The organism is Leisingera sp. ANG1, from assembly GCF_000203975.2.
Taxonomy (GTDB): Bacteria; Pseudomonadota; Alphaproteobacteria; order Rhodobacterales; family Rhodobacteraceae; genus Leisingera.
Genome location: NZ_AFCF02000001.1, coordinates 505600 through 561940, shown reverse-complemented (window position 1 = coordinate 561940; position 56341 = coordinate 505600). Strand labels below are relative to the sequence as shown.

Sequence of the window (56341 nt, the reverse complement as noted above, 5' to 3'; positions counted from 1 at the left end):
CGGCGGTAGCCGTAGCCGGAGGTCTGGCGCACATGGCCAAGGTTCACCGGGGTGGCAAAGGGCGCCTGCTGGGCAGCCAGCCGGTAGAGGTTCAGCTGGTCCAGCTTAGCCAGGATTGCATTGGCGCGCAGCGCTTCGGGGCTGGGTTCCTCGCCGCGGGTGGACATTGCCAGCGGCTCAAGCGGGCCGCCCTGGCCGCTGTAGCCGCGGCGCACCTGTTCGAGAATGCGGTCGGGCGGCATGCCGGCGTTGCGGAACATCTTGTCGAGCGGGGTGACGGAGACCGCAACCGCCTCTTCCAGCTGGCGGAAGATCTGGCTGTTGCGCTCATTCATCAGCTGCAGTTCCAGCTCCAGCTCGTCGCGCTGCTCCAGCGCGCCCTGGGCGTCGGCCTGAATCTGGTCGCGTTCACTTGCGGTGTCGTACAGAACACTTGCCAGCAGGCCCATCTGCGCCTCGGCGCTGGCCATCACCGCGTGGGGGCTGGCACCGCCCTCGGTATCCTCTTTCAGCTGCGCCAGGGCTTTGCGGGCGCCGTCGCGCTGGGTCATGGTGTCGCGCAGGGTGGACTGGATCACCTCAATGCCGGTTTCCAGCTCGCGGCGGCGGGTCTCGGACGCCAGCAGTTCCGACTGCATGACAGAGATCTGCGCCAGTGCGGCGTTGAACCGCTCCTGCGCGGCCAGTGCTTCTTCGGCGCGGGCGTCGCGTTCATCGGAAATCGCATTCAGGCGGGCGCGGTAGGTCTGCTGGTCGCGCTTGGCCAGCTCGCGGAAGTTGCCGGAGCCGATACTGTCCATCAGCACGATGGCGGTGGCGACAATCGACCAGGCCACAAACAGGGTGACGCCGGCCATGGCGATCAGCTGGGTTTCAGAGCGCAGCCGGATGAACCGTGTGTCGGTGTCGGACTTCAGGAACACCCGCCGCTCCGGGAAGCGGCGTTCGAGAAAACTGTGAATTCTGATCGCGAGCCGTGTGCGCAATGTGTCTTCCCTGTCTGTCTCGTCGTCCGGTGCCCTTGTGCTGCCTAGGGGCAGGCCCGGGACCTTGGCCGAAGTCAATAGACAGGGCTGCGCATTTGGGCAAGCCTGTTGACCCATTGGGGGGGCAAGGTGCTGGTCAGACGGGGAAGTCGGCGGAAATTTGCCGAGACTGCACCTGGCTGATCCCGGGGTGACGCTGGGTCAGCGCAGCGGCGGCGGTCAGAATGGCAGGTGCTGCGCGAGGAAGGCGGTGGGCAGCATGTGCGGAGCTGGCTGTCCGGTTTGCTCAGGTTTTGCAGCTACGGGCCGGGCAAGTCCCCCATAGGCCTGCGGTGCCGCAGCGCCGGGCCGGAACAGCTGCGGAAACAGCGCCGCAAGCTCCGCCCGGGTCAGGCGCCGTGTGCCGATCCAGCAAATGGGCTGGGGACCGTTGTCGAGGGTGCAGACCAGATCGCCGGGGCGCAGCGTCTCAATGAGCTGATCGCCTTGGGGCGTGCGGATGGCGGTGCCCGCGGTGAAACAGACAACGCCGGTATTTTCCGTGGTGAAGGAGGACCTGTCGGCGGAGGCGCCGGAGAAGGTGAGGCTGTCGCCGGCGCCGAATTGTGTGTTGTCGCTGTAGTCAACGGTGTTGCCGAAGGTGCCGGTTGTGTTCGACTGGTTCAGAATGCCGTCATCGGCCTGGTCGGCGTAGAGCTCTGACAGGTGGTCGTAATGGCCCGAGAGGTCGACGAAGTCATTGTTGCTGCTGTCGCCATCATCCAGCGCGCCGGTATTGCCAGTGTTGAAATCGCTGATGGTGTCATGGCCGGTGGAGACGGCAAAGACGTCATCGCCGGCGCCGCCGGTCAGGGAGTCGTTGCCTGCGCCGCCATCAAGCGTGTCATCGCCGCTGCCGCGCGTGAGGTCATCGTCGCCGCCCAGCCCGTACATCACGTTCTGGTCGTGCGGGACGGTCATGGTGTCATCGCCGTCCTCGGTGCCGATGGCGACGCCCAGGGTCTCGGTATAGGTGTTGGTGTCCGGGTCGGTGACCTTGACCGTGACGGTGTCGCTGAACAGGGTGTCTGCAGCGTGGTCGGCGGCCAGGGAAATATCGCCCGTGTTCGGGTCAATCACGAATATGCGGCCGGCATCGTCGGTCAGCGAAAAGGTATGGCCCGTTGGGTTGTCCGTGTCGGTCACATCGTCGACCGAGGCAATCACGGTGCCTGCGGCAATTGTCGGGGCGGTCGTGGTGTGGGTTTCCGTCACCTCCGATTGGGTGAGGGCGCGGTCGTAGATCTGCAGGGTATCCATCTCGCCGCCGTAATATCGGTCGGCGTTGAAGCCGCTGCGGCTGCCGAGGATCACGTCGCCGGTGGGGGCGATCGGATCGCCGCCGGCGGTGCTGCTGTTTTGTTCGACCCCGTCGAGGTAGACCTTGGAGCCGGAGAAATCCACCGTCAGCGTATAGGTATGACACTGGCCGTCGCCGATGATGCCGCTGATGTCGAATTCCAAATCGGTGTTGCTGAGGGTATCGATCTCGTCCTGGATCACCGTGCGCATCATATTCGGGTCGGTGCCGTGGCCGTTTTCCGTCATGAAAACGTTGATGCTGTTGGTTCCGTTGATGTCACCGTGGCTGTAGAGGTACTGGAACAGCGAGCCGTCGTTATCATCGGCCTTGAACTGGAAGGTGATGGTGAAGGTGTCGTTCATCTCGACATCAGGGATGGCGACGTAATCGTCCGTCTCGTCAAAGCTGAGCGCGTCGCCATCCTTGCCGGCCACGGTGCTGGCGCCATAGACGGTGCCGTTGTTGCCGCCGGCGCTGCCGCCGGCACCGCCGTCCAGGTGGAACAAGTTGGTGAGGCCCGAGGGCATGACCGTGCGGTCTTCGGTCTCGAGCATGTCGTTGGGAATGAATTCCATGTCCGTGGGGTTCATGCCGGTTCCCCCTTGGCTTTGTCAGCGCGCAGGCTGGCGCGGCAGCGCAAGCAGGATACCCTTGCAGCGGTGGAGGGTACGCATCCCAGGTGTGTTTACCCGGTATCCGGCACGACTGGTAAACCACCGTTTCAGGGGAAGAGTGTCATGGAAAGCCTTGAAAAGAGGGCTAAGAAGCGCGGAAAGGGCCTTGCAAGGCTAGGCCGCAGGTGCGGTTTGCCGGTGAACGCCCCGTCAGCCCTGGCGTTCGTCTCTCGCTTCGCTCCAGCCGCTTTCCCAAGCCTGATGGTCGGCGTTGTCAAAGGCATAGGGGTTGGCGGTCAGGGGCTGGCCGTTCAGGCCGGCGCGGAAGCCTTCGTCAAAATGCGCGCCCCTCGGGTCCATTCCGCAAGGCTGATGGGCGGTGTCGCGCAGATGGGCGGCAAATTCCGGGTAGCGGGCCAGGTCGGTCTGGTCGAGGCCTTCCGGGTGCTGTTCCAGCGCCCGGCGGCCGCGGCGGGTCAGCTGCCAGCTGCCGTCCGCTTCCTGTTCCAGAATACGGGCTGTTTGAAGGTCCGCCAGATGGCCCGCCAGCCGTTCCCGAAGCTCCTCCGGCGGCAGGCCGGGGGTCTCATTGGCCTGGCGGAACAGGGCGGCAAGGGCGGTTTCGCAGCTCTCGAGCGTCACGGGACCGGTCCCGGCCTTGTGCAGGATCAGGGCAACAAGGCTGGCTGTGCTCAGCAGTGGAAAGTCGTTTTCGAACATGGCTGCAGCCGCGGTTCCGGGCCTTTGCAGTCTACGCCTGTGCGGCCTCCGGGTAAAGGCCGGACCGGGGTGCTCAGGCGGCTGGCTCACCGGCCCGGTTTACCAGCCCGGCAGCGGTTTCACCTGGTCGGCCAGCGGCCAGTAGAAATCCGGCGGCAGGCCGGCATCGGCGCGTTTTTCCTCGTTGAAGGGCGGCTTCAGCGCGCCGCGGAAATACTTGCGCACCAGGGCGTGGAATTCCTCCTTGGGGTCCAGATTGTCCCGCCCGCACAGGAAGTTGAACCATTTGGAACCATAGGCGACGTGGCTGACTTCCTCGGCGTAGATCAGTTCCAGCGCCTCTACCGCCTGGGGGAGGTTTGCCTTGCGGAACACCTCGATCATGCCGGGGGTTACATCGAGGCCGCGGGCCTCCAGCACCATCGGCACCACGGCGAGGCGGCCCATCAGATCGTCTGCCGTGTCCTCTGCAGCGCGCCACATGCCGGCGTGCGCGGGCAGGGCGCCGTAGTGGCTGCCCAAAGCTTCAAGGCAGTCGCACATCAGGTTGAAATGCTTGCTTTCTTCATCCGCGGCCTGCACCCAGTCGTCGAAGAACCCCAGTGGCATCGGCACATGGGAGAAGCGGGCGATGATGTCCCAGTGCAGATCAACGGCGTTCAGCTCGATATGGGCAACCGCGTGCAACAGCGCGATGCGCCCGGCCTCGGAGCCGGGCTTGCGCTTGGGCACGTCGCGCGGGTTCAGGAGTGCGGGCTGATCAGGCCGTGCCGGGTGCATCGGCGGGCTGGCGGTGCCGGTGGGGATCTGCGGCGCCTCGCCCTTGCGGCTGGCAAACCACGCGGCGGCATGGCGGCGCGACAGGGCGGTCTTGGCACGCCCGTCGGCGGTGGTCAGCACCTCGGCGGCACGTTCGGCAAGCGAAAGGGGCTGATCGGTCATGCGGGTCTCCTGTTGCGGCGGGGCGGCTGGGCCATTGCGGGGGCCGGTTCACCTGATTTGGGCGGCAGAGTCCAGTGCGGAAACCGGCGCACTCCCGCGCCTGCGAGTGATCAGCAGGCTGATCATCCTGGCCGGTTTGGGCATGGCAGCGCGCGTGCCGCGCGCCGCCCCATGGGGCGGCGCCGGGCCCAACAGCCGCGGCTCGTGCCCCTCAGGGCGCGGGCAGGGCTGGCGGGAGCACTTCGCCTAAAGGGCGCGGACGGCTTCCAGCACTTCCTCGGCATGGCCATCGACTTTTACCTTGCGCCAGACACGGGCGATCTTGCCGTCCGCACCGATCAGGAAGGTGGAGCGCTCGATGCCCCAGTGTTTCTTGCCGTACATGCTTTTCTCTTTCCAGACGCCGTAATCCTCGCACACGGTGCCCTCGGCATCCGACAGAAGCGGCGTGGTCAGCCCGTGTTTTGCGGTGAAATTCTCATGCTTCTTGAGGCTGTCCTTGGAAATCCCGAAAACGTGAGCGCCGGCATCGGCGAATGCCTGCAAAGCCTCTGAAAAGGCGATGGATTCTTTGGTGCAGCCGGGGGTATTATCGCGGGGGTAGAAGAACAGCACCACGGGCGCGCCCTGAAGGCTGGACAAAGTGACCTCTCCGCCGCCGCCGCGGGGCAGGGTAAAGGAAGGGGCGGGATCTGAAACGTCGAGCATTGGCCTGTCTCCTGTCATTTGCGCAACTCACTGCGCGGCGACCATAACCGATGAACAGCGAAGGGAAAGCTGAGATCAAACCCGACGGCGAGAATATCCGCGCCGCCGCAGAGGCGGTGCCCGTGCCCGGCCCCGAGCCGGAAGCGGATGCGGCCGCCGCAGCGGCGCCGCGGCGGCGCCGCCGCTGGCGGTTGCTGCGCGGGCTGGTCTGGGTGCTGGCGCTGCTTTCGTTTCTGGGCGCAGGCGCGGTCTATTTCGGGATCGGCACCCGGCTCGATGCGCCGGACTGGGTGCGCGGCCGGGTGGAGGCGAGAATCGAGCAGCATCTGAACGGGCTGCAAGTCGAATTCGGCGCCATCCATGTGGTGGTGAACAAGGGCTGGCGGCCGCGGGTGAGCCTGCAGGACGTGGTGCTGCGGCACCCGGACGGCAGTGTTTTTGCCCAGCTGGCGGATGCTCAGGCGAGCCTGGCGATGCGGCCCCTTCTGCGGGGGAGGATCCAGCCCAAGCGGATCGCCCTGAGCGGGCTGTTTGCGGCGCTCAGGCGTAATGAGGATGGCAGCCTGGCGCTGAGTTTTGCCAGCGGCGCGGCACCATCGCGGCGGGCTGCAACCCTGGTGGAGCTGATCGAGCAATGGGACAGTCAGCTGCAGAAGCCGGTGCTGGCGGCGCTGACCGAAGTGGAAACCAGCGAGCTGACCCTTTCCTACACCGACGACCGGCTGGGCCGCGGCTGGACGCTGGACGGCGGCCGGATCGGGCTGCAGCGGCAGGGCAGTTCGGTGTCGCTGTCGGCGGCGTTCTCTGTCCTCAGCGGCCGCGGCGAGGTGGGCACGGTAGAGGCCAGCTATGCGTCCGAGATTGGCAGCCCCGAAGCGGAATTCGGGGTGCTTGTGTCGGAGATCGCCAGTGAGGATATCGCCTTGCAAAGCCCGGCCTTAGGCTGGCTGGGGGTGCTGCGGGCACCGATTTCCGGATCGCTGCGCGGTGGTGTGGCGGCGGATGGAGTGGTGCAGCCGGTGCAGGCCAGCCTGCGCATCGGCGAGGGTGTGATCCAGCCGGCCGCGCAGACCCGCCCGGTGCCGATCACCGGCGCGCGCAGTTACTTCACCTATGATCCCGCGCGCCAGCGGCTGGCGTTCTCGGAGTTGAGCGTGGAAAGCGGCTGGGGTTCAGGCGTGATGCAGGGGCAGGCGAGTCTGGCCGGAGTGCAGAACGGCCAGCTGGCCGGGCTGGTGGGCCAGCTGCGGTTCTCCGACCTGGAGCTGAACCCGCGCCGGCTGTTCGAGACACCGGTGAAATTCCCGGCGGTGGACGCGGATTTCGATCTGCGGCTGAAACCGTTCCGGCTGCGGCTGGGCGAGATGCTGGTGCGGGACGGCGACAGCCGCATCCATTTCGACGGCACTGTCGGGGCAGGCAGCGACGGCTGGGACTACGATCTGAACGGCAGCGTCGATCAGGTGCGCGCCGCGCGGGTCAAGGAATTGTGGCCCTCGGTGCTGGCCCCGAAGCCGCGGGAGTGGGTGCACGAAAACCTGCGGGCCGGTCTGGTGCGCGATGTCGGCTTCCACATGCGCGGGCGCGGCAGCGGCAAGCCGTTTGTCAGCCTGGACCTGGCGTTTGAGGGCGCCGAAGTGCTGTTTCAGAAATTCATGCCGCCGGTGGTTGGCGGCTCTGGCCAGCTGAGCCTTTACGGCAACCGGTTTGTGGTCACTTCCTCTGGCGGGACCGTCACGGCGGATCAGGGCGGCGAAGTGGAGGTGGCGGGCACGTCCTTCATCATCCCGGATGTCTCGGCCAAGGATGGAACGCCGGGGATTGCCCGGATCAAGGCGAAGGGCTCTGCCACCGCGGCGCTGTCGCTGCTGAACCGGGAACCCTTGCGGGTGATGGATAAGGCCAGCCTGCCGGTGGACCTGGCGGAAGGGCTGGTGGAGACCGAAGGCACCCTGTCGCTGCCCTTGCAGAAAGAGGTGCCGGTGGAACAGATCCTCTATCACTACCGCGGCACGGTGCGGGCGGTGGAAAGCGCAAAGCTGGTGCCGGGCCATGTGGCGGCGGCACCGCTGCTGCAGGTTGAGGGCGATCAGGGGCAGGTTCGGATCAGCGGTAATGGCAGCCTGTCCGGCGTGCCGCTGAGTGCCAGCTGGCAGCAGAAGATCGGCAAGGATGCACCGCCGGACAGCCGGGTCGCCGGGGTGATCGAACTGTCCCCGGCAGCGGTTGAGGCTTTCAATATCGGCCTGCCGCGCGGTGCGGTATCCGGCAAGGCGCAGGGGCGGTACTCGGTGGAATTGAAGCCGGGGACGCCACCGCGGCTGCAGCTGGACTCGGACCTTAGCGGAGTGGGGCTGCGCATACCGGAAATCAGCTGGCGCAAGGGCGCGGCAGCAAAAGGCAAGCTGTCGCTCACTGCAACGCTGGCCGAGCCAGCCACGGTGGACCGTCTGGAGCTGCAAGCGCCCGGACTATCTGCCACGGGCCGGGTCACGACGCGCAAGAGCGGCGGGCTGGATCAGGCGGTGTTCTCCTCCGCGCAGGCCGGCAATTGGTTCCGCGGCGCCGTGACCTTCACCGGCCGTGGCGCGGCGGCGCCCGCGATCCAGGTGACCGGCGGGCGGCTGGACCTGAACCGGTCGCCGTTCTCCGACAGCGCAAGCGGCAGCAGCGGCAGCAGCGGCGGCGATGTGCCGATCACCCTGCGGCTGCAGAACCTGCAGGTGACTGACAGCATCGGGCTGCAGAATTTCCAGGGGCGGTTTTCCACCCGCGGCGGCATGAACGGGGAGTTCACCGCACGGCTGAACGGGCAGACGCCGGTGGCGGGCACCGTGGTGCCGCAGAACGGGGGAACCGCCTCGCGCATCCGCTCAAATGATGCGGGCGGGGTGTTCCGCTCCGCCGGCGTGTTCGAACATGGCCGCGGCGGCAGTTTCGACATGACGCTGGTGCCCGCCGCCGGCGCGCCGGGTGAATATGACGGCAAGGTCAACGTCCGCAACATCCGGGTGCGGAACGCGCCGTCGATGGCGGCGATCCTGAACGCGATCAGCCTGGTCGGGCTGCTGGATGAGATGACGGGGCAGGGCATCCTGTTCACCAGCATGGACGGGCGGTTCCGGCTGGGGGATTCGCATCTGATCCTGCACCAGAGCAGCGCGGTGGGCCCGTCGATGGGGCTGTCGCTGGACGGAAACTACAACCTGAACAGCAGCCGGTTGAACATGCGGGGGGTGATTTCTCCGGTTTACCTGCTGAACGCGATCGGGCGAGTATTGTCGCCGCGCGACGGTGAGGGTCTGTTCGGCTTTACCTTTACCCTGCGCGGCACCGCTGATGATCCGTCGGTTGCTGTCAACCCGCTGGCCGGACTGGCGCCGGGGTTCCTGCGGGAGATTTTCCGCGGGCCGGCCCCCAAGGTTCCAGGCGACAACCGGGCGTTCAGTGCCGACGGCGAGGTGCTGAAAGACGGCGAGGAACTCGTTCGCGAACCGCGGGGCAGTGACAAGTAGTCCTTGAAGGAAACCCTGCGCGGGGCGAAAATCGCCATGGAACTTCCCCGCTGCACATCATATAGCGCGCGCCATGAAACTCAGCGATTTCGACTTTGACCTGCCCGACGATCTGATTGCAACCCGGCCTGCCAATCCGCGCAGCTCGGCCCGCTTGCTGGTGGCCGAGGGCGGTGCCCTGCACGACGGGAAGGTGACCGATCTGGTCGGCTGGCTGCAGCCCGGTGACCGGCTGGTGCTGAACGACACCAAGGTGATCCCTGCGCGCTTGAGCGGGCTGCGCCACCGCGACAGTGCGCAAGGGCCGGTGGCGGCGAAGATCGAGGCGACCCTGCTGGAGCCGCGCGCCGATGGAAGCTGGGCAGCGCTGCTGAAACCGCTGAAGAAGATCAAGGCAGGCGAGAAGATCATCTTCTCCGATGCGCTGAGTGCGACGCTGGACACCGTCGAGGATGGTCAGGGGCATCTGCGCTTTAACCTGAGCGGCACCGATTTCGACGCCGCCCTGGCCGAGGCCGGCGCGATGCCGCTGCCGCCCTATATCGCCGCCAAACGTGCTGCGGATGAGCAGGACAAGACGGATTACCAGACCGTCTGGGCCAGGAATTCAGGCGCGGTGGCGGCGCCGACGGCCTCTTTGCATTTCGACGCGCCGCTGCTGGCGGCGCTGAAGGAGCAGGGCGTGGAGATTTCCTATGTCACCCTGCATGTGGGGGCGGGCACCTTTCTGCCGGTGAAGGTGGAAGACGTGACCACCCACCGGATGCACGCGGAATGGGGCAAGGTCAGCGAGCAAGCGGCAACGGAAATCGCGGCTACCAAGGCCGCGGGCGGACGGGTGATCCCGGTCGGCACCACGGCGCTGCGGCTGATCGAGAGTGCTGCCAAGGACGGCCGGATCCATGCCTGGGAAGGTGACACTGACATCTTCATCTACCCCGGGTTTGAATTCCAGGTGGCGGATGCGCTGATGACCAACTTCCACCTGCCGAAATCGACGCTCCTGATGCTGGTTTCGGCGCTGATGGGGCAGGAGGAAATCCGCAAGATCTATGCCCACGCCGTTGAGAACCGCTACCGGTTCTTCTCCTACGGCGACGCGTCGCTTTTGATCCCGGCTTAGGCGAATACATCTCAGAAAAGCGGCAGGAAATCCTAGATAAGCGCCGCAACTGTGGAACCCCGCACGCGCGCATAGGGTTCATCAAACTGAAATCGGAATCGGCGATACCGGCCCGGCGGGCTTGATCGCCCGGACATAACAAACAAAGGTGTTGGCAGCCCGTCCCGTTGTGGAGGGCTGCTTTGCTTTCGAAGGAGGCATTAAAATGCTGCAGGTGCTGTCGAGCGCATGGGCGCTGCTTTTGGGGGTTTGCTTGCTGATGGTGGGCAACGGCCTGCAGGGCACCATGCTGGGTGTGCGCGGCGAGCTTGAGGGTTTTTCGACCTTCCAGATGTCGATCGTGATGGCGGCCTATTTCGTGGGCTTCCTGGGCGGCTCGCGGCTGGCGCCGGAGATGATCCGCCGCGTCGGCCATGTGCGGGTGTTTGCGGCGCTGGCCTCGTTTATCTCTGCGGTGATGATCCTCTATCCGCTGCTGCCCAACACAGTTGCCTGGGCGCTGGGGCGGATGATCATCGGCTTCTGCTTCTCGGGCGTGTATGTGACCGCGGAAAGCTGGCTGAACAATGCTGCCGACAACACCAACCGCGGCAAGGCGCTGTCGCTCTATATGATCGTGCAGACCATCGGCATTATCGCCGCCCAGATGATGATCCAGATCGGCGACCCGGCCGGCTATGAGGCGTTCATCATCGCGTCGATCCTTGTTTCGGTCTCCTTTGGGCCGATCCTCTTGTCGATCTCGCCGACGCCGGCCTTTGACACCACCAAGCCGATGACCCTGCGCAAGCTGTTTGAAACCTCGCCCTTGGGCTGTGTCGGCATGTTCCTTTTGGGCGGCGTGTTCTCGGCCCAGTTCGGCATGAGCGCGGTTTACGGCTCAGCCGCCGGGCTGACGCTGTGGCAGCTGTCGGTCTTTGTCTCCACCTTCTATGTAGGGGCGATGCTGCTGCAGTACCCGCTGGGCTGGCTGTCGGACCGCATGGACCGCCGTTTCCTGATCCTGGGTGCGGCCCTCGCGGGCGGCGTCGGTGCTGTCCTGGGATTCCTGTTCGGGATGGAGTTCAAGATGCTCTTGGTCGCGGCCTTCTTCATCGGCGGCCTTTCCAACCCGCTTTATTCGCTGCTGATCGCCTATACCAACGACTACCTGGAGCATGACGACATGGCGGCGGCTTCCGGCGGGCTGATTTTCATCAACGGGCTGGGCGCCATTGCCGGGCCGCTGATCACCGGCTGGCTGATGGAGGATGCGGTGTTTGGTCCGGCGGGCTTCTTTACCTTCATCGGTGCGCTGATGTTTGCGATGGCCGCCTATGCCGCCTACCGCGCGACGCAGCGTGCGGCGGTGCCTGTCGATGAAACCGGCAGCTTTGCCGCGATGTCGCCGACGGCTACGCCGGTGGCTGTGGAATTTGCCCAGGAATACGCCATCGAGTCGGAGCTGGAGGAGCAGGAAACTGCCCAAGAAACAGTCTGATTGCGCTAACCAGCCGGAATTGTGAGGATTATTTCACACAGAGGGCTTGTCTGACGTAATTTGTGACCCAAGGTTACTTGTAAAGGTAATGTAAAATGGCCTGAGATAGGGTCAGGAAAAACTTGGAGTTACGACCGATGACTGGTCCCGAAGAGATACTTTCATTCTGGCTCGACAAAGTCGGGGAGAAGGGATGGTATCTGCAGGATGACGCGCTGGATCAGGAGATCCGCGAAAAGTTCCAAAGCACCTGGGAGGCGGCCTGCGAAGGCCGGTTCTCCTTCTGGCTCACATACCCGAGCGGCACGCTGGCCTACATCATCCTGATGGACCAGTTCCCGCGCAACATGTTCCGCGGTGATGCCCGGGCCTTTGCCTCGGACCGGGCGGCGCTGTCTGCGGCGAAGATCGCGATCAACAAGAACTGGGACCTCAAGATCAATGAACCGGCCCGGCAGTTCTTTTACCTGCCGCTGATGCATTCGGAAAACCTGTGCGACCAGGAGCGCTGCATCCGGCTGATGATGGAGCGGATGCCGGAGACCGGCGGCGGTAACCTGCTGCACGCCCGCGCGCACCGCGAAGTGATCCGGCAGTTCGGCCGCTTCCCCTACCGCAACGAGGCGCTGCACCGCGCCAGCACCACGCCGGAACGGGCCTATGTTCAGGCCGGCGGCTATGGCGAGACCGTGCGGAAGATGCAAGCGGCTGGCTGACGCCGGTTTTGCTGGAAGAATTCAACGCCGCGTCCTGAGAAAGGGCGCGGCGTTTTTCTGTTGCCGCTCCCTTGCGTGCAGTGCGGCACTGCGGCAGGGAAGTGCTCCCGCATTTCAGAAAAATCTTTGAAAGACAGAGCATGACTGCATCCTCCTTTCCCATGACCGGAAGCTGCCGCTGCGGCGCCACAGGAATTGAAGTGTTAGCACCGCCGGCCCTGACAGCCGCCTGCCACTGCAGGGGCTGCCAGAAGATGAGTTCCAGCGCCTTTTCCCTGACCGCGATGTTCCCGGCTGAGGCGTTCCGGGTGACGAAGGGCGCCCCTGTGGTTGGAGGTGCCAAGGGGGAGGAATTGAGCCATTTCTGCTGCCCGGAGTGCCAGACCTGGATGTTCACCCGCATTACCGGCGTGGAGGGGTTTGTGAACGTGCGTCCGACGATGTTCGGGGACAGCAGCTGGTTCAGCCCGTACATTGAGACCTGGACAGCGGCGAAACATCCGTTCGTGCAGGTTGCGGCCGCGCACAGCTTTGAGCACTTCCCCACGATGGAAGAGTTCGGCGGGCTGCTGGAAGCCTACGCCGCGCAGGCGTGAGGCGGGGTCAGCTTTCGCCGGGACCGCAGGCGCTGCCGTCCTTCAGCAAGGGCGCGGCGCTGATGATACGGCTGGCCAGTTCAGCGGCGCCTTCGCGGGCGGCCTCTGCCGCGGCCTGCTGCGGCAGCGTGCGCATGTCCGCGAGGCTGTCTTGCACCTTTGCCACGCGCGCCTCCAGCTGGGTGAGCCGGGCGCTGGACACGGTGCCGTCCTGCATAGAACTGCGGAGAGCCGCAATGTCTGACTGCAGCCCGGTTATGGCGGTGCGCAGCGGTGCTGCCTGATCAGCAATGGCTGCAGCATTGGCGGTGACGCCTTCGGCTGCGGCCATCAGTTTCCAACCCAGGAACAGGCAAAGTGCCAGCAGGATCAGGGTGGCTTTCACAAGCGCCTTGGCGAGGTCGAAAAGGGTTTTTGTCATATGCATGCGGTCCAGGGTTGTGGATTGCCGAAAGCTTCCGGCCTATGCTGACCCGGAGCTGCCCCTGCTGCCAAGCGGAAACCTGCCGGAAAATGCATGGCCGCTATGCCGCAGCAGAGGATGATTGCAGTGCAGCAAAAACTAGTTTAACGGTAAACTAGTTTTTGGAACCTGTTCGAGGGCGAGGGAGCAACATGGCTGCACAATCTTATGACGTGATCGTAATCGGCGCCGGGCCGGGGGGCTATGTTGCCGCCATCCGTGCGGCGCAGCTGGGCCTTAAGACCTGCGTGGTCGAACGCGAGCATCTGGGCGGCATTTGCCTGAACTGGGGCTGCATCCCGACCAAGGCGCTGCTGCGCTCGTCGGAAGTGTTCCACCTGATGGAGCGCGCCAAGGATTTCGGCCTGAAGGCAGAGAACATCGGCTATGACCTCGATGCGGTGGTCAAACGCTCGCGCGGGGTGGCGAAACAGCTCTCCTCCGGCATCGGCCATCTGATGAAGAAGAATAAGATCGACGTGGTGATGGGCGAGGCGTCGATTCCGGCCAAAGGCAAGGTTTCGGTCAAGACCGACAAAGGCACGCAGGATCTGACCGCGAAGAACATCGTGCTGGCCACCGGCGCCCGCGCCCGTGAACTGCCGGGGCTGGAAGCGGACGGCGATCTGGTCTGGACCTACAAGCACGCGCTGCAGCCCGTCCGCATGCCGAAAAAGCTACTGGTGATCGGCTCCGGCGCCATCGGCATCGAATTTGCCAGCTTCTACAACACGCTGGGCGCTGACACGACTGTTGTCGAAGTCATGGACCGGGTGCTGCCGGTCGAGGACGCGGAAATCTCCGCCTTTGCCAAGAAAGCCTTTGTCAAACAGGGCATGAAGATCATGGAGAAAGCCATGGTCAAGCAGCTGGACCGCGGCAAGGGTAAGGTGACGGCCCATATCGAGGTGGGCGGCAAGGTCGAAAAACAGGAGTTCGACACCGTAATTTCTGCCGTCGGCATCGTCGGCAATGTCGAGGGCCTGGGCCTGGAAGAGCTGGGCGTCAAGGTCGACCGGACCCATGTGATCACGGACGAATTCTGCCGCACTGGCGTCGATGGCCTCTATGCCATCGGCGACATCGCCGGCGCGCCCTGGCTGGCGCATAAGGCGTCGCACGAGGGCGTCATGGTGGCGGAGCTGATTGCGGGCAAGCACGCACACCCGGTAAAGCCTGAAAGCATTGCCGGATGCACCTACTGCCAGCCGCAGGTCGCCTCCGTCGGCTATACCGAGGCCAAGGCCAAGGAACTGGGCTACGACATCAAGGTCGGCCGCTTCCCCTTCATCGGCAACGGCAAGGCGATTGCCCTGGGAGAGGCCGAAGGCATGGTCAAGACCATCTTTGACGCCAAGACCGGCGAACTGCTGGGTGCCCATATGGTCGGCGCCGAGGTGACCGAGATGATCCAGGGCTATGTTGTGGGCCGCCAGCTGGAGACCACCGAGGAAGACCTGATGAACACCGTCTTCCCGCACCCGACGCTGTCCGAGATGATGCATGAGAGCGTGCTCGATGCCTACGACCGGGTGATCCATATGTAAGCTGCCTACGGCAGTGTGTATTTGAAAAGGCGGCCTGCTGAGGGCCGCCTTTTTTTGTGGCGACGCGAGTCTCGGGCACGCGGTGCGCTGCGTCAGATACTGGCCACCCTCTGGCCTCTGGTGCCGGCACGGGGTAACCAGTGGCGGAAAAAGAACAAGGGGGCAGCGGACATGAGCACAACCGGGAAAACCCGCTGGGGCGCGATCCTGGCGGTCTGGGCTGCGGGCCTTGGCGCTGCCGCGCAATACGGCAAGGTGTCGGTTGTCTTTGACCAGCTTGGCGCGCTGTATCCGGAGGCTGGCGCGGGCCTGAGCCTGAGCGTGTCGATGACGGGCGTGCTGGGCATCCTGATGGGGGCGGTGGCCGGTCTGTTTGTCTCTGCCTTCGGCTACCGGCGAACGCTCGTTTGGGCGCTGTGGACCGGTGCTGCAATGTCGGCGCTGCAGGTGCTGCATCTGCCCTATGGGCTTTTCCTGGCCACCCGGATGGTGGAGGGCCTGTCTCACCTGGGCATCGTGGTTGCCGGGCCGACTCTGATGGCGCTGCTGGCTGATGACCGCCAGCGGGGCGCGGCGCTGACGGTGTGGAGCACGTTTTTCGGCGTTGCCTTTGCGCTCTTGAACTGGCTGGGGCTGCCGCTGGTGGCCTCCTACGGGCTGCTGGCATTGTTTGCGGCCCATGCGGTGCTGATGGCGGCGCTGGCGGTATTGCTCCATTGGGCAATGCGCGATCTGCCAGTGCCGCCGCGCCAGGTGATGCCGCAGCTGGCCGACCTGCCTGCGCTGCATCTGAAGATCTACCGTTCCCCCTTCAAGCTGGCGCCAGCGGCGGGCTGGCTATTTTACACCACCTGTTTCGTGGCGCTGCTGACGGTGCTGCCGCCGCATCTGCCAACGGAACAGCGGGCCTTTGTGATGGGGGCGTTTCCGCTGATATCCATCGCCTCGTCGATGGTGATCGGGGTGGCGCTGCTGCGGGTGATGCCGGCGGTGCAGCTGATCCAGCTGGGCTTTGGCCTTTGTGCGGCGGGCGGGCTGTGGCTGTGGGCCATACCGGGGAACTGGCTGGCGTGCTTTGCGCTGGCCGCGGCCTTTGGCCTGGTGCAGAGCGGCAGCTTTGCCTGTGTTCCGCAGCTGAATACCTCTGCGGCGGATCAGGCCGAGTCGAACGGCGCCATGTCGCAGGCGGGCAATGCCGGCAATGTGATCGGCACGCCGCTGCTGCTGGCGTCGCTGGGGGTGGCGGGTTATGGCGGCATGATGCTGGTGGTCTGCGCCCTGTTCCTGGCGGGCATTCTGGTGCACCAGCTGCTGGCCGCGCGGCGGCGCGCCTGGGCCTAGACGCGCCGGAGTCCGGGCCGGAAAACCTGTGGCTTCCGCCTGCTGCCAGCTGCTGTCAGCAAGTTTCAACCTGTTCGCTCTATGTTCTCTTTTAGGGCTTGGCGTTTTCCACAGCATTCCCTATCTGTAGGGCGGGCGTCCGCCAGGGGTTCGGCGGCGCGGGTACGGGGGCATTATGGCTGAGCTGAAATCCATCGAAGTGCGCGGCGCGCGCGAGCACAATCTGAAGAGCATCGACGTGGATATTCCGCGCGATGAGCTGGTGGTGATCACCGGTCTTTCGGGTTCGGGCAAGTCCTCTCTGGCGTTTGACACCATCTATGCCGAGGGCCAGCGCCGTTATGTCGAGAGCCTGTCGGCCTATGCGCGCCAGTTCCTCGACATGATGGAAAAGCCGGATGTGGACCATATCAGCGGTCTTTCCCCGGCGATCTCCATCGAGCAGAAGACAACGTCGAAGAACCCGCGCTCCACCGTTGGTACGGTGACGGAGATCTATGACTATCTGCGTCTTTTGTTTGCCCGTGCGGGCACGCCCTACAGCCCGGCCACCGGCAAGCCGATTGAGGCGCAGCAGGTGCAGGACATGGTCGACCGGATCATGGAGATGGAGGAGGGCACCCGCGGCTACCTGCTGGCGCCGATCGTCCGCGACCGCAAAGGCGAGTACAAGAAGGAATTCCTGGAGCTGCGCAAGCAGGGCTTCCAGCGGGTGAAGGTGGACGGCGCGTTCTATGAGCTGGACGAGCCGCCCACTCTGGACAAGAAGTTCCGTCATGACATCGACGTGGTGGTCGACCGTCTGGTGGTGCGCGAAGGCATGGAGACCCGGCTGGCAGACAGCTTGCGTACTGCGCTGGATCTGGCCGACGGCATTGCCATTCTGGAGACCGCGCCCAAGGAGGGCGAGCCGGAGCGGATCACCTTCAGCGAAAACTTTGCCTGCCCGGTCAGCGGCTTTACCATCCCGGAGATCGAACCGCGGCTGTTTTCCTTCAACGCGCCGTTCGGGGCCTGCCCGGAATGTGACGGGCTGGGGGTTGAGCTGTTCTTTGACGAGCGGCTGGTGGTGCCGGACCAGAGCCTGAAAGTCTATGACGGCGCTTTGGCACCCTGGCGCAAGGGTAAGTCGCCCTATTTCCTGCAGACCATCGAGGCCATCGCACGGCACTACGAGTTCGACAAGAACACCGTCTGGAAGGACTTGCCGGAGAAGGTGCAGAAAGTGTTCCTGTACGGGTCCGGCGACGAGGAGATCATGTTCCGCTATGACGAGGGCGGGCGGGTCTACCAGGTGGAGCGCACCTTTGAGGGTGTGATTCCGAATATGGAGCGGCGCTACCGCGAGACCGATTCCAACTGGATCCGGGAAGAATTCGAGCGCTACCAGAACAACCGCCACTGCCATCACTGCGAGGGTTACCGGCTGCGGGAAGAGGCGCTGGCGGTGAAGATCGCGGGCGTGCATGTGGGGCAGGTGGTGCAGCTGTCGATCCGCGAGGCGCTGGCCTGGATCGAGGATGTGCCGAACCATCTGACCCAGCAGAAGCAGGAGATCGCCCGCGCCATCGTCAAGGAGATCCGCGAGCGGCTTGGTTTCCTGAATAACGTGGGTCTGGAGTATCTGACCCTGAGCCGCAATTCCGGCACCCTGTCTGGCGGCGAGAGCCAGCGGATCCGGCTGGCGAGCCAGATCGGGTCCGGCCTGACCGGGGTTCTCTATGTGCTGGACGAGCCCTCGATTGGCTTGCACCAGCGCGACAATGACCGGCTGATCGGCACGCTGAAGAACCTGCGCGACCAGGGCAACACGGTGATCGTGGTGGAGCATGACGAGGACATGATCCGCCAGGCGGACTATGTGTTCGACATCGGCCCCGGCGCCGGGGTGCATGGCGGCGAGGTGGTGAGCCACGGCACGCCGCAGATGATTGCCGCGGACACCAACTCGATCACCGGCCAGTATCTGGCGGGGACGCGGGAAATCGCGGTGCCGGCCAAGCGCCGCAAGGGCAACAAGAAGAAGATCAAGGTGGTCAAGGCCACCGGCAACAACCTGAAAGAGGTGACGGCGGAGTTCCCGCTGGGCAAGTTTGTCTGCGTGACCGGCGTGTCGGGCGGCGGCAAGTCGACGCTGACCATCGAGACGCTGTTCAAGACCGCCTCGATGCGGCTGAATGGTGCACGTCAGACACCGGCGCCCTGCGAGAGCATCAAGGGGCTGGAGCATCTGGACAAGGTGATCGATATCGATCAGCGCCCGATCGGCCGCACGCCGCGGTCGAACCCGGCCACATACACCGGCGCCTTCACCCCGATCCGGGACTGGTTTGCCGGCCTGCCGGAGGCCAAGGCGCGCGGCTACAAGCCCGGGCGGTTCTCCTTCAACGTCAAGGGCGGGCGCTGCGAGGCGTGCCAGGGCGACGGCGTCATCAAGATCGAGATGCACTTTTTGCCCGACGTCTATGTGACCTGCGAGACCTGCAAGGGCGCGCGCTATAACCGGGAAACGCTGGAGATCAAGTTCAAGGGTAAGAGCATTGCCGATGTGCTTGATATGACGGTTGAAGACGCGCAGGGCTTCTTCCAGGCGGTGCCCGCGATCCGCGACAAGATGGATGCGCTGATGCGGGTGGGCCTGGGCTATATCAAGGTAGGCCAGCAGGCGACGACGCTGTCGGGCGGCGAGGCGCAGCGGGTGAAGTTGTCGAAGGAACTGTCGAAACGCTCCACCGGGCGGACGCTGTATATCCTGGACGAACCGACCACCGGCCTGCATTTCGAGGATGTGAAGAAATTGCTGGAAGTGCTGCACGAGCTGGTGGAGCAGGGCAATTCGGTGGTGGTGATTGAGCACAATCTGGATGTGGTCAAGACCGCCGACTGGATCATCGACATCGGCCCTGAAGGCGGGGATGGCGGCGGCGAGATTGTAGCGGCCGGCACGCCGGAAACGGTGGCGGAGGAGCCGCGCAGCCACACCGGGCGCTATCTGAAGGACATTCTGGCGGCCCGGAAGGTGGCGGCGGAATGAAATTCTTGGGGCTTGCGGCAGGACTGATGTTGATGCTGCAAGCCCCATTTGCAAATGCTGAGCGTGCGCCAAAGTGCTTTGGCAGGGCGGGAGAACTTTGTGAGTGCAGCGCGCTGTTCTCAGTTCTAGAAACTGAGCCAACAAGCGCGGGACAGCAGAGAATGGCCGAGTGGTGGGAATTGGCGGAGAGGCTGCGGTTTTGGTCCTACCCTGTAATGGGGAAGGACCTTGGTGACAGGCTGATAAACGCCAGAATTGTAGAGTGGAGAACATTGCCTTCGACAATTGAGACCCATCGGGAGTTTGCTCAGTTTCTGTCCAGTTGCGCCAGGTTCTGGGATGGATCGCTATCGGAGGTCCCTGTTTCCATTGGACCTTAAGTAATTAATCAAGATAGGTTTTCAACCGTGGCATGAAAAACTGTTCTGAGTAAGGGGTGCTGCCCCTCTTGGCCGATGGCCAATTCACCCCGGAGTATTTCTGCAAAGGTGAACAGGGGGCGGTGGCGCCCCCTTTCTTATGCCGCTTGCACGGCAGTTGGGCGGGCCAGCAGCAGCGGAACCAGGAACAGGGCCAGGAAGGCGGTGTTCATCACCACGTTGAACCAGGCGCCTGCGGCGAGGGAGCCGAGGCTGTCGGGAATGTACCAGGCCAGCAGTGCCGGGATCAGCAGGCGGCGGCCGAGGGCGGGGTCGGTGCTGTAGACATGTTCAGTCAGGAGATAGATCAGCACGCAGAAGCCGCACATCAGCCCGCCGCTGATGGCGGTCATCAGCGACGCCGCGCCAGGGCTGAGCGCCTGGGCACCGTCCACCGGCAGGAAGGCTAGGTCGATGAACAGGCCAAGCGCTGCGCCCAGCGGGGTGGCCAGTGCCAGCACCATGGCAAGGCCGAAGGCAGCGGAGAGGATCGAGACGGTCTTGAGCATGCGGATCGAGGCAATGTGGGTCATTGGGGGCTCCTGAAGATTTCTGAGGGCAGGGTGCAGCGGAACACAGAGGCGAAACAATTACCTGGGAGGTAAGTGAAGTACCGGCTTCCATCGCCTATGCTGCAGCAAACGGAGGCCGAACATGGCAGAGGCATTTGGCGCGGTTCTGAAGAAGTGGCGCGGGCTGCGGCGGATGAGCCAGATGCAGCTGGCGCTGGAGGCCGGAGTGTCAGCCCGGCATCTGTCGTTCCTGGAGAGCGGGCGGTCGCGCCCCAGCCGGGGCATGGTGCTGCGCCTTTGCGAGGAACTGCAGCTGCCGGGCGGGGCGCAGAACCAGATGCTGACGGCGGCGGGGCTGGCGCCGGCCTATGCAAGCCGGGATCTGGATGATGCAGCGCTGGTGCCGCTGCGGCAGGCGGCGGCGCAGATGCTGGCGGCGCATGCGCCCTATCCGGCGATGATGATCGACCGCCACTGGACCCTGCTGGATCTGAACCGCCCAATGGAGATGATGCTGAGCGGTGCCGGCATCAGCAAGGGCAGCAGCCTGATCAATGCGCTGCTGGGCAACGCGGCGCTGCGGGATGCGTTGGATAACCTGGAGGAGGTCGAACGGCACAGCCTGGCGCGCCTCAGGACCGAATTGGCGCATTTCGGGGCTGACCCGGTTCTGGAACAGGCGGTGGCGCGGCTGCAGGCAAATGCGGCCGCCCATGAAACACCGCAGGAGGGCGTGTTGCCCGCTGTGATCCCGGCCCGCTACCGGATGGGCGGGCAGGTGCTGGCGTTCTTCTCAACCATCACCCAGTTCGGCGGCACCGGTGATCTGGCGATGTCGGAGCTGCGGATCGAGATGCTGTTTCCGGCAGATGAGGCAACGCGCCAGGTGATGGAGGCGATGGCCTGGCCCTGACCGGGCCGCACGGCGTCTATTGGGAGAGATTGTCCGCGGCGCCGATCAGGCGCAGCACCTTCTGGGTCTCGCGATTCACCTGGTAGACATAGCCGCCGGCTTGCACATAGGTGCCATAAGGATCGGGCGCCCATTGGCCCGGTTCACCGATCCAGGTGTAGTCATCCAGGATATGGTCGCCGCGGCGGTAGAACTTCTTGGTTAACCGTGTCGGCGTGCAGTGCGAGGCCTTCAGGGCCAGGCCCTGAGGGCAATCGAGTGAGGCCTTTTCGATGCCGCCATTGCCTGCCGCCAGCGGAATCGCCAGCGCGCAGGCCGCGGCAAGAACGGTGATCGGAACAAGATGACGGCGTACCATTTACAGCGGATCCTTTCTTCGCTGCCCTTGTCATAAAGAGCTGCGCGGCAAAGCCAAGGGAGCTGAAAGGGGGCGGCGGCGCGCCGCCAGTTGCTGCTTAGGCGGCGGCAAGAACCCGCGCTTCGAAGCTGCGCAGGGACAGCCGGGCGGCGTTTCCGTAGCCGCGGCCGGTTTCAGCGCACAGCTCGGGGAACAAGTCGCGGATTTCCGCCTGTGTTCCGGCATCAAAGCCAGAGGCTGATTCCGGCCCGGGCTGATAGCTTTCGCTGAGCGCACCGTTGGCCCAGAGAATCTGGTGACGGCCGAACAGCAAGTGGAAATACTCGGCCTCCTGCATGTCCTGCGCCGGGCGCACAGTCCTGTCGTTGACCAGGTCCTTGGCCTTGACCAGAACCTCTTCCTCGCCGAACAGCAGTTCGGCCAGCGGGCCGGAGACAACCATCCGGTGCTGGGGGGAGACATAGAGGTCGCGCGTGTTGCCGCAGCTGCCCTTGGCAAAACGGACCGGAGCGGTTTCGGCCGTGCATGCCGTGCGGCGGCTGCCGGTCCATTGCAGGACCTGCGGGCCGTTGTCGTAGGTCAGCACTTCCATGCCCGGGCGCAGATCTTCGACCGGGACCTCGCCGTCCGGGGTGCGGATCAGGGTGCCGCGCAGGAAGCAAGGCACGGTCTGGTTGATTTCCACCAGACCAGTGTCGGAATTTCCCTGGCCGTTGTCCGCGGTGTAGTTGAAGTAGACGGTCTCCAGATCGCCGTCGGTGACCACGGTCAGGGTGCCATCGGCGTTCAGGGTGATCTGCTGCCCCGTCGCCAGAGTGACGGTATCGCCGGCGGTGACCGCCTGATCGTTGATATGGGTAATGGTCAGCGTGCCGGAGGTGGTGGTGTCGTTCTCCAGAACGTCGATCACCCGCGTCTTGTTGATGGCGATGTCTTCCTGATCGTCCTGCGCAACCACCGCCGTCTGCACCGAGCCGCCGGCAATCAGAAGGTTGGTGTCGTAGCTGCTGTCTGCGGTATCCGCGACACCGATCTTGAGTGTATTGATTTCACCTGCATTCACCGGGGCAACAAAGGTCAGGGTGATGGTGAACCCGTCCATCTCCGTGTTGTACTGGTCACCGGTGTTGTCGACGTAGACGTTCTCGGTGCCGTCGTTGATGTTGCCGATTGAGGCGGTTCCGTCGCCGATGGTGACCTGGGCCTCCACACCGTTCACCCAGACGCCAATGACATCGTTGTACTGGGAGTTGGCGAACTCCGGGTATTCTTCGGAGGACAGCACGAAGTCGATGGTCAGCGTATCACCATCCGGGACGAAATCGATCTCCAGGAAGGACGCGTCGAACGTGCTGGCACCGGCCAGAGAGTCAAAATCGGCATCCCCGTTCACGCCGCTGGTATTGGTGGTTGTGTTGGTGTTCTGGTTGGTATTGGTTGAGCCGTCGCTGTTGGTGAAATCACGCACGTAGCCGGTGGACAGAATGACGCCCGAGTCGGCGGGTGCGACACCCGGCGTGGTGGTGTCCGCGCCGGAGTAGATGCCGGACGACAGGGCATCGCCGCTGTAGCTGGCGCTGGTCACGGTCACGCCGTCGCCGAAAATCTCCTCCGCCATTTGAATGGCGGTAGCGGTGGAGTCGATATTCAGTTCGGTTGCGGTGGCCATGACGGGCGTCTCGATCCTGGTGCTCGGCTTTACGGTCGCTTACCGGAATGCTGCTGAATTGAGACGGAACTGTGGCGGGTTGGGGCCAAAATCCGGGAGTTTATTCGAATTTTAAGGGTATTTTCAGGAACTCCCGAAGATTGAGGCCGGCCCGTTGAAGGGCCGGCCTGACGCAATGCCGGTTTGGGAGGAAACCGCGTGGAGGCGGCCGGGCGTGTCAGCCCTCCCGGCTGCGTTTCTCAAAGCGGGGCAGCATGGCAGAGAAGTCCATGCCCTTGCCGTCTTCGTCCTCGACGAACTTCTTGTAGAGCGCCATTGCCAGTTCGCCCATCGGGGTATCGGCATCGGCGCTCTCAGCCGCCTGCTGGCTGAGGCCCAGGTCCTTGAGCATCAGTTCAGCCGCAAAGCCGGGCTGGTAATTGTTGTCGGCGGGCGATTGCGGGCCGACACCGGGGGCCGGGCAATAGGCGTTCATGGTCCAGCTGTAGCCGGAGGAGGTGGAGACCACGTCAAACATCTTCTGCCGGTCAAGCCCCAGCTTGTCTGCCAGGGCAAAGGCCTCGCAGGTGGCGATCATGGTGACGCCGAGGATCATGTTGTTGCAGATCTTGGCGGCCTGGCCGGCGCCGGCCTCGCCGCAATGCACGGCTTTCTGGCCCATGATGCCGAACAGCGGTTCTGCTGCGGCAAAGGCCTCTGCCGAGCCGCCGGCCATGAAGGTCAGCGTGCCGCCGGCTGCGCCGCCGATGCCGCCGGAGACCGGTGCGTCGACGGACAGGAGGCCTGCGGTCTCAGCCTGTTCCGCCACAGCGCGGGCGGAGTCGACGTCGACGGTGGAGCAGTCAATAAGGGCGGCGCCCTTGGCCATTGCCGGGATCACCTCTGCCGCGACCAGGCGCAGGATAGCGCCGTTGGGCAGCATGGTGATCACCGCATCGGCGCCTGCCGCAGCCTCAGGGCCGGAGGCCGCCATTTTGACACCTTCGATGCTGACATCAGCCATGTCGAAACCGGTGACCTCATGGCCGGCCTTGGCCAGGTTGGCGGCCATCGGCCCGCCCATATTGCCTAGCCCGATAAATCCGATCTTCATGCGAGTTCCTCCTCAAATGTCAGCGCATCGGCGCCGAGCGGCGCCAGCAAGTCTTCAACCGCCTGTGCCGGAACCGGCTGGCCTGCATATTGCCATTGCGGATTGCGGTCCTTGTCAATGATCTGGGCCCGGATGCCCTCCAGGAAATCGCTCTGCTCCATCGCGCGGAAGGTATAGCGGTATTCCAGGTCCAGCGCCCGGCGGATGGCGGGGCCGTCGGCGCGCAGGCGGCGCAGCATTTCCAGCGTGCAGGCCATCGACAGCGGCGAGTTGCGCCTGAGCGACTTCAGCGCGCTTGCGGCAAATTCGCTGTCCACTGACACAAGCCCCGCAAGGATGTCTTCCAGACTGTCCTTGCCGAAATGCCGGGCGGTGTCCTCGCGGACCGTGCGCAGCTTGCCCTCCGGTGCAGGCTTGGCGGCGTCCTCCACCAGCTTGGCGCTGCCGGTTTCCTCCAGCGCTGAGATCAGGGCGGGCCATTGGTCCTGCGGAATGAAATAATCGGCAAAGCCCGCAAGGATCGCATCATCGGCGCCCATCCTAGCGGCAGTCATGCCAAGGTATTCCCCCAGGTGATCCGGCGCCAGCGACAGCATCAGCGAGCCGCCCACATCCGGCACCAGGCCGATGCCGACCTCCGGCATGGCGATCTGGCTGCTTTCGCCGACCACCCGGTGGGTGCCGTGGCAGCCTATGCCGACCCCGCCGCCCATGGTGAAACCCTGCATGAAGCTGATCACCGGCTTTTTGTATTCGAAGATGCGGGCGTTCAGACGGTATTCATCGCGCCAGAAGGTGCGGCCATAGGAATAGTCGCCCTTGGTGCCGGTGTCATACAGCTCGGCGATGTCGCCGCCGGCGCAGAACGCCTTGTCGCCCTCAGCGTCGATCACCACCAGCTTCACGGCATCATCTTCAGCCCACTCGCGCATCGCGGCGTCGATCGCCATGCACATCTCATAGCTCATCGCATTGAGCGCCTTGGGGCGGGTAAAGGTGATGCGGCCGGCCTGGCCGGAGGTGCGGATATGGATATCACTCATCTGGCGTGCTCCATCAGTATGTCTTGCCGTGCAGTCTGGGGCAGGGCGGATCAGCCTGCAATCAGCTGGCGCGAGACGATCAGGCGCATGATCTCGTTGGTGCCTTCCAGGATCTGGTGCACCCGCAGGTCGCGCACGATCTTCTCGACGCCGTAGTCAGCAAGGTAGCCGTAGCCGCCGTGCAGCTGCAGGCAGCCGTTTGCAACGTCAAAGGCGGTGTCGGTGACCATCAGCTTGGCCATGGCGCAGAACTTGGTGGCGTCATGGGCGCCGGTGTCCAGCTTCCACGCGGCCTGGCGCAGGAAAGTGCGGGCGGCCTGCAGGCGGGTTTCGTATTCCGCCAGCCGGAACTGCAGCGCCTGGAACTGGTTGATGGATTTGCCGAAGGCCTTGCGCTCCGACATGTACTGCACGGTCTGATCCAGCGCCGCCTGGGCGCCGCCAAGTGCGCCGGCCGAGATGTTCAGGCGGCCGCCGTCGAGGCCCGCCATTGCGTAAGAGAAGCCCTTGCCCTCCTCGCCGATCAGATTGTCCGCCGGGATCGCGCAATCGTCAAACTGCACCTGCGAGGTGGGCTGCGCCTTCCAGCCCATCTTGTCCTCCAGCGCGCCAAAAGACAGGCCCGGGTTGCCGTCCTCGACCACCACGGTGGAGATGCCCTTGGGGCCATCCTCGCCGGTGCGGCACATCACGACATAGGCGTCGGAGTAGGAGCCGCCGGAGATGAACGCCTTGGTGCCGTTCAGGATGTAGCCCTCATTGCTGCGCTCGGCGCGGGTTTTCAGCGCCGCCGCGTCAGAGCCGGAACCTGGTTCGGTCAGGCAGTAGGAGAAGATTTTCTCCATGGTGCAGAGGCTCGGCAGCCATTTCTGCTTGGTCTCTTCTGAGCCGAACTTGTCGATCATGCCGCCGCACATGTTGTGGATCGACAGGAAGGAGCCAATTGCGGGATCGGCCATCGCCAATGCTTCGAACACCAGCGTGGCGTCCAGGCGCGACAGGCCGGAGCCGCCGTATTCCTCGGACACGTAGAGCCCGCCAAACCCCAGCTCTGCCAGCTGCGGCCACAGGGTTTTCGGGATGGTGCCTGCCTTCTCCCATTCTCGGGAATGCGGGGCGATGTTGTCCTGGCCGAATGCAAGAGCCATGTCGAAAATGGCCTGCTGTTCCTCTGACAGTGCGAAATCCATGCGCCGTTCCTCCCGTCGCTCAGATGAATTGAACAGTTGTTTATTTAATAGCGGCCAGCGGACGCTGAGGCAAGCTGCGCAAATGCAAAGCCGCCGTGCAGCAATGCCGCGGCTTCCCGCCCCGCGGTCAGGAGAAAATTAAGAAACTTCGGCGAAACTCTGTCTCAAACCGGTCAAGTGCAGGTGAATCCTGCCTAACGCATTCCAAAAGGAGCAGGCGAAGTGTCAAATTCTGGGGCGCAGCATTTTCTGGCAACCAACCTCAGCGGGCCCGCAAAGGGAGCGGGCAAAACACTGAATTTCCCGGGCGCCGTGGCCAGCAACGAACGGGCAAATTTCGCCATGGCAATGAAGCATGGCATGATCAAGTCGACCGATGCGCCGGTCAGGGAGCAGGTCGTGCGTTTGATGAAGCTGGCCCGCCGCAAGGCGATTGAGCGCAGTTTCGACGATGCGGTCTACCTGATGCAGCAGGCGCTGGAACTCGACCCCAAGAACCGGGGGGTGCACACCGCGCTTGGCGAGGTGTACGAACTGATGGAAAAGCGCGACAAGGCGATCCTTTGCCATGTTGAGGCACTGCGGCTTGAGCCGCGGAACCCGGAATGCCTGTCCTACATTGGCAGTTTTCTGATGCGGATCGGTCAGGAAGAGGAAGCCATCAATTACTTTCAGGACTGCCTGAAGTTCGCCCCGAATAACGACGTTGTCTTTGCCCGCATGATGCACCTGAAGCGGCATAAATGCGACTGGTCCGACTTTGACAAGACACGCCGGAAGATCAGGAACAGTACCAAGGCTATGACGGCGATTGACCCGTTTTCGTTCCTGAGCCTTGTCGACGATCCCGAAATGCAAATGAAGTTTTCAATCCTTGCAGCCAACGTCAACAGGGTCTGCAAGAGCGAGACCGCCACATTCACCGCACCGCTGGCAAAGAAAGACAAGATCCGGATCGGCTATTTCTCCTGTGATTTCCTGAACCACGCGACCATGTTCCTGATTGGCCGGATGTTCGAATTGCATGACCGGGAGAAGTTCGAGATTTACATCTACGACTACGGCGCCATGAACGACAATGAAGGCCGGCAGCGGGCAGAAGACTCCGCTGATGTCTACCGGCATGTCGGCGGTATGGCGAGCGAGATAATCGTCGATCAAGCGCGGGCGGATGGCCTGGACATTGCCGTCGACCTCAAGGGGCACACAAAGGGCAACCGGGTCAACCTGTTTGACCACCGCATGGCGCCGGTTCAGGTGTCGTATCTGGGCTACCCTGGAACCTCCGGAGTGGACTCCATCGACTACATGGTGGCAGACCCAATTGTCGTGCCGCCGAAGTACCGGAAATACTACACGGAAAAAGTCCTCTATATGCCGGACTGCTACCAGTCCAATGATGACCAGCGTAAGGCCGCTGAGACGAAGCCCACGCGAGCGGATGTGGGCCTTCCGGAGGATGCGCTGGTGTTCTGTTCCTTCAACAGTTCCTACAAGGTGTCGCCGGATGAATTCGATATCTGGATGAAACTGCTGAAGCTGGTGCCGGACAGTGTTCTGTGGTTCTACGCGTCCAGGGACGGCATCCGCGAAAATATCCTTGCGGAGGCGAAGCGGCGCGGCGTCGGCCCGGAACGGATCGTATTTGCGGCCCAGGTCAAACAAGAGGAACACCTGGCGCGTCTGCCGCTGGCGGATATTTTCCTGGACACTTTCTTTGTCAACGCCCACACCACTGCCAGTGACGCACTGTGGGCCGGCGTGCCGGTTGTCACCAAGATCGGCAAGCAGTTCGCGGCCCGGGTTGCCGCCAGCCTGCTGCACTCCGTCGGGCTGGATGAGCTGACCGCAACCACACCGCAGCAATACCAGGCGCTGGCGCTGAAGCTGGCCCGCGACCGGGAATACCTGGCGGATGTGAAGGCACGGGTGAAACAGGGGATCGAGGACGGCCCGCTCTATGACACTGAGAAGTTCACCCGCAACTTCGAGGCATTGCTGGAAAAGTCGCTGGAGCGTTTCAACGCCGGGCTGAAGCCGGACCATATCAGCCTGTCCTGACAGCCGGCCAAAACAAAAACAGGGCGCGGAGTTTTCCGCGCCCTTTTCTATTCAGCCTGCCGCTGCCGCCACGTAGGTCAGAGCAAGCGCACCTGGGTGCCGATCTGCACCAGCTCATACAGGTCTTCGACGTGCTGGTTGTAAAGGCCGATACAGCCGGAGGAGCTTTGCCGTCCGATCTTGCGGGTGTCATGGGTGCCGTGCACCAGATAGGCCGGCCAGTCCAGATACATGGCACGGGTGCCCAGCGGGTTGTTCGGAACCCCGCCTTCGATTGTCACCGGCAGCGACGGGTCGCGCTCGCGCATCGACGCGGTCGGGGTCCAGCTCGGGTTTTCCTTCTTGCGCACCACTTCGGTGTAGCCGCGCTTGGTCAGGTCCTCTGTCATAGGCACCGAAGAGGGGAACAGCCGGTAAGTTTCGCCGTCTGCGCCCCAGTAATGCAGCGCGCGGGAGCTGATGTCGGCCAGCAGGCAGCCAACGCCCAGCGTTTCAAAATGGTCCTGCCAGTTCTGCTGGGTGAAGGCGGAGGTGTTTCGCTGGACCGGAACTTCCTCGCGGATCGCCGGTTCGTTTTGCGGGAAGGCGTCTGTGGATTGGGCGCGCAGAAGGGCCGGGGTGGCCAGGGTTGCGCCAAGACCCATCAGGGTTGCGCGGCGGGTGATGCGGAGTTTGGTCATATTTCCTCTACCGTGCTGCTCGAAAACTCCGCCGCAAGATAAGCATGCCAACGAGTTTTCCTAGGGGCGGCATACCGGAATTTCCCAGCCTCACAAGCTTGTGTTGTGCCGGGCGGCGGAAGATTGCCGCCCTAGCATCAAACAACAATCAGGCTGACAGGCTGCGGGCCTGGGCAAAGGACAACAGGCGCTTGCTGTCCTCATCCCACAGGTGCAGCCGGGCATTGGCCAGGCTTTCACGAATTGTCATCCGGTTGCCCTCGGCCAATTCGGCATGGTCGCGCAGAACCTCGGGCAGGCGGTAGAAGGGGATGCGGCTGTAGAGGTGGTGCACATGGTGGATGCCGATATTGGCGCTGAGCCACTGCAGCACCGGCGGCAGCACGTAATGCGAACTGCCGTGCAGCGCGGCGTCATGCAGCTGCCAGTCCTCTTCCTGCTCCCACTGGGTGGTCTCGAACTGGTGCTGAACATAGAACAGCCACAGGCCTGCGGTAGCGGCGATCAGGGTGGCTGGAAGGAAGATCAGCACCAGCGGCATCAGCCCGCCGAAGTACCAGATCAGCCCCAGAGCGGCCAGGATAGAGGCATTGGTGCCCATGGCGCTGATCCAGTAGCGGGCCTGGCCGGTCAGGCCGTAGGGGATGCGGTTTTGCAGGAAGAACAGGTAGCCGGGACCAATGGCGAACAGTGTCACCGGGTGGCGGTACAGCCGGTAGACCAAACGGTCCCAGCGGCTGGCGGCGCGATATTCGGCCACCGTCATTGTGTGGATGTCGCCCATGCCGCGCTTGTCCAGGTTGCCATGGGTGCTGTGATGGATCGAATGGGTGCGGCGCCAGACGTCATAAGGTGTCAGGGTCAGTACGCCGATGATGCGGCCGACCCAGTCGCTGACATGCCGGTTGGAAAAGAAGGACCCATGACCGCAGTCGTGCTGGATGGTGAACAGGCGCAACAGGAATGCGGCGATCAGCACGGAAATGGCCAGAGTCAGCCAGTAGCTGACAGACAGCGACCACCAGGCCAGCGCCCAGAGCAGCAGGAAGGGCACCACCGTCACGGCCAGCTCAAAGCTGCTGCGCAGGGGGTTGGGGTCGCGGTATTGGGCCAGGATCTTGACCCAGTCGCGGGCGGTCTTTGCAGCCGCCTGCGGCTGGTCCGTTACTTCTGTCTTGCTCATGCGCCTGCCGTTTGTCTGTCTGTTCCTGCCCGGATAGACGAGTTACGCGGCGGAACAAGCAAAAACTGGCTGAAAAGCCTATTTTAACTTACACCGTGCCGTCAAAAGCGCCGCGGAAACCGGCGGTGCATCTGTCCCAGATGTCTGCAAAGGAAAAAGGCCCCGAAGTTTTCGGGGCCTTTTCCTGTTAGTCAGCAGTGGTTTAGTCCATTGCCTTGAAGTTGAACTCGCCGCCTTCCTTGATGCCCGAGGGCCAGCGGGAGGTCACGGTCTTGGTGCGGGTGTAGAACTTGAAGCTGTCCGGGCCGTGCTGGTTCAGGTCACCGAACATGGATTTCTTCCAGCCGCCGAAGGTGTGGTAGGCCAGCGGCACCGGGATCGGCACGTTGATACCCACCATGCCGATGTTCACACGGGAGGCGAAGTCACGCGCGGTGTCGCCGTCACGGGTGAAGATCGCGGTGCCGTTGCCGTACTCGTGGTCCATCGCCAGCTTCAACGCTTCCTCGTAAGTGCCTGCACGCACAGTGGAAAGCACCGGGCCGAAGATTTCCTGCTTGTAGATGTCCATGTCGGGGGTGACATGGTCGAACAGGTGGGCGCCGACAAAGAAACCGTCCTCGTAGCCCTGCAGTTTAAAGTCGCGGTTGTCGACAACCAGCTTGGCGCCCTGATCGACACCGGACTGGATCAGGCCAAGGATACGCTCCTTGGCGGCTGCGGTCACAACCGGGCCCAGGTCGACGTCGTCGCCGGCGGTGTAGGGGCCAACTTTCAGGGTCTCGATGCGCGGGATCAGCTTTTCGATCAGCTTGTCGGCGGTTTCTTCGCCAACCGGAACCGCAACCGAGATTGCCATGCAGCGTTCGCCAGCCGCGCCGAAGCCTGCGCCGACCAGCGCGTCTGCGGCCTGGTCCAGATCAGCATCGGGCATGATGATCATGTGGTTCTTGGCACCGCCGAAGCACTGGGCGCGCTTGCCGTTGGCGGTGGCGCGGGAATAGATGTACTGCGCAATCGGGGTGGAGCCCACGAAGGACACGCCCTGGATGATGTCGCTGTCCAGGATGGTATCAACCGCCTCGCGGTCGCCGTTCACCACCTGGAACACACCTTCGGGCAGGCCGGCCTCGACAAACAGTTCCGCCAGCATCAGCGGCACAGAGGGGTCGCGCTCGGACGGTTTCAGCACCACGGCGTTGCCGCAGGCCAGCGCCGGGCCGACGTGCCACAGGGGCATCATGGCCGGGAAGTTGAACGGCATGATCGAGCCGACAACACCCAGCGGCTGGCGCATGGAGTACATGTCGATGCCGGGGCCTGCGCTGTCGGTGAATTCACCCTTCAGCATTTGCGGCGCGCCGACGCAGTATTCGATCACTTCCAGGCCGCGCTGCAGGTCGCCCTTGGCGTCCGGGATGGTCTTGCCGTGCTCGCGGGACAGGGCCTCTGCCAGCTTGTCCATGTCGCGGTTCATCAGGCCAACCATCGCCATCATCACGCGGGCGCGTTTCTGCGGGTTGGTGGCGCCCCATGCGGGCTGCGCAGCGGCAGCTTTTTCGATCGCATCGGTGGTCTCAGCAGCGCTGGCCATCGGGCACTGGTACTGCACTTCGCCGGTTGCGGGGTTGAAGACATCGTCAAAGCGGCCCGAGGTGCCGGAGACCAGTTTGCCGTTGATAAAGTGGCCGAGTTCTTTCATCGGATCCTCCTCTGTTCATGTTGCCCTTATCGTAGGCTTGCAAAAAACACTGGAAAAGAGGAAACATTTCAAAGAGGCTTTGCAGGAGCGCAAAAGGTTAACGCCAGGTTAGCAGCAGAACGGAGGACCCGGGGCCAATGGATCCGCAGTGGGATGATATGAAAGTGTTTTTGGCGGTGGCGCGGGAGGCGAGCCTGTCCGGCGCCGGCCGCATCCTCAAGATGGACCCCGCCACCGTCGGCCGCCGCATCGCCCGGTTCGAGGCGGCGCTGGAAACCCCGCTGTTCGTGAAATCGCCGCAGGGCTATGCCCTCAGCGCAGCTGGCGACCGTCTGCTGGTCCATGCCGAAGCGGCAGAACAGGCCATGAGGGCAGGGACGGAAGCCTTGAGCGGCCCCAGCGATACCATGTCTGGCCAGATCCGCATCGGCGCGCCGGACGGCAGCGCCAACTACATATTGCCGCAGGTCTGCGCCCAGATCGCAAAGGACAACCCGGATCTGGACATCCAGATCGTGGCTCTGCCGCGCGTCATCAACCTCAGCCGCCGCGAAGCCGACATGGCAGTCACGGTCAGCGCCCCCACCGCGGGCAAGCTGCTGGTGCAGAAGATCTGCGACTATAAGCTGCACCTTGTGGCCTCGCGCCATTACCTGAAGGAACACCCGCCGATCGAAAAGCTGGAAGACCTGAAGGGTCACAAGATGATCGGCTATATCCCGGACATGATCTTCGACAAGGAACTGGACTACCTGAACGACATCGGCATTGAGCGGGTGGCGCTGGCGTCCAACTCTGTCTCGGTGCAGATCAAGATGGCGGCGCAAGGAACGGCGGTCTGCATTGCGCATGATTTCAGCCTGCCGGCCCACCGTATGCTGCGCAAGATCCTGACCGACAAGGTGAGCCTCACCCGCAGTTTCCACCTCGTGCGGCACCAGGGCGACCAGCGCAGCGAGCGGCTGAACCGATTTGCCCATGCCTTGTCCAAGGGTATCCGCGACGAGGTGGCCCGGCTGGAAGCCTTGACTTAAAGCTGCGTTGCGGCACACTTAATTTATTGAGAAGTTATTTCCGGAGGTCCCCAGCGTGCTCGTTCAAGAGATTTTAAAGTCCAAGGCCGGCTCGGGTGTTGTTACCGTCAGCCTGTTTGCGAGTGTCGCCGAAGCTGCAAAAGTGATGGCAGACAACCGTTTCGGCACCGTTGTGGTATCCGCAGACGGCGAATACCCGGATGGCATTCTGTCGGAGCGGGATATCGTGCGGGAACTGGCGAAGTCCGGTTCAGGCTGCCTGACGGAACCGGTCAGCGGTTATATGACCAAGGAACTGGTCACTTGCACGAGCCAGTCCAACGTCGGCGAGGTTCTTCAGCAGATGACCGACGGCCGGTTCCGCCACATGCCAGTGGTTGAGGGCGACGGCAAACTGATCGGGATCATCACCCTTGGCGATGCCGTCAAGGCGCAGTTGGCCCAGGTTGCGATGGAGAAGGACGCGCTGCAGGACATGATCATGGGTCACTGAGCCCGCAGGCAGGCGCGCGGGGCACTTGGCCGCAGGCTGCGCTTCCGTATTTCTGCCCCCTTGCAATGGCGGCTGCAAATATGTTTGCGTGTGCAGAAATTTCTGACAAGGCAGGAGGCCGCCCATGCGCGTTGGTCTGTATCCCGGCACATTTGATCCGATCACCATCGGGCATATCGACATCATCCGCCGCGCCAGCGCGCTGGTGGACAAGCTGGTGATCGGCGTTGCCATCAACCGCGACAAGGGGCCGCTGTTCCCGCTGGAGGAGCGGGTGGCGATGATCGAAGCGGAATGCGCCAAGCTGAGCGATGAGACCGGCACCGAGATCATTGCGCATCCGTTCGAAAACCTGCTGATCGACTGCGCCCGCGACGTGGGTGCACAGATCATCGTGCGCGGCCTGCGGGCGGTTGCCGATTTCGAGTACGAGTTCCAGATGGTTGGAATGAACCGGGCGCTGGACAGCTCGATCGAGACCGTGTTCCTGATGGCCGAGGCGCGGCATCAGGCGATTGCATCGAAACTGGTCAAGGAAATCGCCCGGTTGGATGGCGACGTGTCGAAATTCGTCACACCGCTTGTCAATGACAAGCTGATGGAGCGGTTGGGCAAAACCGGCTGACTCCGTTTACAGGTTTGGACGCAGGCAAAGCCGGGCTGACGCCCGGCTTTGTGCTATCTGTGGAACGCTGCGGGACTGTGCGGGACGTCAGCGCCAGAAAGCAGCCCAGTCGATCAGCGCAAACAGCTTCTTGCCGAGAAAGATCATATGCGTGTCGCCGAACAGGGCGATGTCAATCACCGCGGCGGCAATCAGGAACAGCCCGAGGTAAATGGCAATCCGGTTTGTCATGAAAGCTCCGCCGCAATTAAAAACGCCCGCCCAGATAACCTGAGCGGGCGCGAATTCTCAAGGGTCTAGGGGCGTTTAGCCCAGCTTGCCCATGGCCACGGCTACATCGGCCATGCGGACCGAGAAGCCCCATTCGTTGTCGTACCAGGCCAGGACGCGCACCATGCGGTCCTCGACCACGCGGGTCTGGTCCGGTGCGAAGATCGAGCTCTCCGGGGTGTGGTTGAAGTCGGTGGAGACCAGCGGCGCCGGCTCATAGCCCAGCACGCCCTTCATCGGGCCCTCAGCAGCCTCTTTGACGGCGGCGTTGACCTGCTCGGCGGTTACGTCGCGGCCGGCGCGGAAGGTCAGGTCCACTGCAGAGACGTTGGGCGTCGGCACGCGGATGGCGGAGCCGTCCAGGCGGCCTTTCAGGTTCGGCAGCACTTCGCCCAGGGCCTTGGCCGCGCCGGTCGAGGTCGGGATCATCGACATGGCGGCAGCGCGGGCGCGGTACAGGTCCTTGTGGCGGCGGTCCAGGGTCGGCTGGTCGCCGGTGTAGGCGTGGATGGTGGTCATGATGCCGTGCTCGATGCCGAACGCCTCGTCCAGCACCTTGGCCAGCGGCGCCAGGCAGTTGGTGGTGCAGGAGCCGTTGGAGATCATGGTGTCGCCGGCTTGCAGCTGGTCGTCATTGACGCCGAACACGATGGTCTTGTCGACGTTCTTGCCGGGGGCGGACAGCAGCACTTTCTTGGCGCCGCGCTCCAGGTGCGCCTTGGCCTTCTCGCCGTCGTTGAATTTGCCGGTGCATTCCAGAACCACGTCGCAGCCCGACCAGTCCAGCTCGTTCATGTCATAGGTGGAGAACATCTGCATGTCGCCGCGGCCCAGGTTCATGGTGCCGTCGCCGATGGTCACTTCACCCGGGAAACGGCCATGCACGGAGTCGTATTTGATCAGATGCGCTGCGGTTTCCAGCGGGCCGGTGGCGTTCACCTTGATCACTTCGATGTCGTCGCGGCCCGAGGCGGCGATGTGCGACAGGGTGCAGCGGCCGATGCGGCCAAAACCGTTGATCCCGACTTTGATGGTCATGAGTACGTCTCCAAGCGAGCAAAACCTTTGGCCGCCATATAGACCGGGGCGGATGTGGTCTAAAGGGGTAAAAGCGTCATTAAATGAAACTGTTAGCGCAAAATCATGATGTTGGCGATAACGGTTTGCGGCGGTGGCGGTAACGGAAATCCGCGCCCCGCGTGCGGTGGCGCTAACGCTTGTGCTGCGGCGCGGAACCGGGCAGATTGCCCCCAAACGCGAACAGGTTTGAGGGATTTGGCATGAGCGGATTGCTGGCGCTGCTGGATGATGTGGCGGGGATTGCCAAGGTTGCGGCGGCTTCGGTTGATGATGTGGCGGCAGCGGCGGGCAAGGCCGGGGCCAAGACCGCGGGCGTGATTATCGACGACGCCGCAGTGACGCCGAAGTATCTGCAGGGGTTTGCGCCCGCGCGCGAACTGCCGATCATCTGGCGCATTACCCGAGGCTCCTTGTTCAACAAGCTGATCCTGCTGATGCCCGTCGCCATGCTGCTGGCAAATTTTGCGCCTTGGGCAATTACGCCCCTGCTTATGCTGGGCGGGTCCTACCTGTGTTTCGAAGGTGCGGAGAAGGTCTTTCACGTGCTGTTCCCGCACGCGAGCCACGCCATCGACGAGGATATGAGCATCAAGGACCCGGGCCATCTGGAAGAGCAGAAGATCAAGGGCGCGATCAAGACCGATTTCATCCTGTCGGCCGAGATCATGACCATCGCGCTGGCCGCCATCGAGGCGCCGAACGTCTGGATGCAGGCTGCGACTCTGGCGGTGGTGGCGATCGGCGTGACGCTGGCGGTCTACGGCTCTGTCGCGCTGATCGTGAAGATGGACGATGTCGGCCTCTACCTAGCGCAGAACGCACCGACGCCGGTGGGGCGCGGATTGGGGCGCGGGCTGGTCAAGTTCATGCCGGTGCTGATGAAGATCCTGTCGGTGGTTGGCACCGCGGCGATGCTGTGGGTCGGCGGCTCCATCATCATCCACGGGCTGGAGGTTCTGGGCTTTGGCTGGCTGGGTCACCTGATCCACGACTGGGCTTATGCGGTTGGCCACGCGGTGCCTGCAGGCTGGACGGGCTTTGCTGAGTGGAGCGCCAAAGCAACGATGGACGGTGTGTTCGGCGTGGTGCTGGGGCTGCTGTTGATCCCGCTGGCGACCAAGGTTGTGGGGCCGGTGTTGGCTAGGATTGGGAACTAGTAGGTGGCTTAGTGAGTTGGTCAGCGTTTTTTACTGAGGTTCATCCGATTTTTTACGGCAAAAAGAAAGTGGGCCAGAAACGTAAAAGCGAACCATGTGCCAACTACCGTTGCCCATGCATACGGACCCGCTACATCTTGCTGTGATGCAATCCAAAGCGCCCAATAATAGCCTGCGGCAATCCCGCCGGCTTGGAAAATTCCTAAAGCCAAAAAGGTTTTGTGCCGTAGGCCAACAATCAAATCGAACACTATTACTGCGGCAATCAGGACTAACACCCCAGCTTCAAGGGTGTCTGTGAGTGTAGCGCCAATGATGAAAATAGTTGATTGAATTTCTACCATTTTCGCTTCCTCATTTCGTTACCCGGACATCGGGGCTGTTCGCATTGAATTCTGTACAAAAAAATGTTTGCTACCTTAAAAAGGTGGTCCACACGTAGGCTCCTCGCAGTAGCACAAAAGGGCACCCACTTGGGTGCCCTTACTATTAGTAATTGCCTTACGGCTTCGCTCAGCCCAGCAGCTCTTTCACCTTCGCCACTGTGCCCTTAGCCGTAATGCCGAAGCGCTCGAACAGCTCGCCTGCCGGGGCGGAGGCGCCGAAGCGGTCCATGCCGACGAAACCGGCTTTCTTCTCCTGACCGCGCTCGCCCAGCAGCCAGCGGTCCCAGCCGCCGTCGCGCACGGCGGCCTCGATACCCACACGCACCGGGCCTGCGGGCAGGACCTTGCGGCGGTAGGCTTCGTCCTGGGCTGCAAACAGCTCCATGCAGGGCATGGAGACGACGCGGGTGCCGATGCCTTCGGCCTCCAGCTTGGCCTTGGCGTCCATCGCCACAGAAACCTCAGAGCCGGTGGCGATCAGGATCACCTGGCGCTTGTTCTCTGCCTCGGCCAGCACATAGGCGCCTTTTTCGACCATGTTGGTCAGCTTGTGCTCGGTCCGGACGGTTGGCAGGTTCTGACGGGTCAGGGTCATCACCGACGGGGTTTCCTTGGACGTCAGGGCAATCTCCCAGGCCTCGGCGGTTTCGACGGTGTCGGCGGGGCGGAACACATAGGTGTTCGGGGTGGCGCGGCAGATTGCCAGATGTTCCACCGGCTGGTGGGTCGGGCCATCTTCGCCAACGCCGATCGAGTCGTGGGTCATCACGAAGACCGACGGGATTTTCGACAGGGCTGCCAGACGCATCGCCGGACGGGCATAGTCGGTGAAGCAGAAGAAGGTGCCGCCGTAGGGGCGCATGCCGCCGTGCAGCGCCATGCCGTTCATGGCTGCGGCCATGCCGTGCTCGCGGATGCCCCAGTAGACGTAGCGACCCTTGCGGTTGTCGGTGTCAAAGACGCCCAGATCACCGGTCTTGGTGTTGTTGGAGCCGGTGAGGTCGGCAGAGCCGCCCACGGTTTCCGGCATCAGCGGGTTGATCACTTCCAGCGCCATCTCGGAGGACTTGCGGGTGGCAACCTTGGGCTGCTCCTCGCTCACCTGCTTTTTCAGCGCCTTGATGGCAGCCGACAGTTTCTTGGGCGCGTCCAGAGCGTAGGCGCGGTTGAAGCGGTCCTGCTTCTGCTGCGACAGCTCGGCAAAGCGGGCTTCCCAGGCTTCGCGCTCGGACTTGCCGCGCGAACCGATCTCTTCCCATTGGGATTTGATCTCTGCCGGTACCTCAAACGCGCCGCCGGTCCAGCCGTAGGCGTCCTTGGCCGCTTTCAGCTGATCGGGATCGGTCAGGGCGCCGTGGCCCTTGGAGGTGTCCTGCGCGGCGTGGCCCAGGGCGATGTGGGTCTTGCAAGCGATCATCGAGGGTTTCTTCGATTTCTTCGCCGCGGTGATGGCCTCGTCGATGGCAACCGGATCGTGGCCGTCGATTTCCAACACCTGCCAGCCCGACGCCTTGAAGCGCTGCACCTGGTTGGTGCGGTCGGACAGATCAACGGTGCCGTCGATGGTGATGTTGTTGTTGTCCCAGAAGACAATCAGCTTGCCCAGCTGGTGGCGGCCTGCGAGGCCGATGGCCTCCTGGCTGATGCCCTCCATCAGGCAGCCGTCGCCTGCGATGACATAGGTGTGGTGATCGACAACCTTCTTGCCGTAATGGGCGCGCTGCATTTCCTCTGCCATGGCAAAGCCGACAGCGTTGGAGATGCCCTGGCCCAGCGGGCCGGTGGTGACTTCGACCGCGTCGATCAGGAAGTTCTCCGGGTGGCCCGCGGTGATGGCGCCGGTCTGGCGGAAGTTCTTGATCTGATCCAGGGTGACCTGCTTGTCGCCGGTGAGGTACAGCAGCGAGTAAATCAGCATCGAACCGTGGCCCGCCGACAGGATGAACCGGTCGCGGTCCGGCCACTGCGGGTTGGATGCATCGAACTTGAGGTGCTTTTCAAACAGCACGGTGGCGACATCGGCCATGCCGATCGGCATGCCGGTATGGCCGGAATTGGCGGCGGCAACCGCGTCCAGGGCCAGCGCGCGGATGGCGGCGGCTTTGTTCCAATGTTCGGGATTGGCGGTGCGCAGGGCTGTCAGGTCCACTTGGATTGTCCTTTGGCGTTAACAGGCATTTGCTGCGCTCAATAACAGCGATGCGCCAAAGATCAAGCGTGGTTGCGCCTATTGCGGCCAATCTGCTCGAACTAGGCGCGGCAAGTGGTTGAAACGCAAAGGGGGGTGATTTATCCCTGAAAGGGAAGAATTGGCCCATGCCGGCCGCGCGTGCTCGATTCGGGCAGGCCGCAGAACGACAATGGAACGGCAGGGCGCGGGTGAGGGACGGGCATGAACCAGATTGAAGAATTGCAGGGCCGCATCCAGGCTGCGCTGGAGCGTATCAGCGAAGGCACAGCCGCGCTGCAGGAGGCGCGCGCGGCGGATAAGGTCAGGGCCGAGGAAGCCGCGGCAGAAGCGGTGCAGGCTGCTGAGGCCGCCGCTGCCGGTGCCGCCAATGCTGAGCTTGAACAGGCGCTGGACGAGGAAAAGACGGCCAACGCCCAACTGGAAGAGCGGGTGCGGGTCCTGCACTCCCGCCTGAAGGAAATTGAGGGCAGCGCGCCGGCTGGTTCTGCCAGCGACGAAGACGTGGCCGCGATGCAGGCAGAACTGGAGCTCTTGCGCAACGAGGCCGGGGATCCGGCTGAGAAACAGGCGCTGCGTTCGGAGGTTGCCCGTCTGAAGGGTGAGTTGGAAGCGGCGGCCAATACTGCCGCCAGCGACAAGGAAGCGCTTGAAGATGAGCTGGCAGAGGCCAAGGCGGCCAATGACGCGCTGAAGGCACAGCTGGAGGCAGCCCCTGCGGCGGAGAACACGCCTGCAGAGCCGGCGGACGCACCGGACATGAGCGCCGAACTGGAACGTCAGAACGAAGCGCTGGTGCGGCTCGATATGGAGCTGCAGCAACTGCGCCAGGCCAATGAGGAGCTGCGTGCCTCAAATATCTCCCTGCGCGAAGCCAACGCGCAAAGCCTGGGCGATGCCGGGCTGATTAACACCGCGATGGAAGCCGAAATCGAAGGTTTGCGCGCAGCCCAGGCCAGCGATCAGGCCCAGGTCAACGCCGTGCTGGCCAAGCTGGAGCCGCTTCTGGCCAATGCCCGCAACCTGCCTGAGGGAGAGGAAGTCTGATGCCTGAAGTAACCATAATGATCGGCGGCCGCGGCTTTGAGGTCTCCTGCCAGGAAGGCGAGGAAAGCTATCTGCACTCTGCCGCCAAGATGCTGGACGATGAGGCGCAAGTGCTGTCCGACCAGATCGGCCGTATGCCGGAGGCGCGGATGCTCTTGATGGCCGGGCTGATGCTGGCGGACAAGACTGCCGCTGTCGAGGACCGGATCAAGGAAGTGGAGGCCGAACTTGCCGAGCGAATGCAGGAGCTGGAAGCGCTGAAAAACGCGCCCCCGCCGGAGCCTGAGAGGATCGAGATCCCTATCGTGCCGCCGCAGGTGAACGAGAGCCTGGCCGAACTGGCCGCCCGCACCGAAGCACTGGCCCAGCAGATTGAGGAACAGGCAGCGGGCTGAGGGGGGGTCCTAAGCCACTGCAAAAAAAGGAAAAGGCGCCCTAGAGGCGCCTTTTTTTTGCTGCCGATTCCGCCTGAAATCAGGCGTTGGCTTCGCGGATCTTGTCTGCGGCTTCCTTGTTGAAGGTGATGCCGTTGTCCTCGAACAAGGTGTCCAGCTCCGACGACAGGGCCATCTCGGTGATGATGTCGCAGCCGCCGACAAACTCGCCCTTCACATAAAGCTGCGGGATGGTCGGCCAGTCGGAGTATTCCTTGATGCCCGAACGGAGGTCTTCGTCGGCCAGCACGTTCACATCGGTGTAGTCGACACCGATGTAATTCAGCACGGCTGCCACGCGCGAAGAGAAGCCGCACTGCGGCATTTCCTTGGTGCCTTTCATGAAGAGCACCACGTCATTGGCTTTGACGGTTTCGTCGATGCGGGTCTTTGCGTCGGTCATTAATCCATTTCCTCTTGGCGCTTCCGCCGGTCGCGTTCGGTTCGGATATAGGGGAGAAGCTTCAGAAAAGTAAGTCCCGCAATCAAGGCAATTGCTGCGATGGCTGGATAAAGGCTGAAAACAGGTTCAAAAGCGGTCAAGGTACTTACTCACGACGTTTGTTCCCATTTCAATCATTCGCTCTTGCTTCTCGTGCTTCAGTTCTGCCTCCAGCTCAGGATGCTTTCCGTCAAGCGGCACAAAGGGCATTGCGCGGCTGTGGTTTGTCATGCCGTTTCAAATACAGCAAGGCAGACAGGACTGCTCCAAACCAAAGTAGAAAACCTCCACAAACGAGCCAAAGAGTAGGAATACCGCTCATTTTTTGCTCACCTGTGCTACTTCAGTTTGCGCTTCGGAACAAAGAACCGGGCGTATTCCTGCGGGTCTTTTGGGACTTTCCAGGTCCGGGCGGAACCGCCGCCCATGCCCGACTGATAGTCAGAGCGCAGGGTGTGGTAATCGGGGTCGTCGTCATCGTCTTCCAGTGGGCGCCGGCGCTGGGACACAACCGCCACAACAGCGGTCATGATCACAATGCCAATCACCAGAATGGAGGAGAACAGCGACATCCCGGGTTACTCCGGTGCCTTGGCGGTGCGTGCCGGCGCCCGCATTCTTCTGAGAGGTCTGCGCATTTTGCCGTTCAGTTTCTCAAGCCGCTCGTTTTCTTTGTTTACGCTGTCCACCATCTTCAGGTCGACCGCTTCCAGACCCAAGTCGCTGTCCGGCGTTAGGGGATGGTATTCGTAATCTGGCTGGCTGCGCGATAAAGGACGCTTGCGGCGTCGTTTCTTCAACTGCGTATCAATGGCATAGATACCTGCAGCGAGGCCCAGAAGGCCGATCATGAACCACCAGCCCGAAGACATTCAGATTATTCCGGCGCCTTGGTGGTCAGCGCCAGCGCGTGCAGCTCGCCGTCGGGGCCGTCCATCTTGCCTTTCAGCGCGGCATAGACAGCGCGCTGCTGCTGGACGCGGTTCTTGCCGCGGAAGCTCTCGTCGACAACCATCGCTGACATGTGCACGCCGTCTGTGCCAGCCACCTGGATTTCGGCGTCTGGAAAGCTCTCGCGCAGCAATTCTTCAATTTCATGGGCTTGCATAGGCATCTGGGGGAGTCCTTTGTCTGATTTGACAAAAATGTAAGTGTCCGCTTGGGGCTGTGCAACCCGGATTAACTGCGGTGCTGCGTATAAGGGGCAATGGTTTCAACGAAATCAGGCAGCGCCGCCAGGGCGTTCTGCACGCTGTCCTCCTCGAAATCCCAGACCGACGACGGTGCCTCCGGGCAGAGCGCGCGCGTCAGCTCCGCGCAGCGCTCCTGCAGATCCTTTGGCAGCGGCAGCGCGGCGGCCTCTTGCAGCACCAGAAGCGCCTCGTGAATCGGGCGCAGCACCCGCAGGGCATAGGTCATATGGGACAGCAGATCCGGGTCGTCGCGCCAGGTTTCGCCGTCAAACAACACTTGCGTCACCCGCTGACCGGCACCGGCGCAGGAATAGGCAACGCAGCCGCCAAAGCCGCATTTGGCCAGGTCGGAATGAATGGAGCAGCGGAAATCCGGGGCGATGTTGGGGCAGGGGATGTCTGCCGCCTTCAGCAGGCCAAAATCCTCATGTTCTTCAAACGGATAGGCCACGCAACACAGGCCTGCGCAGCGGCTGCAATCCTCGGTGAGTTCAGGAAGCGGCAAGCGGGAACCCCCGTCATGAATAAGGGCGGGACAGCTGCGCCATCCCGCCCGTTAAATGTCAACGCTTTGCGCTGCAGATCAAGCCACGGCGGCGGCAAAGCTGGAGCGGAAGATGTCCTTCAGCTCTGCCAGCGGGGCCTCGGAAGCACCGAACTTCACCATATCGCCGCCGAATTTACCGACGGAGGTCAGCGGCACGCCCGCCTGTCCCGCGGCCAGCATCAGCGCCTCAGCCTGGTCGAAGTTGCAGGCAATCAGGTAGCGCGCCTGGTCCTCGCCGAACACGGTCTGGGTGTCGCCCGCGTCGATCTGCACGCCGACGCCTGCCTCTTCGGCCATCTCGAACGCCGCCAGCGCCAGGCCGCCGTCGCCCAGGTCGGTGCAGGCCTTGATGAAATCGCGGTTGGCGCGGATGAATTCGCCGTTGCGCTTCTCGGCTGCCAGATCCACCGCCGGGGCGTCGCCGTCCTCGCGGTTGAAGACCTCTGCCAGCAGTGCTGATTGGCCCAGGTGGCCAGTGGTTTCACCCACCAGAAGGGCAACATGGCCGTCGCGCGCCTCGCCGATGATCGGCTCTTCACCCGCGGCAATCAGGCCCACGGCGCCGATGGTCGGGGTCGGCAGGATGCCCTTGCCGTCAGTTTCGTTATACAGCGACACGTTGCCGGAGACGATCGGCATGTCCAGCGCGGCCACAGCCTCGCCGATGCCTTTGATGGCGCCGACGAACTGACCCATGATTTCCGGCTTTTCGGGGTTGCCGAAGTTCAGGTTGTCAGTGGTCGCCAGCGGCTTGGCCCCGACAGCGGTCAGGTTGCGGTAGGCCTCGGCCACCGCCTGTTTGCCGCCCTCGATGGGGTTCGCCTTGACGTAGCGCGGGGTCACGTCGGAGGTGAACGCCAGCTTCTTGCCGGTGCCATGCACACGCACGATACCAGAGCCTGCGCCCGGACGGCGCTGGGTGTCGCCCATCACGGTGGTGTCATACTGCTCATAGACCCACTGCTTGCCCGCGTAGTTCGGCGAGGACAGCAGCGCCTTCAGACCGTCAATCGGGTCGATGGAGGGCACATCCGCGTCAGTCAGCGGCTCGGCAGCCGGGGTTTCCACCCACGGGCGGTCGTATTCCGGCGCGGTGGAGGACAGCTTGGACAACACTAGGTCGGCCTTCACTTCGCCGTTGTGCATGATCAGGAAGCGGTCTTCGGCGATGGTCTCGCCGACGATGGCAAAGTCCAAGTCCCACTTTTCGAACACTGCGCGCGCCTCAGCTTCCAGCTCCGGCTTCAGAACCATCAGCATCCGCTCCTGGGATTCCGACAGCATCATCTCGTAGGCGGTCATGTTCTCTTCGCGCTGGGGCACCTTTTCCAGGTCCAGGCGCACGCCCAGCTTGCCCTTGTCGCCCATTTCCACGGCAGAGCAGGTGAGGCCCGCGGCACCCATGTCCTGGATCGAGATCACCGCGCCGGTCTGCATCAGCTCCAGCGTGGCTTCCATCAGGCGCTTTTCGGTGAAGGGGTCGCCGACCTGAACGGTGGGGCGCTTTTCCTCGATGGTATCGTCGAACTCGGCGGATGCCATGGTTGCACCGCCAACGCCGTCACGGCCGGTCTTGGCGCCAAGGTACACAACCGGCATGCCAACGCCCGACGCGGCGGAGTAGAAGATCGAGTCGGTGCGTGCGAGGCCGGCCGCAAAGGCGTTCACCAGGCAGTTGCCGTTGTAGGCCGGGTGGAAGCGAACCTCGCCGCCTGCACACGGAACGCCAAAGCAGTTGCCGTAGCCGCCGATGCCCTCAACCACACCGTTGACCAGCTGGCGGGTCTTGTGGTGGCCGGGCTCGCCGAAGGACAGCGAGTTCATCGAGGCGATGGGGCGCGCGCCCATGGTGAACACGTCACGCAGAATGCCGCCAACCCCGGTTGCCGCGCCCTGATAGGGTTCGATGTAGGAGGGGTGGTTGTGGCTTTCCATTTTGAAAACAACGGCATCGCCGTCGCCGATGTCCACGATGCCCGCGTTCTCGCCGGGGCCGCAGATCACCTGCGGGCCGTCGGTCGGCAGGGTGCGCAGCCATTTCTTGGAGGACTTGTAGGAGCAGTGCTCATTCCACATCGCCGAGAAGATGCCCAGCTCGGTGAAGGTCGGCTCCCGCCCGATGATTTCGAGGATCAGATCGTACTCATCGGGCTTCAGCCCGTGGTTTGCGATCAGTTCAGGCGTGATGGCGGGTTCCTGCATCCGTAAACGTCCCCAATGGCTGCGATTGCGCGCCTTTTAGAGCAAGCTTTGCCATTGGGAAAGAGGGGTTGCGCAAACGGATGCACGCAGCGTGGCCGCAGTGTCAGAACCGCTGCCCGACATAGACATAAAGCTGGGTTTCCTGCGCGTTGTTGCGGCTGACATCAATGGAGAAATCCACCGGAAATTTCCTGGACACCCGGTAGCGCAGGCCTGCGCCGGCGGCACTGTGGCTGCCGCCCTGCGTCAAATCGCCGAACTCCGGTCCTGTCCAGCCGGTGCCGGCAAAGACCACGCCGCCCCAGCGCTTGGAAAACCGCCTGCGGTATTCGGCCTGCACCGAGACAGAGCGCGCGCCGATGAACTGCGTGCTGTTGAAGCCCCTCATGTTGTCGGTTGCCCCGATGGAGCATTGGTCGAAGAACGGCGTATTGCCGGAGGCAGCGCAAAGGGTGCCGCGCAGGGCAAGCACACCGCGCCGCCCCAGCGGGCGGTAGCCGTCAAGAATGGCATAACCCTTGTCATACCGGCGGCTGAGCCCGCCCAGTGTGTGGGACCGGGTGGCAAAGGCAGTGAGCCGTGTGCCTTGCGTGGGATAGTCGCTGTCATCGCGCCGGTCCCAGTCGAGGCTGAGGCCGAAGGTGCCGATTTCCAGATCGGCGTCCGGCTGCAGGCTGGACGGCAGCAGCCCCGCGTTTGGCGTGATGCTCGTCTCCAAGTAGCGCAGCAGGATCCCGGCAGACAGCTCCGGCGTCACCCCATACGCCGCGTTGATCCGCACCAGCGACCCGTCCTGGCTGACCGGCAGCACCCCAAGGCCGGTATAAAGGTCATAGACCGCATCCGCCCGTGCCGCGAAGGCCTTGACCTGCCAGCGGTTGCCGGGAAAGGCGAGGTTCACCCTGGCTGCCGCCGCCTGACTGCCGTTATCGGATCTGAGACCACCCAGCCCGATCACAGAAGTATTGGCATCCGGGCTGGTCTTGAACAGATACCCGGCCCCCAGCGCGAGACCGGAGCCGATCATCGGGTTGGAAAACGGCACCGGCGCCACCACGACAGAGCCGTTGCGGAAGCCATAACCCTCTGCCTTCTGCGCCGCCTCGATATGGTCCAGCTGCCGCTCCGTCTGCTCCGGCCCTGCAGCCAGCCCGGCCGTGGCAAGCACCGCCAGTCCAGCGACCAAAGCCGCGAACCTGACAGCGCAGCCAAAGGAGTTACTTTTTCTGCCCGGCAGCACCAGCTTCCCCCTCAGCCGCCTGTTGCTGCACTGCACTGCCCGCGGCAGCAGCCACAGCGGCCTTTTCGGAGTCGTTCAACTGATCCGTATCCTCCAGCCCCGGGATCGCGACCCGGACTTCGCGGCGGGCAAAGTCGATGCCGTTTTCAGCAAAGGCTGCCTTGACCCGGTTGTAGATCTCCTTGCGGATGGTGAACTGGGTGCCCGGCTTGGCCATGAACTTGCCGCGCATGATCATGCCGACGTCGTCGAAATCAAACACACCCTGGCTTTTGAACGGCTGCAGGAAGTCGTCCTTATACAGTTCATCCTCCAGCATCGAGGCACCGATCTTCTTGAAGATCTTCTTGACCTTGTTGGGATCGGTATCAAACGGCACCGTGAAGCGCAGCTTCATGATCACCCAGTCACGGCTGTAGTTGGTCAGCTTGGGGATCTCGCCATAAGGGATGGTGTTGATCGGACCACGGTGATGGCGCAGCTGCATGGAGCGGATGGAGATTTTCTCGACCGTGCCGCGGGTGCCTTCGACCTCGACATATTCACCAACCCGGAAGGCATCGTCGACCAGGAAGAAGATGCCGGACACCACGTCCGACACCAGCTTCTGCGCGCCAAAGCCGATGGCGAGGCCCAGAATCCCGGCGCCGGCCAGCAGCGGCGTGATGTCGATGCCCAGCGCCCCAACCGCAAGCAGGCCAAAGATCACCGTAATGGCGATCTGCGCGGTGACCAGCAACAGCGGCAGCACCGTCGCCAGCCGCGAGCCGCCCGCGCCGCCGCCTTCGCCGCCGACCTCGGCCTCCTCGCCGGAGGTCTGCTCCTTGGCGAGCCGACGGTTGATCCACAGCGACACGCCCTCATAGACCACATAGCCCACCGCGATGGTCATCAGGCAGCCGATGATGTTGCCGGCGATGCCTTCCGCACCAGAGGCAATGGCCATCAGGTCCACATCCCAGGCATTGGAGATGATCATCAGCACCACACCCGCGACCAGAACCCGGCCGATGCGGATATAGCTGCGCTTGGTGGAGATATAGGCGGCTTCGGCCAGATGGCCCTCGCCGGACATCGGCGGCACCAGATGCTTGACCAGCCCGCGGATGGCGGTGTCCAGCGCCGGCGCGGCCAGCAGCCAGAACATGGTGACGTAATGGGCGCCGTGGATCAGCTGCGCCACTTTGCCAAGCCCAACCAAGGTGCCGACGGCGACCCAGGTCAGCGCCGCCACCGCCATCGCGAAATAGGGATAGTAGTGCGCCGCCACCTCGTCATAGCGGGTACGGTCCGGGTCAGTGCCGCGCATCATGTCGGTCAGCCCTTCGCGCGCGGTCCAGGCAATCCAGATGATGTAGACATAGACCAGGGTATCCAGCCAATAGGCCAGGCGGATCGATTCAGGCGGAACCCCGTTGGCCGTGTTGAACCCAACGGAAAAGATCGTAAGACCGGCCAGAAAAACCAGGCCAATGGTGTGCAGGTACAGGAAATCGGCCCAGCGGTCGCTGGCGTTGACCAGCCGCCGGTCCGGCCGTTCCGGAGCCATGATGAAACGGGACACGGCCGCCCCAACGCGCGGCATCCAGATCAGATAGGTGACCATCGGTGCCGCAAACTGCAGCATCTGCGCATCGAGCAGCGCCCGGCCCACCGTGCGGATCACGATATAGAACACCACCAGGCCGATCATTTCACGCAGGAACCGCCGGCCCAGAAAGCTCAGCGCGCCAGCCAATGTGTCCGCATCGCCGCTGACGGCTTCAAGGTTGCGCCAGCGCGCGATCAGCTTGCGAACCGCAAATTCCGCGGCCAGGCCGATGGCGAGTGTCAGGGCAATCAGCCCCAGCATCTTCAGCACGCCGCCCAGGCCGCCGTGCTTTTGCACAAAATTGCCAATTGCGCGCGACTGGCCCTCCGGCAGGACCGGCAGTTTCCGCACCGCATCCGTGACCGGCAGCGTAAAGGCTGTCCACAGCTGCACCACCCGCCCGGTCAGGGTCGGGGGCTGGGCTTCGGCCTGCTGCCGGGCCGCCACGGCATCCAGCCTTTCAAGCAGCAGCGCCCGCACCTGATCGTCGGACATCCGGGCGACCATCTCATGTACGGCGTCCTCCGTCAGCGGATCGGGCAGGGCAGGCGCCTCGCTGGTCTGAGCAATGGCTGGCGCTTGCAGGACTGTTCCAAGAACCAGAACTGTCAAAAAAACGCTCAAAATGCGGGCGAAGTGCTGAAAATAGAACATCATCGGAACCTCCTGTGCCAGAAAATCGGGCCGGGTGCGGGTAACCTCTGGCTCAGTTGAACCGATGAGTTGTATTCAGGTCAAAGAAAAAAGGGTTTTTGTTGCAGGATGTTAATCCACGGCAGCTGGCTGCGGGGTGACGTTAGGCCAAAAAAAAGGCCGAGCACTAAGCTCGGCCGAAGTCCAACAGGGAGGTATGAAGGGGGGCGAAGCCGCCGCCTTCATGAGTTTCATTTAGGGTGATGACGCCTACCCTTCAAGGGGATTAACGCCAAATCAGCGTCAATGCTGCTATGCGGTTTTTGCATGGCTGGCGCAGCGGTTGGCGGCGTTTTGCCCTGCAGAATAAATAACCCGCCGCTGAACGGCGGAATTTTCCGGCTGGCACGGCGGCTGCGGACTTCAGAGCTTGCCCAGTTCTTTCATATGTTTGCGGTGGGCCATGATTTCACTTTGCACGAAATCGCGGAAGGCGCCGACACGCTGGGAATGACGCAGTTCCTCCGGATAGGCGAGGTAAACCGGAACCTCGTTCTGGGTCTCTTCCGGCAGCACCTCGACCAGATGCGGGAATTCTTCCGTCACATAATCAGGCAGAATGCCGATCCCAAGATTGTGCAGAACCCCTTGCATAACGCCAAAATAGTTATTCACAGTCAGCAGCGAGCCAGGGTCCATCGCCATCAGCTTCTTGCTGAGAACAGCTGCAGACCCAACCTGGGCAGAGTGCTGGTTCTGGCAGATCAGCCGGTGATTGGAAATATCTGCAGAAGTTTCCAACTCGCCGTGCTTCTCCAGGTAGGATGGAGTGGCATAAAGCCCCATCCGAACCGTCATCAGACGCTTGCGCACCAGATCGGCCTGGCTCGGCTCCTTCATGCGGATCGCCACGTCTGCTTCGCGCATCGGCAGGTCCAGCACCCGTTCCTCCAGCATCAAGTCAATCTTGAGATTGGGATACTGTTCATAGAGCTTTGTCAGCCGCGGCGCCAGCCACAGGGTTCCGAACCCCACAGTGGTGGTGACCCTGAGTTCCCCGAACACTTCCTCTTCACTGTCGCGGATGCGGGCAGAGGCCGCCTCCAGCCGCGCGGACATGGATTGTGTGGCGTCAAACAGCAGCTCGCCCTGCTCGGTGAGAATCAGTCCGCGCGCATGACGGTGGAAAAGCGTCGCATTGAGGCTCTCCTCCAGCGCCCGGATCTGGCGGCTGACCGCCGATTGCGACAGATTCAGCTTGTCGCCCGCATGGGTCAGGCTGCCCGCATCGGCCACTGCGTGAAATATTCTGAGCTTGTCCCAATCCATATGTGTTACTTTCTGTCCGTTCGGGGCCGACTGTATGAAATCTTAGTTATGTATCAGTTTCCCCAGCGCAAGCGAGCAAAAACGAAAAAAATGCGGCTATTCAGGTCAGCATTTATGACCTATTCTTCCCGGCAGAAAGTGCAAGCTAATCCCGGTTGAGGAGGCCACGATGAGCACGCCGAAAATCACGCTGAACGACAAATACGATCTGACCAAATCCCCGGTACTGCTGAACGGCACCCAGGCGCTGGTTCGCCTGATGCTGATGCAGAAGCACCGCGACAAGGCTGCAGGTCTCAACACCGCCGGGCTTGTCACCGGTTACCGCGGTTCGCCCCTGGGGGCCGTTGACCTGCAGATGTCCCGCGCCGAAAAGCAGCTGAAAGAGGCGGATGTCACCTTTCAGTTCGGTCTGAACGAGGACCTGGCTGTCACCGCGCTCTGGGGCGCGCAGCAGGCAGAGGTGCGCGGCGAAGGCAAATATGACGGCGTCTTCGGCCTCTGGTACGGCAAGGGTCCGGGCGTTGACCGCTCCGGCGACGCGATCCGGCACGCCAATATGGCCGGCTCCTCCAAATACGGCGGCGTTCTGCTGGCGATGGGCGACGACCACACCGGCGAAAGCTCCACCGTGCTGCACCAGTCGGAATGGTCGCTCTTGGACTGCTACCTGCCGATCGTCAGCCCGGCCGGCGTGCAGGAAATCCTGGATTACGGTATCTACGGCTATGCGCTCAGCCGTTTTTCCGGCCTCTGGACCGGCCTAAAGACCATGAAGGATACCATTGAGGTCACCTCGGTTGTCGATGCCCGCCCGGAACGGATGGAAATCGTCACCCCGGAATTTGACATGCCGGCCGACGGCCTCAACATCCGCCTGGATGACGACCGTTTCCGCCAGGAAAACCGCATCATCGATTACAAGCGTTTTGCGGCAGAGGCATTCAGCCATGCCAACAAGATGGACAAGCGCATGTGGGGCAAACCCGGCGCCAAGATCGGCTTTGTCGCCGCGGGCAAGAACTGGCTCGACCTGGTGCATGCGCTGAAGCTCTTGAACATCGACGAGAACATGGCGGAACGGCTGGGCATCACCACCTACAAGGTGGGCCAGACCTGGCCGATGGATATGAAGGGCTTCAACGACTGGGCCGAGGGGCTGGACCTGATTGTCGTGGTCGAAGAAAAGCGCAAGCTGATCGAAATCCAGATCAAGGAAGCGATCTTTGACAACCGCCGCGGCCGCCGGGTTTACGGCTGGTATAAAGGCGGCGCCGGCGGCATGCACCGCGAGGAGCTGTTCCCGACCAAATACGCCCTCGACCCGATCATGATCGCCGAGAAACTGGGCGGCATCCTGATCGAGGAAGGCCGCGAGACCGAGGCAATCAAGGCCGGGATGGAAGCGCTGGCAGAGGCGCGCCGCGCCGACAACGCCGAGGAAATCGCCACCCGTCTGCCCTATTTCTGCTCCGGCTGCCCGCATAACAGCTCAACCAAGCTGCCCGACGGCTCCCGCGCCTATGCCGGCATCGGCTGCCACTTCATGGTGCAGTGGATGGACCGCGAAACCACCGGTTTCACCCATATGGGCGGCGAAGGCGTCAACTGGGTCGGCGAGGCGCCGTTCTCCACCCGTAAGCATGTGTTCCAGAACTTGGGCGACGGCACCTACAACCACTCCGGCGTGCAGGCGATCCGTGCGGCGCTCGCCGAAGGCACCAACATCACCTACAAGATCCTATACAATGACGCGGTGGCGATGACCGGCGGCCAGCAGGCCGAGGGCGGCCTCACTGCCCAGCAGATCGCGCACGAGCTGAAGGCGATGGGCGTCAAGACCATAGCCGTGGTATATGACGAGAAAGAGGACGTGGACGCTGCGCTGTTCCCGGCCGGCATGCGGATGCATGAACGCGCCGAGATGATGAAGATCCAGCGCGAGTTCGAACAGGTCGAGGGCGTCTCCGCCATCATCTACATCCAGACCTGCGCCGCCGAGAAACGCCGCCGCCGCAAGCGGGGCCAGTTCCCGGACCCGGACCAGCGGGTGTTCATCAACAGTGATGTCTGCGAAGGCTGCGGTGATTGCGGCGTGCAGTCGAACTGCGTCTCCATCGTGCCCAAGGACACCGAACTGGGCCGCAAGCGCGCCATCGACCAGTCGTCCTGCAACAAGGACTTCTCCTGCCTCAACGGCTTCTGCCCGTCCTTCGTGACCGTCGAATGCGCCAAGATCCGCAAGGAAGCGACCGCAGGCCTCGACCTGCCTGATCTGCCGCAGCCGGTTCTGCCGACCATCGACGGCACTCATAACGTTGTGATCACCGGCGTCGGCGGCACCGGCGTGGTGACCATCGGCGCGGTTCTGGCGCAGGCGGCGCAGATCGACGGCAAGGGCGCGGGCCTGATGGAAATGGCCGGCCTCGCCCAGAAGGGCGGCGCGGTGCATATCCACTGCCGGATTGCCAACAACCCCGAGGACATCTCCGCCATCCGTGTGGCCACTGGCGAGGCGCACGCGCTGATCGGCGGCGACCTGGTGGTGAGTGCCGGCGCCAAGACACTGGGCCTGACCACCACCGGCAAGACCGGCGCGGTTGTGAACAGCCATGAGATCATCACCGGCGAGTTCACCAAGAACACTGAGTTCAAGGTGCCCTCCGACCGTCTGGAACTGGCCCTGCAAGCGCGCTTGCGCGACCAGCTGGACCTGTTTGATGCGTCCGAGCTGGCCCGCGTGACCATGGGCGACTCGATATTCTCGAACATGATGGTGTTCGGCGGCGCCTGGCAGAAGGGGCTGATCCCGGTCAGCTTTGAAGCCATCTCGCAGGCGATCGAGATGAACGGCGCCGCGGTGGACCGCAACAAGCGCGCCTTCGACATCGGCCGCTGGGCAGTGCTGCACCCGGAAGAAGCTGCCAAGCTGATCGAGCCGAAAGTCGTCGACAAGCCCAAGACGCTGAACGAAAAAATCGCCTTCCGCGCCGATCACCTGGTGGCCTACCAGGGCAAGGGTCTGGCCAAGCGCTATGGCAAGTTGCTGGACGGCATCAGCGATCCCGAGCTGAAAGAAGCGGTGGCAAAAGGCTATCACAAGCTCTTGTCCTACAAGGACGAATACGAGGTGGCCCGCCTGCTGCTCGACAGCCGTGCCAAGGCGGAAGAGGCGTTTGAGGGCGACATCAAGCTCTCCTACCACCTGGCACCGCCGATGCTGGGCGGCACCGATCCCAACGGCCGTCCGAAGAAGCGTAAGTTCGGCGCCGGCATGGAACGCGGGTTCCGCTTGCTGACCAAACTGAAGGGCTTGCGCGGCACACCGCTGGACGTCTTCGGCTACACAGAGGAACGCAAGATGGAGCGGGCGCTGATCAAGCAGTATGAGGCTGACATGAAGGAATGGCTGCCCAAGGCTGCGCCTGAAATCATGGAGCCGCTCATGGCGCTGGCCGAACTGCCGCTGCAGATCCGTGGTTTCGGCCCGGTGAAGATGGCGAACGAGCAGATGGCTGCCAAGCGCCGCGAGGAGCTGCTGGCCGCGCTGCGCCAGGGCGGCGTGCCGCTGAAACAGGCGGCGGAATAATACCGGGGCAGGGCGGGGCACACCCGCCCGCCTTGATCCTTTCGAAGAAAGGCCCAAGACAGTTGGGCCCGGCGCCGCGCTGACGCGCGGCGTTTGCCGTTCCGCCTTTTGGGACCGGTCCGCTTGAAAATTTTTGCTGCGGCGGTCGCTTTTGGCCAATTTTCCTGCAAATGCAGCGCGCGGCTTGACGCGCCGCCGCTAAGCTCGGCCCGGATTGCATGTTTCTGCTGCACCGGAAAGGAGCCGCCCGATGTCCCTCTCTCAGGCCCTGCAGGCCGCCCGCGAACTGCACAGCCGACTGCCTGCTCTGCGCGAATTTGCGCCCTGGCCCGGTGATTTGCAGCCGGCCGCGCTTGCGCCCGCAGCAATGCCCGCGCTGGATCAGGTGGCCGGGTTCGAGCAGCCTTGCACTGCCGCGACCCAGCCGCTGATCAATGCTCTGCGCACCTCGGCCTCCCAAGCGCATTGGACACAGACCTACACCGAGGAAGAAGTCGGCGCGCATTTCCTGCAGAACTACGGCTATTTCGAGCTGTTCGGCCCAACCGGCCATTTCCGCAGCACCCAGCTGCGCGGCTATATCGCCTATTGGGGCGCCGGGCTGAAATACGACTGGCACAGCCACGAGGCGGAAGAACTGTATGTGGTGCTGGGCGGCGGGGCGCAGTTCCTGACAGAAGAGAACGAGAGCTGGCTGGGCGCTGGCGATACACGCCTGCACAGCGGCTGGCAACCGCATGCGATGAACACGGGCGCAGAGCCGATCCTCACCTATGTCCTGTGGCGCGGCGCCGGGTTGGAGGGCCTGCCTCTGATGGGCAGCAACCGGGAAGCCGCAGCCTGACCCGGTATCAGCCCCGGCCAGCGGTTTGCTGCAAAGCGTCACATCCCTGTCACAGACCTGTTGCATAGAGCGCTGCCGGCCTTATCTGGCCGGTATCACCAGACGGAGATCCGCCCAGATGCAGGCGCAGCGCCATATCGCCCGTGACATTTCCTATGCCCATTCGGCTTCCACCCGCGCGGGCCGCGCGGTGATCCGGCTGATGGAGAACTCCACAGGCCGGCTGAACCTTATCCGCCGTGCTGCCGGCTATGAGCAGGAGGTCGCCGCCGGGCGCAGTTTCTGGACCGTCATGGCCGAACGCTACGGCCTGACGCTGGATATCGCTGGCGGCGCGCTGGCGAACATCCCGCAGGACAAGCCGGTGATCCTGATCGCAAACCATCCCTACGGCATCCTCGACGGGCTGATGATGGGGCATATCCTGGCAGAGACCCGCGGCGATTTTCGCATCCTGGCGAACCATGTGTTCCGCAAGGCCGAGGATCTGAACAAGGTGATCCTGCCAGTGGATTTTGCTGAGACCCGTGAGGCCATGCAAACCAACCTGCAAACCCGCAAGGTGGCGCTCAGCTATCTGGGGCAGGGCGGCGCTATCGGCATCTTCCCGGGCGGCACCGTGTCCACAGCAGCGCGCCCCATGGGCCATCCGATGGACCCGGGCTGGCGCGGTTTCACGGCCCGGATGATCGCCAAATCAGATGCTGTTGTGGTGCCCGTTTACTTTGACGGCCACACCTCCCGCCTGTTCCAGATCGCCAGCCATCTGCACGCAACCCTGCGCATGGGGCTTTTGATCCAGGAGTTCCGCAAGCGGGTCGGCACACCTGTCCGTGTGGTAATCGGTGAACCAATAGGCCGCGACGTTCTGGCGCCTTTGGCAGGTGATACAAAAGCCCTTATGGATTTCTTGCGCAAAGCGACGTATGAGCTTTCTCCAGAACCTCTCAAATCCTATGCGTACGGGTTTGAGTTCGAAGAGAAACACCGCGCGTGAGAAGGCGACATGGCTGTAGGCATCTTTGATTCAGGCCTGGGCGGGCTGACCGTCCTGGACGCGGCGCAAAAGCGCCTGCCGGATGTGGATTTCCTCTATTACGGCGACAACGCCCGCGCGCCTTATGGCGTGCGCGATGCCGAGGATGTCTATCAGCTGACCAAAGCCGCCGTTCATGACATGTGGGACAAAGGCTGCGATCTGGTGATCCTCGCCTGCAACACCGCCTCTGCCGCCGCGCTGCGCCGGATGCAGGAGGGCGGCCTGCCCCAGGGCAAGCGGGTGCTGGGCGTCTTTGTGCCGCTGATTGAGGCGCTGACCGAACGGCAGTGGGGCGACAACTCCCCCCCGCGCGAGGTTGAGGTGAAGCACGTCGCGCTGTTCGCAACGCCCGCCACCGTCGCCAGCCGCGCCTTCCAGCGGGAACTGGCCTTCCGCGCCATTGGTGTGGATGTCGAGGCCCAGGCCTGCGGCGGTGTTGTCGATGCGATCGAGGACGGCGACATGATCCTGGCCGAGGCGCTGGTGCGCTCCCACGTCGATGCGCTGAAGCGCAAGATGCCGCACCCGCAAGCCGCGATCCTCGGCTGCACCCATTACCCGCTGATGGAGAAGACTTTTCAGGAAGCACTGGGTCCGGACGTCAAGGTCTTCAGCCAAGGCAACCTGGTGGCCGACAGCCTGTCGGACTATCTGACCCGCCACCCGAACATGTACGGCAACGGTGCGGGCGGGTTCTTCACCACCGGTGAGCCCCGACGTGTCAGCGACCGCGCGACCCAGTTTCTCCGACGGGAAATCTCCTTTCAGGCGGCCTGACCGCAAACGCCCTGGAACCTTGTTCCAGGTCAAAGTGCGCGGGCGCAGTTTTCCCTATTTCTCTCCGCAGATGGCTGCGGAACCGGCATATCACATCGAAAGACGAGGTCTGACATGACCCATAAAGTGGCTATCCTTGGCGCTTCCGGCTACACCGGCGCCGAACTGGTGCGGCTGATTGCCCAGCACCCGAACATCGACATCGCGGCGCTCTCCGCCGACCGCAAGGCCGGCATGACCATGGCCGAAGT

50 protein-coding genes (2 of these 50 running past the window's edge) are annotated in these 56341 nt (G+C 62.9%); 21 read left to right on the top strand and 29 right to left on the bottom strand.

Annotation, left to right across the window (positions count from 1 at the left end; all coding sequences use genetic code 11):
• The 5 genes from GC1_RS02710 to GC1_RS02685 form a co-directional block, all read right to left on the bottom strand.
• Window positions 1-986, bottom strand: partial view of a M23 family metallopeptidase gene (locus GC1_RS02710; RefSeq protein WP_019296889.1) — the 5' portion only. The gene continues 346 nt to the left of window position 1, outside the view; 986 of the gene's 1332 nt are visible here — the first part of the coding sequence; the start codon lies at window positions 984-986; its stop codon lies off the left edge, out of view.
• Window positions 987-1205: 219 nt separating this feature from the next.
• Entirely contained in the window at window positions 1206-2918 is a 1713-nt protein-coding gene (locus tag GC1_RS22770) for a LamG-like jellyroll fold domain-containing protein (RefSeq protein ID WP_019296890.1), read from the bottom strand.
• A 234-nt stretch (window positions 2919-3152) separates the two neighbouring features.
• Window positions 3153-3662, bottom strand: a complete 510-nt coding sequence (locus GC1_RS02700) for a ribosome modulation factor (protein ID WP_019296891.1) — start codon at window positions 3660-3662, stop codon at window positions 3153-3155.
• Window positions 3663-3761: 99 nt separating this feature from the next.
• Window positions 3762-4604: a ferritin-like domain-containing protein gene (locus tag GC1_RS02695; RefSeq protein ID WP_019296892.1), complete on the bottom strand. Its 843-nt coding sequence runs from the start codon at window positions 4602-4604 to the stop codon at window positions 3762-3764.
• A gap of 246 nt (window positions 4605-4850) precedes the next feature.
• Window positions 4851-5312: a peroxiredoxin gene (locus GC1_RS02685; RefSeq protein ID WP_019296894.1), complete on the bottom strand. Its 462-nt coding sequence runs from the start codon at window positions 5310-5312 to the stop codon at window positions 4851-4853.
• A gap of 50 nt (window positions 5313-5362) precedes the next feature.
• On the opposite strand from GC1_RS02685, the gene GC1_RS02680 reads away from it, so the two are divergent.
• The 5 genes from GC1_RS02680 to GC1_RS02660 all read left to right on the top strand — a co-directional run bounded on the left by GC1_RS02680 (window position 5363) and on the right by GC1_RS02660 (window position 12742).
• Window positions 5363-8827 (top strand): YhdP family protein, encoded by a 3465-nt coding sequence (locus tag GC1_RS02680; RefSeq protein WP_019296895.1) that lies wholly within the window; start codon window positions 5363-5365, stop codon window positions 8825-8827.
• 73 nt (window positions 8828-8900) lie between these two features.
• On the top strand, window positions 8901-9950 hold the full coding sequence (gene queA, locus GC1_RS02675) for a tRNA preQ1(34) S-adenosylmethionine ribosyltransferase-isomerase QueA (RefSeq protein WP_019296896.1): 1050 nt from the start codon (window positions 8901-8903) through the stop codon (window positions 9948-9950).
• Between the two features lie 205 nt (window positions 9951-10155).
• Entirely contained in the window at window positions 10156-11430 is a 1275-nt protein-coding gene (locus GC1_RS02670; RefSeq protein ID WP_019296897.1) for an MFS transporter, read from the top strand.
• A gap of 137 nt (window positions 11431-11567) precedes the next feature.
• Window positions 11568-12146: a DUF924 family protein gene (locus tag GC1_RS02665; protein ID WP_019296898.1), complete on the top strand. Its 579-nt coding sequence runs from the start codon at window positions 11568-11570 to the stop codon at window positions 12144-12146.
• Between the two features lie 140 nt (window positions 12147-12286).
• Window positions 12287-12742: a GFA family protein gene (locus GC1_RS02660; RefSeq protein WP_019296899.1), complete on the top strand. Its 456-nt coding sequence runs from the start codon at window positions 12287-12289 to the stop codon at window positions 12740-12742.
• 7 nt (window positions 12743-12749) lie between these two features.
• Here GC1_RS02660 and GC1_RS02655 read toward each other — a convergent pair whose 3' ends face one another.
• Entirely contained in the window at window positions 12750-13163 is a 414-nt protein-coding gene (locus GC1_RS02655; RefSeq protein ID WP_036762261.1) for a hypothetical protein, read from the bottom strand.
• Between the two features lie 194 nt (window positions 13164-13357).
• Here GC1_RS02655 and lpdA point away from each other — a divergent pair, with 194 nt between their 5' ends.
• The 3 genes from lpdA (at window position 13358) to uvrA (ending at window position 19127) form a co-directional block, all read left to right on the top strand.
• A complete protein-coding gene (gene lpdA / locus GC1_RS02650) occupies window positions 13358-14752 on the top strand; it encodes a dihydrolipoyl dehydrogenase (protein ID WP_019296901.1) in 1395 nt (464 codons plus the stop codon).
• 171 nt (window positions 14753-14923) lie between these two features.
• Window positions 14924-16093 (top strand): MFS transporter, encoded by a 1170-nt coding sequence (locus tag GC1_RS02645; protein ID WP_019296902.1) that lies wholly within the window; start codon window positions 14924-14926, stop codon window positions 16091-16093.
• Window positions 16094-16268: 175 nt separating this feature from the next.
• A complete protein-coding gene (gene uvrA, locus GC1_RS02640; protein ID WP_019296903.1) occupies window positions 16269-19127 on the top strand; it encodes an excinuclease ABC subunit UvrA in 2859 nt (952 codons plus the stop codon).
• Window positions 19128-19644: 517 nt separating this feature from the next.
• Here uvrA and GC1_RS02630 read toward each other — a convergent pair.
• Window positions 19645-20079, bottom strand: coding sequence for a hypothetical protein (locus GC1_RS02630; RefSeq protein WP_019296905.1), 435 nt, complete (start codon window positions 20077-20079; stop codon window positions 19645-19647).
• A gap of 121 nt (window positions 20080-20200) precedes the next feature.
• Between GC1_RS02630 and GC1_RS02625 the strand changes: the two genes are divergently transcribed.
• A complete protein-coding gene (locus GC1_RS02625; RefSeq protein ID WP_019296906.1) occupies window positions 20201-20971 on the top strand; it encodes a helix-turn-helix domain-containing protein in 771 nt (256 codons plus the stop codon).
• A gap of 16 nt (window positions 20972-20987) precedes the next feature.
• On the opposite strand, the gene GC1_RS02620 is transcribed toward GC1_RS02625, so the two are convergent.
• From GC1_RS02620 to GC1_RS02600, 5 genes are all read right to left on the bottom strand, one after another.
• Window positions 20988-21329 (bottom strand): hypothetical protein, encoded by a 342-nt coding sequence (locus GC1_RS02620; RefSeq protein ID WP_019296907.1) that lies wholly within the window; start codon window positions 21327-21329, stop codon window positions 20988-20990.
• A 97-nt stretch (window positions 21330-21426) separates the two neighbouring features.
• Entirely contained in the window at window positions 21427-22998 is a 1572-nt protein-coding gene (locus GC1_RS02615) for a Hint domain-containing protein (RefSeq protein ID WP_019296908.1), read from the bottom strand.
• Between the two features lie 217 nt (window positions 22999-23215).
• On the bottom strand, window positions 23216-24091 hold the full coding sequence (gene mmsB / locus GC1_RS02610) for a 3-hydroxyisobutyrate dehydrogenase (RefSeq protein ID WP_019296909.1): 876 nt from the start codon (window positions 24089-24091) through the stop codon (window positions 23216-23218).
• Window positions 24088-25134 carry an enoyl-CoA hydratase/isomerase family protein gene (locus tag GC1_RS02605; RefSeq protein WP_019296910.1) on the bottom strand — a complete coding sequence of 349 codons (1047 nt, stop codon included), beginning with the start codon at window positions 25132-25134 and terminating at the stop codon, window positions 24088-24090. The genes mmsB and GC1_RS02605 overlap by 4 nt, the downstream gene beginning before the upstream one ends.
• A gap of 50 nt (window positions 25135-25184) precedes the next feature.
• Window positions 25185-26324, bottom strand: a complete 1140-nt coding sequence (locus tag GC1_RS02600) for an acyl-CoA dehydrogenase family protein (RefSeq protein WP_019296911.1) — start codon at window positions 26322-26324, stop codon at window positions 25185-25187.
• A 342-nt stretch (window positions 26325-26666) separates the two neighbouring features.
• Between GC1_RS02600 and GC1_RS02595 the strand changes: the two genes are divergently transcribed.
• Window positions 26667-28385 (top strand): O-linked N-acetylglucosamine transferase, SPINDLY family protein, encoded by a 1719-nt coding sequence (locus GC1_RS02595; protein ID WP_152612403.1) that lies wholly within the window; start codon window positions 26667-26669, stop codon window positions 28383-28385.
• 77 nt (window positions 28386-28462) lie between these two features.
• Here GC1_RS02595 and GC1_RS02590 read toward each other — a convergent pair whose 3' ends face one another.
• From GC1_RS02590 to GC1_RS02580, 3 genes are all read right to left on the bottom strand, one after another.
• On the bottom strand, window positions 28463-29065 hold the full coding sequence (locus GC1_RS02590; RefSeq protein ID WP_019296913.1) for a L,D-transpeptidase: 603 nt from the start codon (window positions 29063-29065) through the stop codon (window positions 28463-28465).
• Window positions 29066-29213: 148 nt separating this feature from the next.
• Window positions 29214-30248 (bottom strand): fatty acid desaturase, encoded by a 1035-nt coding sequence (locus GC1_RS02585; RefSeq protein WP_019296914.1) that lies wholly within the window; start codon window positions 30246-30248, stop codon window positions 29214-29216.
• A 202-nt stretch (window positions 30249-30450) separates the two neighbouring features.
• Window positions 30451-31950: a CoA-acylating methylmalonate-semialdehyde dehydrogenase gene (locus tag GC1_RS02580; protein WP_019296915.1), complete on the bottom strand. Its 1500-nt coding sequence runs from the start codon at window positions 31948-31950 to the stop codon at window positions 30451-30453.
• Between the two features lie 137 nt (window positions 31951-32087).
• On the opposite strand from GC1_RS02580, the gene GC1_RS02575 reads away from it, so the two are divergent.
• The 3 genes from GC1_RS02575 (at window position 32088) to coaD (ending at window position 34102) form a co-directional block, all read left to right on the top strand.
• A complete protein-coding gene (locus GC1_RS02575) occupies window positions 32088-32984 on the top strand; it encodes a LysR family transcriptional regulator (RefSeq protein ID WP_019296916.1) in 897 nt (298 codons plus the stop codon).
• A 55-nt stretch (window positions 32985-33039) separates the two neighbouring features.
• The gene (locus GC1_RS02570) at window positions 33040-33477 is read left to right on the top strand and encodes a CBS domain-containing protein (protein WP_019296917.1); all 438 of its coding nucleotides are present in this window, start codon (window positions 33040-33042) and stop codon (window positions 33475-33477) included.
• A gap of 124 nt (window positions 33478-33601) precedes the next feature.
• Complete coding sequence (gene coaD, locus GC1_RS02565; protein ID WP_019296918.1) at window positions 33602-34102, top strand: pantetheine-phosphate adenylyltransferase; 501 nt, start codon at window positions 33602-33604, stop codon at window positions 34100-34102.
• Window positions 34103-34189: 87 nt separating this feature from the next.
• Here coaD and GC1_RS22665 read toward each other — a convergent pair whose 3' ends face one another.
• Both GC1_RS22665 and gap read right to left on the bottom strand, forming a co-directional pair.
• Window positions 34190-34333: a hypothetical protein gene (locus GC1_RS22665; protein ID WP_019296919.1), complete on the bottom strand. Its 144-nt coding sequence runs from the start codon at window positions 34331-34333 to the stop codon at window positions 34190-34192.
• Between the two features lie 75 nt (window positions 34334-34408).
• Window positions 34409-35410, bottom strand: a complete 1002-nt coding sequence (gene gap, locus GC1_RS02555; protein WP_039136330.1) for a type I glyceraldehyde-3-phosphate dehydrogenase — start codon at window positions 35408-35410, stop codon at window positions 34409-34411.
• A 242-nt stretch (window positions 35411-35652) separates the two neighbouring features.
• Between gap and GC1_RS02550 the strand changes: the two genes are divergently transcribed.
• Complete coding sequence (locus GC1_RS02550; RefSeq protein ID WP_019297745.1) at window positions 35653-36609, top strand: DUF808 domain-containing protein; 957 nt, start codon at window positions 35653-35655, stop codon at window positions 36607-36609.
• Window positions 36610-36629: 20 nt separating this feature from the next.
• Here GC1_RS02550 and GC1_RS02545 read toward each other — a convergent pair whose 3' ends face one another.
• Complete coding sequence (locus GC1_RS02545) at window positions 36630-36953, bottom strand: hypothetical protein (protein ID WP_019297746.1); 324 nt, start codon at window positions 36951-36953, stop codon at window positions 36630-36632.
• Window positions 36954-37122: 169 nt separating this feature from the next.
• Window positions 37123-39144 (bottom strand): transketolase, encoded by a 2022-nt coding sequence (gene tkt / locus GC1_RS02540; RefSeq protein ID WP_019297747.1) that lies wholly within the window; start codon window positions 39142-39144, stop codon window positions 37123-37125.
• 243 nt (window positions 39145-39387) lie between these two features.
• Between tkt and GC1_RS02535 the strand changes: the two genes are divergently transcribed.
• Window positions 39388-40230 carry a hypothetical protein gene (locus GC1_RS02535; protein WP_019297748.1) on the top strand — a complete coding sequence of 281 codons (843 nt, stop codon included), beginning with the start codon at window positions 39388-39390 and terminating at the stop codon, window positions 40228-40230.
• Complete coding sequence (locus GC1_RS02530) at window positions 40230-40625, top strand: cell division protein ZapA (protein WP_019297749.1); 396 nt, start codon at window positions 40230-40232, stop codon at window positions 40623-40625. Before GC1_RS02535 ends, GC1_RS02530 begins: the two co-directional genes overlap by 1 nt.
• Before the next feature lie 79 nt (window positions 40626-40704).
• Here GC1_RS02530 and grxD read toward each other — a convergent pair whose 3' ends face one another.
• From grxD to GC1_RS02485, 10 genes are all read right to left on the bottom strand, one after another.
• Complete coding sequence (gene grxD, locus GC1_RS02525; RefSeq protein WP_019297750.1) at window positions 40705-41067, bottom strand: Grx4 family monothiol glutaredoxin; 363 nt, start codon at window positions 41065-41067, stop codon at window positions 40705-40707.
• Window positions 41068-41193: 126 nt separating this feature from the next.
• Window positions 41194-41337 carry a hypothetical protein gene (locus GC1_RS22315; RefSeq protein ID WP_019297752.1) on the bottom strand — a complete coding sequence of 48 codons (144 nt, stop codon included), beginning with the start codon at window positions 41335-41337 and terminating at the stop codon, window positions 41194-41196.
• Window positions 41338-41444: 107 nt separating this feature from the next.
• Window positions 41445-41678 (bottom strand): hypothetical protein, encoded by a 234-nt coding sequence (locus GC1_RS02520; RefSeq protein ID WP_019297753.1) that lies wholly within the window; start codon window positions 41676-41678, stop codon window positions 41445-41447.
• Window positions 41679-41684: 6 nt separating this feature from the next.
• Window positions 41685-41957 carry a hypothetical protein gene (locus tag GC1_RS02515; protein WP_039146073.1) on the bottom strand — a complete coding sequence of 91 codons (273 nt, stop codon included), beginning with the start codon at window positions 41955-41957 and terminating at the stop codon, window positions 41685-41687.
• A gap of 26 nt (window positions 41958-41983) precedes the next feature.
• On the bottom strand, window positions 41984-42220 hold the full coding sequence (locus GC1_RS02510; RefSeq protein WP_019297755.1) for a BolA/IbaG family iron-sulfur metabolism protein: 237 nt from the start codon (window positions 42218-42220) through the stop codon (window positions 41984-41986).
• A 65-nt stretch (window positions 42221-42285) separates the two neighbouring features.
• Window positions 42286-42804: a hypothetical protein gene (locus GC1_RS02505; RefSeq protein ID WP_237754550.1), complete on the bottom strand. Its 519-nt coding sequence runs from the start codon at window positions 42802-42804 to the stop codon at window positions 42286-42288.
• A gap of 78 nt (window positions 42805-42882) precedes the next feature.
• Entirely contained in the window at window positions 42883-45048 is a 2166-nt protein-coding gene (gene purL / locus GC1_RS02500; RefSeq protein ID WP_019297757.1) for a phosphoribosylformylglycinamidine synthase subunit PurL, read from the bottom strand.
• Window positions 45049-45151: 103 nt separating this feature from the next.
• Complete coding sequence (locus GC1_RS02495; protein WP_019297758.1) at window positions 45152-46234, bottom strand: BamA/TamA family outer membrane protein; 1083 nt, start codon at window positions 46232-46234, stop codon at window positions 45152-45154.
• Between the two features lie 31 nt (window positions 46235-46265).
• Window positions 46266-48536 (bottom strand): mechanosensitive ion channel family protein, encoded by a 2271-nt coding sequence (locus GC1_RS02490; protein ID WP_019297759.1) that lies wholly within the window; start codon window positions 48534-48536, stop codon window positions 46266-46268.
• A 399-nt stretch (window positions 48537-48935) separates the two neighbouring features.
• Complete coding sequence (locus GC1_RS02485; RefSeq protein WP_019297760.1) at window positions 48936-49841, bottom strand: LysR family transcriptional regulator; 906 nt, start codon at window positions 49839-49841, stop codon at window positions 48936-48938.
• A 169-nt stretch (window positions 49842-50010) separates the two neighbouring features.
• Here GC1_RS02485 and GC1_RS02480 point away from each other — a divergent pair, with 169 nt between their 5' ends.
• The 5 genes from GC1_RS02480 to argC all read left to right on the top strand — a co-directional run.
• Window positions 50011-53430 (top strand): indolepyruvate ferredoxin oxidoreductase family protein, encoded by a 3420-nt coding sequence (locus tag GC1_RS02480; protein ID WP_019297761.1) that lies wholly within the window; start codon window positions 50011-50013, stop codon window positions 53428-53430.
• Window positions 53431-53680: 250 nt separating this feature from the next.
• Entirely contained in the window at window positions 53681-54274 is a 594-nt protein-coding gene (locus GC1_RS02475) for a dimethylsulfonioproprionate lyase family protein (RefSeq protein WP_019297762.1), read from the top strand.
• Between the two features lie 118 nt (window positions 54275-54392).
• On the top strand, window positions 54393-55271 hold the full coding sequence (locus GC1_RS02470) for a lysophospholipid acyltransferase family protein (protein ID WP_019297763.1): 879 nt from the start codon (window positions 54393-54395) through the stop codon (window positions 55269-55271).
• A gap of 9 nt (window positions 55272-55280) precedes the next feature.
• On the top strand, window positions 55281-56090 hold the full coding sequence (locus GC1_RS02465) for a glutamate racemase (RefSeq protein ID WP_019297764.1): 810 nt from the start codon (window positions 55281-55283) through the stop codon (window positions 56088-56090).
• Between the two features lie 114 nt (window positions 56091-56204).
• On the top strand, window positions 56205-56341 hold the beginning of the coding sequence (gene argC / locus GC1_RS02460) for an N-acetyl-gamma-glutamyl-phosphate reductase (protein ID WP_019297765.1). 892 nt of this gene lie beyond the right edge of the window; only the first 137 of its 1029 coding nucleotides appear in the window; the start codon lies at window positions 56205-56207; its stop codon lies off the right edge, out of view.

What these genes read in the sequence shown, in the direction of transcription:
- GC1_RS02695 (WP_019296892.1), bottom strand. Translation starts at nt 4,604, where the DNA reads ATGACCGATCAGCCCCTTTCGCTTGCCGAACGTGCCGCCGAGGTGCTG.
- mmsB (WP_019296909.1), bottom strand. Translation starts at nt 24,091, where the DNA reads ATGAAGATCGGATTTATCGGGCTAGGCAATATGGGCGGGCCGATGGCC.
- queA (WP_019296896.1), top strand. Translation starts at nt 8,901, where the DNA reads ATGAAACTCAGCGATTTCGACTTTGACCTGCCCGACGATCTGATTGCA.
- GC1_RS02680 (WP_019296895.1), top strand. Translation starts at nt 5,363, where the DNA reads ATGAACAGCGAAGGGAAAGCTGAGATCAAACCCGACGGCGAGAATATC.
- GC1_RS02700 (WP_019296891.1), bottom strand. Translation starts at nt 3,662, where the DNA reads ATGTTCGAAAACGACTTTCCACTGCTGAGCACAGCCAGCCTTGTTGCC.
- GC1_RS02580 (WP_019296915.1), bottom strand. Translation starts at nt 31,950, where the DNA reads ATGAAAGAACTCGGCCACTTTATCAACGGCAAACTGGTCTCCGGCACC.
- GC1_RS02490 (WP_019297759.1), bottom strand. Translation starts at nt 48,536, where the DNA reads ATGATGTTCTATTTTCAGCACTTCGCCCGCATTTTGAGCGTTTTTTTG.
- grxD (WP_019297750.1), bottom strand. Translation starts at nt 41,067, where the DNA reads ATGACCGACGCAAAGACCCGCATCGACGAAACCGTCAAAGCCAATGAC.
- GC1_RS02575 (WP_019296916.1), top strand. Translation starts at nt 32,088, where the DNA reads ATGGATCCGCAGTGGGATGATATGAAAGTGTTTTTGGCGGTGGCGCGG.
- GC1_RS02480 (WP_019297761.1), top strand. Translation starts at nt 50,011, where the DNA reads ATGAGCACGCCGAAAATCACGCTGAACGACAAATACGATCTGACCAAA.
- GC1_RS02510 (WP_019297755.1), bottom strand. Translation starts at nt 42,220, where the DNA reads ATGCCTATGCAAGCCCATGAAATTGAAGAATTGCTGCGCGAGAGCTTT.
- GC1_RS02470 (WP_019297763.1), top strand. Translation starts at nt 54,393, where the DNA reads ATGCAGGCGCAGCGCCATATCGCCCGTGACATTTCCTATGCCCATTCG.
- GC1_RS22665 (WP_019296919.1), bottom strand. Translation starts at nt 34,333, where the DNA reads ATGACAAACCGGATTGCCATTTACCTCGGGCTGTTCCTGATTGCCGCC.
- GC1_RS02520 (WP_019297753.1), bottom strand. Translation starts at nt 41,678, where the DNA reads ATGTCGCTGTTCTCCTCCATTCTGGTGATTGGCATTGTGATCATGACC.
- GC1_RS02685 (WP_019296894.1), bottom strand. Translation starts at nt 5,312, where the DNA reads ATGCTCGACGTTTCAGATCCCGCCCCTTCCTTTACCCTGCCCCGCGGC.
- purL (WP_019297757.1), bottom strand. Translation starts at nt 45,048, where the DNA reads ATGCAGGAACCCGCCATCACGCCTGAACTGATCGCAAACCACGGGCTG.
- uvrA (WP_019296903.1), top strand. Translation starts at nt 16,269, where the DNA reads ATGGCTGAGCTGAAATCCATCGAAGTGCGCGGCGCGCGCGAGCACAAT.
- GC1_RS02585 (WP_019296914.1), bottom strand. Translation starts at nt 30,248, where the DNA reads ATGAGCAAGACAGAAGTAACGGACCAGCCGCAGGCGGCTGCAAAGACC.
- GC1_RS02600 (WP_019296911.1), bottom strand. Translation starts at nt 26,324, where the DNA reads ATGGATTTCGCACTGTCAGAGGAACAGCAGGCCATTTTCGACATGGCT.
- GC1_RS02625 (WP_019296906.1), top strand. Translation starts at nt 20,201, where the DNA reads ATGGCAGAGGCATTTGGCGCGGTTCTGAAGAAGTGGCGCGGGCTGCGG.
- GC1_RS02630 (WP_019296905.1), bottom strand. Translation starts at nt 20,079, where the DNA reads ATGACCCACATTGCCTCGATCCGCATGCTCAAGACCGTCTCGATCCTC.
- gap (WP_039136330.1), bottom strand. Translation starts at nt 35,410, where the DNA reads ATGACCATCAAAGTCGGGATCAACGGTTTTGGCCGCATCGGCCGCTGC.
- GC1_RS22315 (WP_019297752.1), bottom strand. Translation starts at nt 41,337, where the DNA reads ATGACAAACCACAGCCGCGCAATGCCCTTTGTGCCGCTTGACGGAAAG.
- GC1_RS02475 (WP_019297762.1), top strand. Translation starts at nt 53,681, where the DNA reads ATGTCCCTCTCTCAGGCCCTGCAGGCCGCCCGCGAACTGCACAGCCGA.
- GC1_RS02465 (WP_019297764.1), top strand. Translation starts at nt 55,281, where the DNA reads ATGGCTGTAGGCATCTTTGATTCAGGCCTGGGCGGGCTGACCGTCCTG.
- GC1_RS02530 (WP_019297749.1), top strand. Translation starts at nt 40,230, where the DNA reads ATGCCTGAAGTAACCATAATGATCGGCGGCCGCGGCTTTGAGGTCTCC.
- GC1_RS02620 (WP_019296907.1), bottom strand. Translation starts at nt 21,329, where the DNA reads ATGGTACGCCGTCATCTTGTTCCGATCACCGTTCTTGCCGCGGCCTGC.
- GC1_RS02515 (WP_039146073.1), bottom strand. Translation starts at nt 41,957, where the DNA reads ATGATCGGCCTTCTGGGCCTCGCTGCAGGTATCTATGCCATTGATACG.
- lpdA (WP_019296901.1), top strand. Translation starts at nt 13,358, where the DNA reads ATGGCTGCACAATCTTATGACGTGATCGTAATCGGCGCCGGGCCGGGG.
- coaD (WP_019296918.1), top strand. Translation starts at nt 33,602, where the DNA reads ATGCGCGTTGGTCTGTATCCCGGCACATTTGATCCGATCACCATCGGG.
- GC1_RS02655 (WP_036762261.1), bottom strand. Translation starts at nt 13,163, where the DNA reads ATGACAAAAACCCTTTTCGACCTCGCCAAGGCGCTTGTGAAAGCCACC.
- GC1_RS02590 (WP_019296913.1), bottom strand. Translation starts at nt 29,065, where the DNA reads ATGACCAAACTCCGCATCACCCGCCGCGCAACCCTGATGGGTCTTGGC.
- GC1_RS02545 (WP_019297746.1), bottom strand. Translation starts at nt 36,953, where the DNA reads ATGGTAGAAATTCAATCAACTATTTTCATCATTGGCGCTACACTCACA.
- GC1_RS02660 (WP_019296899.1), top strand. Translation starts at nt 12,287, where the DNA reads ATGACTGCATCCTCCTTTCCCATGACCGGAAGCTGCCGCTGCGGCGCC.
- GC1_RS02615 (WP_019296908.1), bottom strand. Translation starts at nt 22,998, where the DNA reads ATGGCCACCGCAACCGAACTGAATATCGACTCCACCGCTACCGCCATT.
- GC1_RS02595 (WP_152612403.1), top strand. Translation starts at nt 26,667, where the DNA reads ATGGCAATGAAGCATGGCATGATCAAGTCGACCGATGCGCCGGTCAGG.
- GC1_RS02550 (WP_019297745.1), top strand. Translation starts at nt 35,653, where the DNA reads ATGAGCGGATTGCTGGCGCTGCTGGATGATGTGGCGGGGATTGCCAAG.
- GC1_RS02665 (WP_019296898.1), top strand. Translation starts at nt 11,568, where the DNA reads ATGACTGGTCCCGAAGAGATACTTTCATTCTGGCTCGACAAAGTCGGG.
- GC1_RS02485 (WP_019297760.1), bottom strand. Translation starts at nt 49,841, where the DNA reads ATGGATTGGGACAAGCTCAGAATATTTCACGCAGTGGCCGATGCGGGC.
- GC1_RS02535 (WP_019297748.1), top strand. Translation starts at nt 39,388, where the DNA reads ATGAACCAGATTGAAGAATTGCAGGGCCGCATCCAGGCTGCGCTGGAG.
- GC1_RS02645 (WP_019296902.1), top strand. Translation starts at nt 14,924, where the DNA reads ATGAGCACAACCGGGAAAACCCGCTGGGGCGCGATCCTGGCGGTCTGG.
- GC1_RS02670 (WP_019296897.1), top strand. Translation starts at nt 10,156, where the DNA reads ATGCTGCAGGTGCTGTCGAGCGCATGGGCGCTGCTTTTGGGGGTTTGC.
- GC1_RS02605 (WP_019296910.1), bottom strand. Translation starts at nt 25,134, where the DNA reads ATGAGTGATATCCATATCCGCACCTCCGGCCAGGCCGGCCGCATCACC.
- GC1_RS22770 (WP_019296890.1), bottom strand. Translation starts at nt 2,918, where the DNA reads ATGAACCCCACGGACATGGAATTCATTCCCAACGACATGCTCGAGACC.